58 protein-coding genes and 1 other RNA gene (2 of these 59 running past the window's edge) are annotated in these 57,671 nt (G+C 46.3%); 8 read left to right on the forward strand and 51 right to left on the reverse strand.

The genetic code is table 11. The annotated features are described in order from the left end of the window. Positions 1-122, reverse strand: the start of a protein-coding gene (locus NST47_RS24175; protein ID WP_341157419.1) for a tetratricopeptide repeat protein. It extends 712 nt beyond the left edge of the window; the window shows 122 of its 834 coding nt (coding positions 1-122); the start codon lies at positions 120-122; the stop codon falls past the left edge of the window. A gap of 81 nt (positions 123-203) precedes the next feature. Beyond that, positions 204-611, reverse strand: coding sequence for a MarR family winged helix-turn-helix transcriptional regulator (locus NST47_RS24180; RefSeq protein ID WP_341157420.1), 408 nt, complete (start codon positions 609-611; stop codon positions 204-206). A gap of 200 nt (positions 612-811) precedes the next feature. Between NST47_RS24180 and NST47_RS24185 the strand changes: the two genes are divergently transcribed. After that, positions 812-979, forward strand: coding sequence for a hypothetical protein (locus NST47_RS24185; protein ID WP_179097445.1), 168 nt, complete (start codon positions 812-814; stop codon positions 977-979). Here the strand turns inward: NST47_RS24185 and gyrA are convergent. The 8 genes from gyrA to bshC form a co-directional block, all read right to left on the reverse strand. Further along, entirely contained in the window at positions 976-3,411 is a 2,436-nt protein-coding gene (gyrA, locus tag NST47_RS24190; protein WP_341157421.1) for a DNA gyrase subunit A, read from the reverse strand. The genes NST47_RS24185 and gyrA overlap by 4 nt on opposite strands. Before the next feature lie 7 nt (positions 3,412-3,418). Further along, positions 3,419-5,392 (reverse strand): DNA topoisomerase IV subunit B, encoded by a 1,974-nt coding sequence (parE, locus tag NST47_RS24195; RefSeq protein ID WP_341157422.1) that lies wholly within the window; start codon positions 5,390-5,392, stop codon positions 3,419-3,421. A 110-nt stretch (positions 5,393-5,502) separates the two neighbouring features. After that, positions 5,503-6,495, reverse strand: coding sequence for an ABC transporter permease (locus NST47_RS24200; RefSeq protein ID WP_076230170.1), 993 nt, complete (start codon positions 6,493-6,495; stop codon positions 5,503-5,505). Further along, a complete protein-coding gene (locus NST47_RS24205) occupies positions 6,488-7,450 on the reverse strand; it encodes an ABC transporter ATP-binding protein (protein ID WP_341157423.1) in 963 nt (320 codons plus the stop codon). Before NST47_RS24205 ends, NST47_RS24200 begins: the two co-directional genes overlap by 8 nt. Before the next feature lie 25 nt (positions 7,451-7,475). After that, positions 7,476-8,300, reverse strand: coding sequence for a GDSL-type esterase/lipase family protein (locus NST47_RS24210; protein ID WP_341157424.1), 825 nt, complete (start codon positions 8,298-8,300; stop codon positions 7,476-7,478). 159 nt (positions 8,301-8,459) lie between these two features. Beyond that, positions 8,460-9,839, reverse strand: a complete 1,380-nt coding sequence (locus NST47_RS24215) for a LysM peptidoglycan-binding domain-containing M23 family metallopeptidase (protein WP_341157425.1) — start codon at positions 9,837-9,839, stop codon at positions 8,460-8,462. Positions 9,840-9,972: 133 nt separating this feature from the next. Next, positions 9,973-11,235 carry an adenosylhomocysteinase gene (locus NST47_RS24220; protein WP_076230166.1) on the reverse strand — a complete coding sequence of 421 codons (1,263 nt, stop codon included), beginning with the start codon at positions 11,233-11,235 and terminating at the stop codon, positions 9,973-9,975. Positions 11,236-11,270: 35 nt separating this feature from the next. Next, entirely contained in the window at positions 11,271-12,902 is a 1,632-nt protein-coding gene (bshC, locus tag NST47_RS24225) for a bacillithiol biosynthesis cysteine-adding enzyme BshC (RefSeq protein WP_341159744.1), read from the reverse strand. 210 nt (positions 12,903-13,112) lie between these two features. Here bshC and NST47_RS24230 point away from each other — a divergent pair, with 210 nt between their 5' ends. Then, entirely contained in the window at positions 13,113-13,541 is a 429-nt protein-coding gene (locus NST47_RS24230; protein ID WP_076230164.1) for a pyridoxamine 5'-phosphate oxidase family protein, read from the forward strand. Between the two features lie 60 nt (positions 13,542-13,601). Here NST47_RS24230 and NST47_RS24235 read toward each other — a convergent pair whose 3' ends face one another. The 9 genes from NST47_RS24235 to NST47_RS24275 all read right to left on the reverse strand — a co-directional run bounded on the left by NST47_RS24235 (position 13,602) and on the right by NST47_RS24275 (position 21,988). After that, entirely contained in the window at positions 13,602-14,561 is a 960-nt protein-coding gene (locus NST47_RS24235; protein ID WP_341157426.1) for an ABC transporter ATP-binding protein, read from the reverse strand. Beyond that, positions 14,558-15,583 (reverse strand): ABC transporter ATP-binding protein, encoded by a 1,026-nt coding sequence (locus tag NST47_RS24240; protein ID WP_341157427.1) that lies wholly within the window; start codon positions 15,581-15,583, stop codon positions 14,558-14,560. Before NST47_RS24240 ends, NST47_RS24235 begins: the two co-directional genes overlap by 4 nt. 33 nt (positions 15,584-15,616) lie before the next feature. Continuing rightward, complete coding sequence (locus tag NST47_RS24245; RefSeq protein WP_341157428.1) at positions 15,617-16,534, reverse strand: ABC transporter permease; 918 nt, start codon at positions 16,532-16,534, stop codon at positions 15,617-15,619. Further along, positions 16,534-17,469 carry an ABC transporter permease gene (locus tag NST47_RS24250; protein ID WP_341157429.1) on the reverse strand — a complete coding sequence of 312 codons (936 nt, stop codon included), beginning with the start codon at positions 17,467-17,469 and terminating at the stop codon, positions 16,534-16,536. The genes NST47_RS24245 and NST47_RS24250 overlap by 1 nt, the downstream gene beginning before the upstream one ends. A 161-nt stretch (positions 17,470-17,630) precedes the next feature. Next, positions 17,631-19,292, reverse strand: coding sequence for a peptide ABC transporter substrate-binding protein (locus tag NST47_RS24255; RefSeq protein ID WP_341157430.1), 1,662 nt, complete (start codon positions 19,290-19,292; stop codon positions 17,631-17,633). Between the two features lie 215 nt (positions 19,293-19,507). Continuing rightward, positions 19,508-19,777: a late competence development ComFB family protein gene (locus NST47_RS24260; protein WP_341157431.1), complete on the reverse strand. Its 270-nt coding sequence runs from the start codon at positions 19,775-19,777 to the stop codon at positions 19,508-19,510. Positions 19,778-19,810: 33 nt separating this feature from the next. Then, on the reverse strand, positions 19,811-20,206 hold the full coding sequence (locus NST47_RS24265) for a DUF3397 domain-containing protein (RefSeq protein ID WP_341157432.1): 396 nt from the start codon (positions 20,204-20,206) through the stop codon (positions 19,811-19,813). Between the two features lie 20 nt (positions 20,207-20,226). After that, on the reverse strand, positions 20,227-21,225 hold the full coding sequence (locus NST47_RS24270; RefSeq protein WP_341157433.1) for a ketopantoate reductase family protein: 999 nt from the start codon (positions 21,223-21,225) through the stop codon (positions 20,227-20,229). A 112-nt stretch (positions 21,226-21,337) separates the two neighbouring features. Continuing rightward, positions 21,338-21,988: an RsfA family transcriptional regulator gene (locus tag NST47_RS24275; RefSeq protein ID WP_341157434.1), complete on the reverse strand. Its 651-nt coding sequence runs from the start codon at positions 21,986-21,988 to the stop codon at positions 21,338-21,340. A gap of 434 nt (positions 21,989-22,422) precedes the next feature. On the opposite strand from NST47_RS24275, the gene NST47_RS24280 reads away from it, so the two are divergent. Beyond that, positions 22,423-22,653, forward strand: coding sequence for a DUF2626 domain-containing protein (locus tag NST47_RS24280; protein ID WP_076230156.1), 231 nt, complete (start codon positions 22,423-22,425; stop codon positions 22,651-22,653). 35 nt (positions 22,654-22,688) lie between these two features. Here NST47_RS24280 and NST47_RS24285 read toward each other — a convergent pair whose 3' ends face one another. Next, complete coding sequence (locus tag NST47_RS24285; protein WP_341157435.1) at positions 22,689-23,831, reverse strand: class I SAM-dependent methyltransferase; 1,143 nt, start codon at positions 23,829-23,831, stop codon at positions 22,689-22,691. Between the two features lie 180 nt (positions 23,832-24,011). On the opposite strand from NST47_RS24285, the gene NST47_RS24290 reads away from it, so the two are divergent. The 3 genes from NST47_RS24290 to NST47_RS24300 all read left to right on the forward strand — a co-directional run bounded on the left by NST47_RS24290 (position 24,012) and on the right by NST47_RS24300 (position 26,796). Further along, positions 24,012-24,998, forward strand: a complete 987-nt coding sequence (locus NST47_RS24290; RefSeq protein ID WP_341157436.1) for a hypothetical protein — start codon at positions 24,012-24,014, stop codon at positions 24,996-24,998. 165 nt (positions 24,999-25,163) lie between these two features. Beyond that, a complete protein-coding gene (locus tag NST47_RS24295; RefSeq protein WP_341157437.1) occupies positions 25,164-26,264 on the forward strand; it encodes a hypothetical protein in 1,101 nt (366 codons plus the stop codon). 28 nt (positions 26,265-26,292) lie between these two features. After that, entirely contained in the window at positions 26,293-26,796 is a 504-nt protein-coding gene (locus NST47_RS24300) for a hypothetical protein (protein WP_341157438.1), read from the forward strand. Positions 26,797-26,880: 84 nt separating this feature from the next. Here NST47_RS24300 and NST47_RS24305 read toward each other — a convergent pair whose 3' ends face one another. Continuing rightward, positions 26,881-28,212 carry a PhoH family protein gene (locus NST47_RS24305; RefSeq protein ID WP_341157439.1) on the reverse strand — a complete coding sequence of 444 codons (1,332 nt, stop codon included), beginning with the start codon at positions 28,210-28,212 and terminating at the stop codon, positions 26,881-26,883. 110 nt (positions 28,213-28,322) lie between these two features. Between NST47_RS24305 and NST47_RS24310 the strand changes: the two genes are divergently transcribed. After that, the gene (locus tag NST47_RS24310; RefSeq protein ID WP_341157440.1) at positions 28,323-28,865 is read left to right on the forward strand and encodes a YhcN/YlaJ family sporulation lipoprotein; all 543 of its coding nucleotides are present in this window, start codon (positions 28,323-28,325) and stop codon (positions 28,863-28,865) included. 56 nt (positions 28,866-28,921) lie between these two features. Here the strand turns inward: NST47_RS24310 and NST47_RS24315 are convergent, their stop codons facing one another. The 16 genes from NST47_RS24315 to NST47_RS24390 form a co-directional block, all read right to left on the reverse strand. Then, the gene (locus NST47_RS24315; RefSeq protein ID WP_341157441.1) at positions 28,922-29,374 is read right to left on the reverse strand and encodes a pyridoxamine 5'-phosphate oxidase family protein; all 453 of its coding nucleotides are present in this window, start codon (positions 29,372-29,374) and stop codon (positions 28,922-28,924) included. 239 nt (positions 29,375-29,613) lie between these two features. Continuing rightward, positions 29,614-29,889 (reverse strand): hypothetical protein, encoded by a 276-nt coding sequence (locus NST47_RS24320; protein ID WP_341157442.1) that lies wholly within the window; start codon positions 29,887-29,889, stop codon positions 29,614-29,616. Between the two features lies 1 nt (position 29,890). Continuing rightward, complete coding sequence (locus NST47_RS24325; protein ID WP_341157443.1) at positions 29,891-30,346, reverse strand: hypothetical protein; 456 nt, start codon at positions 30,344-30,346, stop codon at positions 29,891-29,893. 23 nt (positions 30,347-30,369) lie between these two features. Further along, positions 30,370-30,642, reverse strand: a complete 273-nt coding sequence (locus NST47_RS24330) for a YlaH-like family protein (RefSeq protein WP_341157444.1) — start codon at positions 30,640-30,642, stop codon at positions 30,370-30,372. 136 nt (positions 30,643-30,778) lie between these two features. Continuing rightward, the gene (locus tag NST47_RS24335) at positions 30,779-31,006 is read right to left on the reverse strand and encodes a hypothetical protein (RefSeq protein ID WP_341157445.1); all 228 of its coding nucleotides are present in this window, start codon (positions 31,004-31,006) and stop codon (positions 30,779-30,781) included. A gap of 57 nt (positions 31,007-31,063) precedes the next feature. Beyond that, entirely contained in the window at positions 31,064-32,911 is a 1,848-nt protein-coding gene (gene typA, locus NST47_RS24340) for a translational GTPase TypA (RefSeq protein WP_341157446.1), read from the reverse strand. 180 nt (positions 32,912-33,091) lie between these two features. Further along, entirely contained in the window at positions 33,092-34,846 is a 1,755-nt protein-coding gene (locus NST47_RS24345; protein WP_341157447.1) for an ABC transporter ATP-binding protein, read from the reverse strand. Then, on the reverse strand, positions 34,843-36,648 hold the full coding sequence (locus NST47_RS24350; protein WP_341157448.1) for an ABC transporter ATP-binding protein: 1,806 nt from the start codon (positions 36,646-36,648) through the stop codon (positions 34,843-34,845). Before NST47_RS24350 ends, NST47_RS24345 begins: the two co-directional genes overlap by 4 nt. Before the next feature lie 112 nt (positions 36,649-36,760). Further along, positions 36,761-37,744 carry a helix-turn-helix transcriptional regulator gene (locus NST47_RS24355; protein ID WP_341157449.1) on the reverse strand — a complete coding sequence of 328 codons (984 nt, stop codon included), beginning with the start codon at positions 37,742-37,744 and terminating at the stop codon, positions 36,761-36,763. Positions 37,745-37,929: 185 nt separating this feature from the next. Then, positions 37,930-38,598, reverse strand: coding sequence for a TerC family protein (locus tag NST47_RS24360; protein WP_341157450.1), 669 nt, complete (start codon positions 38,596-38,598; stop codon positions 37,930-37,932). Positions 38,599-38,672: 74 nt separating this feature from the next. Continuing rightward, a complete protein-coding gene (thiI, locus tag NST47_RS24365) occupies positions 38,673-39,875 on the reverse strand; it encodes a tRNA uracil 4-sulfurtransferase ThiI (RefSeq protein ID WP_341157451.1) in 1,203 nt (400 codons plus the stop codon). Positions 39,876-39,881: 6 nt separating this feature from the next. Further along, a complete protein-coding gene (locus NST47_RS24370; RefSeq protein ID WP_341157452.1) occupies positions 39,882-41,054 on the reverse strand; it encodes a cysteine desulfurase family protein in 1,173 nt (390 codons plus the stop codon). Between the two features lie 98 nt (positions 41,055-41,152). Continuing rightward, entirely contained in the window at positions 41,153-41,848 is a 696-nt protein-coding gene (locus NST47_RS24375) for a lytic transglycosylase domain-containing protein (RefSeq protein ID WP_341157453.1), read from the reverse strand. 97 nt (positions 41,849-41,945) lie between these two features. Next, positions 41,946-42,155 carry a DUF1540 domain-containing protein gene (locus NST47_RS24380; protein WP_076230137.1) on the reverse strand — a complete coding sequence of 70 codons (210 nt, stop codon included), beginning with the start codon at positions 42,153-42,155 and terminating at the stop codon, positions 41,946-41,948. Positions 42,156-42,201: 46 nt separating this feature from the next. Next, positions 42,202-43,347: a glycoside hydrolase family 15 protein gene (locus tag NST47_RS24385; protein ID WP_341157454.1), complete on the reverse strand. Its 1,146-nt coding sequence runs from the start codon at positions 43,345-43,347 to the stop codon at positions 42,202-42,204. Positions 43,348-43,419: 72 nt separating this feature from the next. Beyond that, on the reverse strand, positions 43,420-43,920 hold the full coding sequence (locus NST47_RS24390) for a DUF3907 family protein (protein ID WP_076230135.1): 501 nt from the start codon (positions 43,918-43,920) through the stop codon (positions 43,420-43,422). Between the two features lie 196 nt (positions 43,921-44,116). Between NST47_RS24390 and NST47_RS24395 the strand changes: the two genes are divergently transcribed. Further along, positions 44,117-46,045 carry a S8 family peptidase gene (locus tag NST47_RS24395; RefSeq protein WP_341157455.1) on the forward strand — a complete coding sequence of 643 codons (1,929 nt, stop codon included), beginning with the start codon at positions 44,117-44,119 and terminating at the stop codon, positions 46,043-46,045. A 54-nt stretch (positions 46,046-46,099) separates the two neighbouring features. Here NST47_RS24395 and rnpB read toward each other — a convergent pair. From rnpB to ybeY, 14 genes are all read right to left on the reverse strand, one after another. Continuing rightward, positions 46,100-46,507, reverse strand: an RNA gene (gene rnpB / locus NST47_RS24400) — RNase P RNA component class A. Positions 46,508-46,600: 93 nt separating this feature from the next. After that, a complete protein-coding gene (locus tag NST47_RS24405; RefSeq protein WP_341157456.1) occupies positions 46,601-47,716 on the reverse strand; it encodes a Nif3-like dinuclear metal center hexameric protein in 1,116 nt (371 codons plus the stop codon). Beyond that, entirely contained in the window at positions 47,683-48,453 is a 771-nt protein-coding gene (locus NST47_RS24410; RefSeq protein WP_341157457.1) for a tRNA (adenine(22)-N(1))-methyltransferase, read from the reverse strand. The genes NST47_RS24405 and NST47_RS24410 overlap by 34 nt, the downstream gene beginning before the upstream one ends. Before the next feature lies 1 nt (position 48,454). Continuing rightward, positions 48,455-49,297, reverse strand: a complete 843-nt coding sequence (locus tag NST47_RS24415) for a hypothetical protein (protein WP_341157458.1) — start codon at positions 49,295-49,297, stop codon at positions 48,455-48,457. Positions 49,298-49,427: 130 nt separating this feature from the next. Continuing rightward, positions 49,428-50,558 (reverse strand): RNA polymerase sigma factor RpoD, encoded by a 1,131-nt coding sequence (rpoD, locus tag NST47_RS24420; RefSeq protein WP_076230131.1) that lies wholly within the window; start codon positions 50,556-50,558, stop codon positions 49,428-49,430. Positions 50,559-50,608: 50 nt separating this feature from the next. Continuing rightward, the gene (gene dnaG / locus NST47_RS24425; protein WP_341157459.1) at positions 50,609-52,441 is read right to left on the reverse strand and encodes a DNA primase; all 1,833 of its coding nucleotides are present in this window, start codon (positions 52,439-52,441) and stop codon (positions 50,609-50,611) included. A gap of 40 nt (positions 52,442-52,481) precedes the next feature. After that, the gene (locus NST47_RS24430) at positions 52,482-52,949 is read right to left on the reverse strand and encodes a YaiI/YqxD family protein (RefSeq protein WP_341157460.1); all 468 of its coding nucleotides are present in this window, start codon (positions 52,947-52,949) and stop codon (positions 52,482-52,484) included. Between the two features lie 115 nt (positions 52,950-53,064). Next, positions 53,065-53,883 carry a pyruvate, water dikinase regulatory protein gene (locus NST47_RS24435; protein WP_445667396.1) on the reverse strand — a complete coding sequence of 273 codons (819 nt, stop codon included), beginning with the start codon at positions 53,881-53,883 and terminating at the stop codon, positions 53,065-53,067. Positions 53,884-53,992: 109 nt separating this feature from the next. Beyond that, positions 53,993-54,739: a DNA repair protein RecO gene (gene recO, locus NST47_RS24440; RefSeq protein WP_341157461.1), complete on the reverse strand. Its 747-nt coding sequence runs from the start codon at positions 54,737-54,739 to the stop codon at positions 53,993-53,995. 42 nt (positions 54,740-54,781) lie between these two features. After that, entirely contained in the window at positions 54,782-54,922 is a 141-nt protein-coding gene (locus NST47_RS24445; protein ID WP_341157462.1) for a YqzL family protein, read from the reverse strand. A 153-nt stretch (positions 54,923-55,075) separates the two neighbouring features. Further along, the gene (gene era, locus NST47_RS24450; RefSeq protein ID WP_341157463.1) at positions 55,076-55,987 is read right to left on the reverse strand and encodes a GTPase Era; all 912 of its coding nucleotides are present in this window, start codon (positions 55,985-55,987) and stop codon (positions 55,076-55,078) included. Then, positions 55,987-56,403, reverse strand: a complete 417-nt coding sequence (cdd, locus tag NST47_RS24455) for a cytidine deaminase (protein ID WP_341157464.1) — start codon at positions 56,401-56,403, stop codon at positions 55,987-55,989. The genes era and cdd overlap by 1 nt, the downstream gene beginning before the upstream one ends. 16 nt (positions 56,404-56,419) lie before the next feature. Then, positions 56,420-57,118, reverse strand: coding sequence for a diacylglycerol kinase family protein (locus NST47_RS24460; protein ID WP_341157465.1), 699 nt, complete (start codon positions 57,116-57,118; stop codon positions 56,420-56,422). Then, a protein-coding gene (ybeY, locus tag NST47_RS24465; RefSeq protein WP_341157466.1) for an rRNA maturation RNase YbeY crosses the window boundary here: on the reverse strand, positions 57,115-57,671 show its 3' portion. 73 nt of this gene lie beyond the right edge of the window; 557 of the gene's 630 nt are visible here — the last part of the coding sequence; the start codon falls outside the window, past its right edge; its stop codon occupies positions 57,115-57,117. The genes NST47_RS24460 and ybeY overlap by 4 nt, the downstream gene beginning before the upstream one ends.

Raw genomic sequence — 57,671 nt, forward strand, 5'->3', positions numbered from 1 at the left:
GCGGCAAATATAATAATAGCAGCAATAAGGCCAAATCCAGCCCAAATATTTACATTAAAAACAATGATCACAATAATAATCATACCGACGATAACAAGAAGCGGTTTGATGAGAGCTTTCATGAGGTTCCTCCACAGCCATTAAAGTCCAATATTTATGCAGCCCGTTACTCTCAGACAATCCACTTTGAACATGATTTCAAGCTAAGCGTTTGCCACCTTGCCAAGCAGGTACACAAGCAGCTGCTGATTGTGCGAGGAGATTCGGCTCAAATACTGCTGCAGAAAGCGCTCTCGTATTTCCGTACCCCGCAAACATTCCGCTTTGCCTTTATCCGTTACCTCTACCCAAACGATACGACGGTCCTTCTCGTCACGGGAACGGGAGAGCAGCTCGGCTTTTTCCATTCTATCCAATAAAGTAGTTATCGCAGCAGGTGTTGTTGCCAGAAATTCAATGAAATCCGAGGGCTTCATTCGATCACGGCCTATGAGCAGCTCGAGTACGGTCAATTGACCTTCCGTTAACGTTGGTGACAATTGAAGATCCATATGTGTGCGCAAATCCTTAGATAGTTTCCACCATAGCTTTGCAAACTCCTGAGTTACCACTTTGCCTCATCACTCCTGTAGATCCATACTTTTCTTAAGTATATCATCCACTCGATTTCTTTTAAAGATTAATGCCATAAATACTTTGAGACATTAATCGATAAAAAAAAGGAACTTTAGACGCCTTTCAACATATAGTGCAGCATAGGCATTCGACTATCGGCAGAGCTTGTCAAATCATAAGAAGGAGTGATCAGGTTATGGAAACTTGGAAGCAGCATATTGGACAGCTCGCAATTCAAAGAGGCATATTGAACGACCCACAGTGGCTCGAACGTCTGGACGATTCGATGCCCGTGTGGGCCGTATTGGAGCTGCTGCTGCAATTCGCAGAAAAGCTGGAACCGGAAACGAATAGCTATGACTAGTCCGTTTTCAGCATATCTATGATTAGATCTGTTTTGGTAACACCAATGACTTGACGACCTGTAGATTTCCGCTGTTCAATCGGTGTTTTCTCCGAGGAAAAGGAGAGTCGACTGCCGCTCTGCAGAATCGCTGTCAGCAATAATTCATCTTTAACGACGAACGCTTTAACAAGACTTGCACCATTTGGCTTCACTCTGGCGCCTTCTCTGAATTCGAAGGTAAATATTCCTTTGCCTCCGCGTCCTTGAATAGGATAATCGAGAATGAGCGAGCGCTTGGCAAATCCAAGGTCCGTAACAACGAGCAGCTCGCCTTCTTCACCCTTGATCCATTCCGCACTCACAACCTCATCGTCATCCTTCATCTGGATTCCACGTACTCCACCAGCTGCACGACCCATCGCGTTCACTTCGTCTTCTTTGAAGCGTATAACCATTCCCTGCTTCGTGATGAGCATGATATCCTCATCGTTCCTGCTCAGCCTCACACTAATAATCGCATCCTGATCGGCAACTTTACAAGCGACAATGCCTATGGAACGGCTTGTTGCGTATTCTTTCAGCTCCGTACGTTTAACTTGACCCCGCCGCGTAACGAATACGAATGACTTGCTCGGCTCGTTAAAATCCTTCACCGGAATGACGCTGATAATACGATCATCCTTCGGAACAGGAATAATATTAACAATCGCGGTTCCATTTTCTTTCCATTTATATTCGGGAACCTGATGCACGGGCAGCAAATAATACTGCCCCTTTTGTGTAAAGATCAGCAGATTCTGCAGCGTATTGACCTCAAGCAGGTAACGAAGGTAATCGCCCTCTTTAAGGCCTGTTTTTTCGATCTCTCCACCTGATCGGGTGAAGGACAGCTTGCTTGTCCGTTTGATATATCCCTCATTGGATAAGCTTACATAAACATCCTCAGCCGTGACCATGACTTCCAGATTCACCTTGAGTTCTTCTACTTCGTCCTGAATATCCGATCGACGATCGATACCGTATTTCGTACGGATTTCGGTCATTTCTGTCTTGATAACAGCGAGCAGCTTCTTTTCACTGCTTAGAATTGATCGAAGATTTGCAATCGATTTCTGTAATTCTTTTAATTCCTTTTCAATCGAATGGATCTCCAGATTCGTCAGCCGATACAGCTGTAATATCAATATGGCATCCGCCTGACGCTCGGTAAATCCGAACTGCGACACCAGATTATTTTGAGCATCCTGACGGTTCTTGGAAGCTTTAATCGTTGCGATAACCTCATCCAAAATATTAAGCGCCTTGGCAAGCCCTTCCAGCACATGAGCGCGATCCTCAGCCTTTTCCAAATCAAAACGGGTGCGGAACGTCACAACTTCCTTCTGATGCTCAATGTAAGCCTTCATAATTTCGATGACACTTAGCTGCTTTGGTGTTTTGTTGACAATCGCAACCATATTAAAATTATAAACGACCTGAAGATCGGTTTTTTTCAGTAAATAAGCAAGAATCCCTTGGGCATCCGCTTCTTTTTTCAATTCAACAACGATACGCATGCCATTACGTCCACTTTCGTCACGCACAATCGAGATGCCCTCGATTTTCTTCTCCAGCCTGATGTTCTCCATCGCTGTGACAAGTCGAGACTTCACGACCTGATACGGAATTTCCGTGATCACAATTTGCTGGAGTCCGCCGCGCAGCTGCTCAATTTCCGTACGCGAGCGCACGTAAATACGGCCTTTACCGGTGCGAAAAGCATCCCGTATACCGTCCGAGCCCATGATAATGCCACCGGTAGGAAAATCTGGGCCTTTCATAATCTTCATCAGCGCTTCCAGCTCAAGATCAGGATCATCGATCAAGGCTACACAGGCATCAATAACCTCACGAAGGTTGTGCGGCGGAATTTCCGTTGCAAATCCGGATGAAATCCCGCTGACACCATTCACCAACAGGTTCGGATAACGGGACGGCAAAACGACCGGTTCTTTGGTTGAATTATCAAAATTATCTTTAAACAGCACTGTGCGTTTTTCGATATCCCGCAGCAGCTCCATCGCGATTTCCGATAGTCGGGCTTCCGTATAACGCATAGCGGCGGGTGGATCATCATCCACAGAGCCCCAGTTGCCATGACCGTCTATAAGCATATGTCCCATTTTCCAGGGCTGTGCCATCCGCACCATACCGTCATAGATCGATGCATCACCGTGCGGGTGATAGTTACCCATCACATCGCCGACGGTTTTGGCTGATTTGCGGTACATTTTGTCCGGTGAATTGCCTGCGTCGTACATGGCGTACAGAATACGCCGCTGCACAGGCTTCAAGCCATCCCGAACATCGGGAATCGCGCGGTCTTGAATAATATATTTGGAATAGCGACCAAACCGGTCGCCCACCACTTCCTCTAAAAATGCGGGTAAAAAATTTTCAGGTATCGTCACTATTTATCTACTCCTCGAACTCGGTAAAGTCGACATTCTCGATAATCCAACGCTTACGTGGGTCCACTTTATCCCCCATCAACGTAGATACACGCCTTTCAGCTTTGGCCGCATCCTCTATCTGCACCTGCAACAAAATTCTCGTTGCCGGATCCATTGTGGTTTCCCACAGCTGATTCGGATTCATCTCACCTAAGCCTTTATAACGCTGCAGTTCCGTTCCTTTGCCCAGCGATTTGTTAAGCTTGTTCAACTGATCGTCTGTCCATGCATAATGTACCGCACTGTTTTTGCCAGATTTCTTGGTCACCTTATATAAGGGCGGTTGAGCGATGTATACCTTGCCTGCGTCAATTAAGGGCTTCATGTACCGATAAAAGAATGTCAGCAAGAGCACCTGGATATGCGCTCCATCCGTATCCGCATCCGTCATAATAATGATTTTGCCGTAGTTGCTTTCGCTGGAATCGAATTCGGGACCAACACCGGCACCAATAGCAGCAATAACCGCTTTATACTCATCGTTTTTCATAATGTCGGGCAGCTTGGCTTTCTCGGGGTTCATCGGCTTACCTTTCAGCGGCAAAATGGCCTGATGCTTGGAATCACGGCCCTGCTTGGCCGAGCCTCCGGCGGAATCCCCTTCCACGATAAACAACTCGTTACGAGCGTAATCCTTCGACTGTGCAGGAGTCAGCTTGCCGCCGAGATTCGAGCTCTCGCTCTTCCCCTTCTTGCCGCTGCGTATTTCCTCACGCGCCTTGCGTGCTGCTTCGCGTGCTTTGGCTGATTGTACAGCCTTCTTCATGATCATCTGTGCCGATTGCGGATTTTCCTCCAGAAACACAGCCATTTTGTCAGAAACGATGGAATCCACAACACCACGCGCAGAGGCACTGCCCAGTTGATCCTTGGTCTGACCGACGAATTCAACCTCGCCCATCTTGATGTTAATGACAACCATCATACCTTCCCGCAAATCCTGACCGTCCAGATTCTTATCCTTTTCCTTCAAAATCCCAGTTTTACGCGCATAATCGTTCATGACACGGGTATAGGCTGTTTTAAAGCCTGTTTCATGAGTACCACCGCCGCGTGTCGGTATGGAGTTAACAAAGGAAACCAAAGTCTCGGTATAGCCATCGTTGTACTGGAGGGCAATCTCCGCCTCGATATCTTCTTTTTCTCCTGTAAAATGGATCACATCGTGCAGTACCGCCTTTTCCTCGTTCAAAAAAGCGACGAACTGACTGGCACCACCCTCATACTGAAACGTTTCCTGCTTATCGCTGCGCTCATCTTTAATCGTCACTTGAAGACCCGAGTTCAGAAAAGCAATCTCCTGCAGCCGCTCGTACAGCGTATCATACGTAACCGCAATCCCGCTCTGGAACACTCTTTTATCCGGCTTAAAGGTAACCTTCGTACCGGTTTGTCTCGTATTGCCCAGCACTTCCAGGCCGCCAACAGGCTCACCTACATGCTCAATACCCTTATCATCGACCCAATATTCGAAACGCTGCTTATGGGTTTTGCCGTCACGATAAATCGTGACCTCCAGCCATTCGGACAGCGCATTGGTTACCGAAGCACCTACGCCGTGCAGTCCGCCTGACTTCTTATATCCCGAACCGCCGAATTTTCCGCCGGCATGCAGAATCGTAAACACGACCTGCGGTGTCGGAATGCCTGTTTTGTGCATACCTGTCGGTATGCCACGTCCATTATCCTGAACGGTAATCGACTGATCCTTATGAATAGTCACATCAATCTTTGAACAATATTTGGCCAAATGCTCATCAACGGCATTATCGACAATTTCCCATACCAAATGATGCAGTCCGGAAGAGCTTGTGCTTCCTATATACATACCCGGCCTTTTACGGACCGCTACAAGTCCTTCCAACACCTGTATATCATCAGCGTCATATTCCGCCCGCGTGGTTGTTGTATTGGCTAACAAATCCAGTTGCTCCGCCATCGCAGTCTCCCCTTATCCCTAAAGCCCCAGTTATGTCATAGTTTTGGAAATAATTATGTTTCACTTCTGTGACGTCTGGTTTCTATTGTGCATTATATCATCTTGCGTTATTAGTTCAATACATCTTTTTTCGTGAAGACAGCAAAGGAGGCAATTACCGAAGCAAGTCCCCAAACCGTCAACACGGCTAATGAGAAGGGCAAATCCATACCTTTGATAGGTGGCATGCTGCCGGTCAAATAATCGGTCAGACGCAGATTCACCATAAATAAATATTTGGCCGTTTCCCAGGATGATACCATATTCGTCAGGATCGTGCCCGAAATCAATACGGCCAGCATCAAGCCCATACCCGCAGCAGTACTGCGGACCAGCACTGAAACCATCAAGGACATGACCGCTACAATTAGTGCTGAGTACCAGACCAGACCAAATTCCATGATCAGGTAAAGCCATTGATCGACTGGACGGACAAAGGTCGTGTCAACCTCAGAGCCAATAATCGTAAATCCAAAAAATACAGGCATATCCCATCCGCCATAGCCGAACACTACCCCTGAAATCAGATAACAGAGCAGCCCCGTACTTATGACAACAAGCGACGTAAACAAAATCAGACTGAGCAGCTTGCTCATCAAAATTTTCCAGCGCTGCACCGGCCTTGTCAGCAGCAGCTTGATGGTTCCTGTTGAATGCTCCGACGATACAAGATCCGATGCAATAACCATGATCATCAAGGGAATAAACAAGCCCACCGCATTTTTTATGAATTCTCTTGTAAAGGTTACCCCGTTCGGCTCTGCGGGATTCACATCTTTATCCAAATAGTATTGAGCCAGCTTAACCTCGACGCGGCGGAATTGCTTCCATTCCTCGGGAACACGAGCACTGCCAATGCTACGCGTGTAGTCAACGATTTTTTGCCGCTGCTCTGCCCGCCAGTCATTCGTACCGAACTGCTTCAAATTATTTTCTGCGACCTTCATCTGTGCATAAGTAAACATCGGAATCAGTGCAGCAAGAATGAGTAGAACGACCAGCAATCGGCGCTTTTTAATGATTTTGATACATTCGTTTTTTATGAGTGGATATAAGCTAACCAATACGCTCACCCTCCGTCAGACTTAAGAATAAATCCTCCAGCGTAGGGCTTTTCGTCTCCACACCGTACAGCAATACGCCGGACTCCGCAAGTTTTCGTGTCAATAACGGTATATCTTCAGGCCGAAGCTGAGTCACAATACTCGCTATCTGAAGATTGTGGTCCTTGTGATCTTCAACAGCTTGATGGTATTCAACAATCTGTACATCCGCTTCAGACTGCAATATTGCCAGAGCCATTTCTAAAGGTGTCACACGCCAAATAACACGACTTGCCGATTCGTCGATCAGAGAGTCGACTTCGCCGACCTTGATGACCTTTCCATGACTAATAATCGCGACCCGATCACACATTTGTTGAATTTCACTGAGTAAATGACTTGATACAAACAGGCTTAATCCTGTTTTCGCCAGCTGCTGAATAAATTCTCTCATTTCTTTAATACCCTGAGGGTCCAGGCCGTTCGTAGGCTCGTCCAGTATCAATAGCTTGGGACTATTCAACAGAGCCTGTGCAATGCCGAGTCGCTGCCGCATGCCGAGCGAATACGTGCGAACCTTATCATGAATACGCACATCCATACCGACAATATCCACTACTTCCTGAATACGCTTTTCACCAACATGAGGCAGCATACGAGCGAAGTTCTCAAGGTTTTCCCACCCGCTTAAATACGTATACAGCTCCGGGTTTTCGACGATACACCCTACATACTGAAGTGCCTTATTGTGCTCCTTGTGGACATCGTAGCCGCAAATCGTAATCGTGCCTTCCGACGGCGCGATCAAGTCGACAAGCATACGAATGGTAGTCGTTTTTCCTGAGCCATTGGGCCCAAGAAATCCGAATATTTCACCTGCGAACACCTCGAAGGAGATGCCTTTAATAATTTCTTTTCGTTTGATTGATTTTTTCACATTTTGGACGGATAGCACAACTTCCCGTTGATTTATCATCGTTTCACCTCGCTCTATTGAGACGCTATTTAACAATTTGTACAATACGTTCGGCTATTCGTTCATAACCATCCTGATTCGGATGAAAATGGTCTGTATATAAATACTTGCCTAAATTCAGCTCAAATAAATCAGAGGTCGGGACAACGACGATATTCGGGTAACGATGGGCAATATCAAATGCCGCTGTATTCCACTTTTGTATTGTGAGAATTCCTTCACGTTTGGGGTCCATATCCAGAAAAGGATGATACAAGCCCACATAAGCAATCGTCGCGGTCGGATTCAGCTTGGCAACCCGATCCAGAATTTGCTCCAGCCTCTGTAAGGCTTCCGGCATTCGTTCCTCCGCAGCCTTGGGATTGAAGCCTTCCTCCCCGGTTGTACTCAATACCCCTTGTCCACCCTCGAACAAATCATTACCGCCAACGGTTAGCAGGATCAGATCCGCCTGGGACAGTGAAGTTCCTATATCTTTTTTGGCATCCATATCCTTCAGCACATCATACGTCCGGAAACCGGGAATTGCAAAGTTGTTTAGTATATATACTGGCTTGCCCAACTGCTGCTCCAGCTTTTCCTTCGTTTGCCCGACATAACCACGTCCCGACAAATCGCCAGTTCCAGCAGTCAATGAATCACCAAGCGCCACGATTTGAATTTTGTCCTTGGACGCAAGCGGCGACTCTTTGGGCTTCACAACTTCAACGGGATTCGCAAAATCATTATTCGCAGCAAGCTTCGGATACATAATCTGATTAATGGCATATACGAATCCAAACACACAAATAAGCGTTGACAGCAACGCGGCCAACCCAACCGTACGCCATAAAAAACGAGTAGAAAACAAGCGACCTCTCCCCCTCCACATATTCGACAACCTCATAAGGACTCCATTTTAGAGTAGCGGTTCACGAGACAATTTGCAAATCCATGTCAAATAGACCGGAGCTCTGGTCATCGGCCTGCTTCACTTATGAAATTTCAGACAACGGATGCAACCATACCCTTAACTCGCTTTTAACAAATATTTCATCGGGTTTTCCTGAACCTCGCCTTTGCGGATTTCAAAATGCAAGTGCACGCCCGTCGCATTGCCCGTACTGCCCATAATCCCGATTTTATCCCCTTTTTCTATACGATCATCCAGAGCTACGGAAATCTTGCTTAAATGTCCGTAAAGCGTGCTATAGCCGTTGTGATGGTCAATGATGATGCAATTGCCGTAACCGGTTTTCCAGCCTGCAAAGCTAACCACTCCATGATCTGACGCGGTAATGCCTGATTGCTCAGATACCATATCCATTCCCGGATGAAAGCTTCCCCATCGGCTTCCATAATCGCTCGTCAGTTTTGCCCTGTAGACCGGCCATGCAAATTGCCCTGTGCCCATACCCGCAACAATCATTGTACCTTTTTTCACAACTGCCTGGGTAGCGGATCGAATCCAGATTTGATTCACTTCTGCCTCTTCAATAAATTCGCCGTCTATTCGGGTCGTATTCGTTGCCACCCGCAGCAAGCCAGGAATACCCGCCGACACCACTTCTTGTACACCAGCCTTTAAAGAGTTATCTTCAACATATTCTGTTGTAAATGGCACTTCTACCGAGCTTATCCGCTGCTCAACCGTTTTGAGTGTCAGCATCGGTTGTGCCACGGATAAATCCAGTTGTTCCCCGATACGAATCAAATCATTGCGAATTTGCGGATTGTTGTCATAAATGACTTGTTTATCGATCTTGAATTTGTAAGCCAGACACGAAATACAATCCCCACGTACCACGGTATAAATAAAGGGTTTGACGCCTCCTGTCGCTATTTTATCCAGCAACGTGTCATTATCCTCGATATCCTCCGGTTCAATATCTATCTGTACAAGCTCAATGTGCTGCATAAATTCGGCAGACTGAAGCTGCCCCGGCTGCTCCGTGGCCTGTTCCTTATCTACAGCTGCCGTTAGAATACGAACCTTGGCTTTATCTGCTGCGGTTGCCCCTGTTGCTGTGTTCGTTGAGCCTGAACCGTTCGAGATAGCAGTATTTAGACCGATCATAGGCAGACGGCTCTGTTTATATTGTTCCAGCAGAGCGGCAGCCGCTTCCTCATCTTTTACGATACCAAGCGGACTTCCATCAATGACGATTTGCACGCCCCGTTTGCTCGCAGCCCGTAGCCGCTCCTGCTCGTTGATTTCAAGCTCAAGCTCAGAGTAAATAAAATCATCATAGGATTGCTGATTCACATAATCCAGCTCGTTTCCAGCTGCTGTGCCCTGCACATTGGGAAAAGGACGCATCAAGCATCCTGCAAGCACTACAAACATGCCAATCACCGCACACCCTACTAATAGCCACCTGCATTTACTTACCATTGTTGTGTAATCCACTTGTACCTCCCGTTAATTCGGTGTAATGGTGGAGAGTAAACAACCTGTTCTAGTCTATTCAGCTAGCAATCTAGTTAGCACAACAAAAAGACGCCCATTGCTGAGCGCCCTCTTTACTGCGTGAAATCTGATATTAATGCTCTGCCCAGCTGTCCAGGTACAGCTTTTGCTCGTCAGTCAGCGTGTCGATCGTTACATTCATCGAAGCCAGCTTATAGCGTGCAACCTGCTCATCCAGCTCATAAGGAACATTAACAACCTTTTTACCGATGGAATTGTAGTTGTCGTTCACATATTTCAAAGACATCGCCTGAAGTGCAAACGTCATGTCCATAATTTCTGCCGGATGTCCGTCGCCTGCTGCCAGATTGACCAAACGTCCTTCAGCGATCAAATAAAATTTGCGTCCGTCTTTGAGCTTGTATTCTTCGATGTTACGACGAACTGTACGTTTGGACTCGGAAAGCTCGTCAAGCTCTGGCTTGTTAATTTCAATGTCAAAATGGCCAGCATTGGACAAGATAGCACCGTCCTTCATAACCTTGTAATGCTCGCCACGGATAACATCGCGATTACCGGTAACTGTAACGAAGAAATCGCCAACTTTGGCTGCTTCCTCCATCGACATAACGGCAAATCCGTCCATGTAAGCTTCAACCGCACGAATGCCATCAATTTCAGTTACAACCACGTTAGCGCCCAATCCTTTGGCACGCATAGCAACACCTTTACCGCACCAGCCGTAACCTACAACAACAACCGTTTTACCGGCAACAACCAGATTCGTTGTACGATTAATGCCATCCCATACGGATTGACCTGTACCATAACGGTTATCAAACAAATATTTGCAATAAGCATCGTTAACCGCAATCATTGGGAACTGCAGCTTATCTTCCTTTTCCATGGCTTTCAAACGCAAAATACCCGTCGTTGTTTCTTCAGCTCCGCCGCGCACGTTTTTCAGCAGATCCTTACGCTCGGAATGCAGCATGGAAACCAGGTCTCCACCATCATCGATGATCAGGTCGGGCTCTGTTTCCAATGTCTTGATCAATAGCTCTTTGTATTCCTTAGGATCCGGATTGTACTTGGCAAATACGGTGATACCGTCCTCTACCAAAGCTGCACATACATCATCTTGTGTTGATAACGGATTGCTGCCGCAAATCGCTACTTCGGCACCGCCTGCTTTTACTACCTTGGCCAAATAAGCCGTTTTCGCTTCCAAATGCAGGGAAATCGCTACTTTTAATCCTTTGAACGGCTGTTCCTTCTCGAATTGCTCTCTAATACGGTTCAAAACCGGCATGTGGGCGTTAACCCATTCGATTTTCAAATGTCCTTCCGGTGCTAAAGCCAGATCCTTAATAATACTGCGTTCCTTCGTATTCAATGTTATTCCTCCTTCAAAGTATGGGTAAAAGTATGTCACATATAAAGAATCTTGTGTTTGCCATCGGGCTTCAAATCGCTGTCTAAAAGCTCGTACAGCCATGAATCACCGTATTTATTAAGATATGAAAAAATGTTATACACCCGTTCCTGTGGTTTTCCCATCGGGACGACTGACAAACCGATTCGCTGGAAGTGACGCAGCGAAGCATCGAACTGCGCACGTGCTCCATCACTGGCCTTTTGCTCCAGAAAATGGATTTGTTCAATAATTTTACCCATATTGGTTTCTCCAAGCTTGCCGATACCTGGATTAATCCCCGCAATCAGCTCAACCAAAGGCTGGTAGCCTTCAACAAAACGGTCCCGCACCTCGGCAAAACGCTCCTCTAGCTTGAGTGTATCCTGAGAACGCAGCCACTCCTCCTGCCTATCCTGCAGATGGTATAACACATCGTCCAGAGTAAGACCGAATTTGTGCATATTTTTCTGGACGGTTCCTTCCAGAATGGTGAACTCCAGCCTTGGAACAACAATCGGCATCTTGAGCCCGACCTGATGAAAGGCCTCACGCGTGATCGCCCAGTACGCAATTTCACCAGGCCCCAATACCGTACCCAGCACAGGGAACAAATAATCCTGCATGAGCGGTCTTGTCATGACATTGTTGCTGATTCGTTCCGGTGACGATTCTGCCCAATCCAACAGCTGCTCACGCGAATAAATGCGCTCCTTCTTACGATCGGTATAAGGACCATCAGGTCCCGCCGCATACATCAAGATTCGCTCATCATCATCCACGACGAACAGATTGGCACTGCGCTCATTCAAATCTACCTGTGACGAATAACCGAGAGCCTCCAGCTTGTCTCGACCCGTCAGTACGGCCGTATTCACAGCTTCATGCTCACGAATCAGCTTGGCAAACATCGGAGATTCCAGACGTCTGAGCTGGGGATCATCGGAATTAACCAACACCAAGCCTTGCGCACCAAACAGTTTGGCAATAATACGCCCGAAAAAATCAACCAAGGTGTGGGATTCAGCCGCTGCGGTGCGAAGCAACTCCATCCACCCTGGCTTGAACTCAGTCGGTATCAGGGATGAATCCAACAGCTCAAGTGCCGTGGTCCACTGCTCCTGCGAGATTTTCAAGCTGCTCACTGTACTACGCTTACCGCTCGGATGCTCAATCTTGATCTTGCTGACCTGCATTTCCGGGGATAAGTAATACATATGGTTCACTTCGTCAAAATCATGATCCTCTCCTGCAATCCAAAAAACAGGAATAACCGGACGACCCAGCTTCTCTGAGGCCAACCTTGCCGAGCGAATCAAGGTGATCGCCTTATAAATAACAAGTGCCTGACCGCTGAATAAGCCGGCTTGCTGTCCACCTACGATACAAAGCGTCTCCTGCTGCTTCAGCTTTCCTATTGCATCCAAAGCTTCGGGAGCATTACCGATTGCTTTATTGTAACTTAGCAAAACCTCAGCGAGTTGTCCCCGGTCGGCTGCCAGAGGATTCCCGCGATCGAGCCAAGCTGCACGTTCAGCCCAAGATGATTCGTTCCAAGGATCATATTCAAATAAGTCACTCACCTTGTTATAATCTTGAACGTAATCCTCAGTTAAAGGCAGGCTGGATTTCCAATGAATCGATTCCACTTTCAACAACGGAAGCCGCCTCACTTTATTTATAATATGTATCTACTTGATTGTACACATGTTCGATGAAATCGTCAAAAGTCTGGCACTATAAATTACGACATTTTTTTAATATTTCGTTTCAAAATGGGTCGGTTTGGGGTACTTTATAGAATGATTCGATGTAAGTCACGATTCAACCATCCATTATCCACGAAGGGAGTTATTCTTATGGTACAGGGAGTTAAAGAAACGCAGCTTCAGGAAAAGATTGTAAAGGCACTCAGTGGAAATCCGGTCTGCTCGTTCGCTACAATTGAGGGCAACAAGCCGAAGGTCCGTTACATGGCGCTTTTTAATGACAATTTAACCATCTATCTGGCTACCAATAAGAAAACACACAAAGTGGAGGAACTGCAAAAAAATCCTCATGTACACATCCTAACCGGCTTTGACGGAAAGCCATCCTCCGTTATTTTGCAGGTAGAAGGAACTGCGAAGATATCTCAGAATGAAAGCCTGAAGGAAAAATTATGGCAGGATGATTTCAAACAATATTTTGAAGGCAAACAGGACCCCAACTATGTCATTATTGAAGTAACACCCTCTCAGATTGAATATATGAATGGTGAGGGCCAGCCAGAGGTTTGGCAAGGCTAAATCATAAAGGCCCGTTGCTCAAGAGAATTATTATTCTTCTGAGCAACGGGCCTTATTATTTTAAGTGTATAAATGACAGGCTGTGTAATGATCGGGTTCTATTTCCTTGAATTCTGGCATGATATCTGCACACACCGACATAGCATGAGGACAACGTGTACGGAATGGACACCCGCTTGGCGGATCCAAGGGACTTGGAATTTCGCCCTTCAGGATAATCCGTTCCCGCGTACGCTCGATCTGAGGATCAGGAATCGGAATCGCGGACAGCAATGACTGTGTGTAAGGGTGCAGCGGCTTCGCATACAAAGCATCAGAGGTGGTAACCTCAATGAGCTTGCCCAAATACATAACACCAATTCGATCCGATATATGCTTAACCATAGCCAGATCATGAGCAATAAACAAATAGGTTAGATTCCTTTCCTTTTGCAACCGTTTGAACAAATTAACGACCTGCGCCTGTACGGATACGTCCAGTGCCGAGATCGGCTCGTCTGCAATAATAAATTGCGGATTAATCGCAAGTGCCCTCGCTATACCGATACGCTGCCGCTGACCACCTGAAAATTCATGCGGAAAACGGCTTGCATGCTCTTCGTTCAAGCCTACATCCTGCAGCAGTTGGACAACACGTTCTTTCCGTTTGCTGCCTGTATAAAGACGATTAATATCCATGCCTTCCGCAATGATATTGCCTACCGTCATTCGCGGATTAAGTGAAGCATAAGGATCCTGAAATACCATCTGCATCTGACTGCGAAACTCCTGCAGCTGCCGACCGCGCAGACTATGCACATGCTGCCCGTTGAACAAAACTTCCCCGCCTGTAGCTTCATACAAGCGAATAATAGTACGTCCTGCAGTCGATTTACCGCAGCCGGATTCACCTACGAGACCAAAGGTTTCACCACGCTTTATCGAGAAGCTCAAATCATCAACAGCCTTCAGCAGCTTGCCGCCGCCCATATGAAAATGCTTTTGCAATTTACGAACTTCTAATAATGGAGCACTGCTCATCGGGTAACACCTCCCGCTTCTATCGGACGTTCTACTTGCGGTGCGTCAGGATGCAGCAGCCAGCAGGCCGCAGATTGCGTATCCGACACACTTCTATGTTCCGGATCGGTTTCTAGACAAACCTTCATCGCATAAGGGCATCTGGTTGCAAACGCACAACCCGTCGGAGGCGCAAATAAATCGGGTGGTGTTCCAGGTATCGGCACCAGGTCGCTATTTGCAGCTTGATCCAAACGTGGAACAGAACGGAGCAGCCCCCAAGTATAAGGATGCTGAGGATTGTAAAATAGCTCGTCGACCGTCCCCTCCTCGACCACTTTTCCTGCGTACATGACAAGTACCCGCTGCGCCATCTCTGCTACTACACCAAGATCATGCGTAATGAGGATTATCGAAGCTTCGGTTTGCTCAGCCAGCTTTTTCATCAGCTCGATGATTTGCGCTTGTATGGTTACATCCAGCGCCGTTGTCGGCTCATCAGCGATTAACAGCTTCGGACTGCAGGCTAATGCAATCGCGATCATCACTCGCTGACGCATTCCACCTGAGAATTCATGCGGATACTGCAGCATGCGACCTTCGGGATTGGAAATACCAACAAGCTTCAAGATCTCAACTGCACGTTTATTGGCTTCTGCACCGCTTACCTTTTCATGCTTGACGATACCTTCCGTAATTTGTTTGCCAATCGTCATAGTCGGATTCAATGAGGTCATCGGGTCTTGGAAGATCATTCCGATTTCCGATCCGCGAATCGACTCCATTTGTTTATTTGAGCATGTCGTGATCTCTGTTTTCCCGTTAAATCGGATGGAACCGTCCTTAATCACACTTGGCGGCGATGGAATCAGCCTCATAATCGTTTGCGCCGTTACCGACTTGCCGCAGCCGGATTCCCCGACTATCGCAAGCACCTCACCTTTACGCAGCTCAAAGGATACACCGCGTACAGCCTGGACCTCCCCGGCATAGGTTTGGAAGGATACCCTGAGGTTCTGGACCTCCAATATTTTGTCTTTCATGGCAAGTGTCCTCCTTGAGTGTGGCATCCTGCTTTATTTTCGCATTTTCGGATCAAGTGCATCACGCAAGCCGTCCCCGAGCAGATTAAAGCTCATCAAGATAAGGCTAAAAATAACCGTCGGAAAAATAACTCTGTGCGGATACAAACGGATCGAATTCGCTCCGTCCGATAACAATGCTCCCAGGGATGCAAGCGGTACCCTTATCCCCAATCCGATAAAGCTCAAAAATGCCTCAACGAAAATAGCAGATGGAACAATGAACGTAATTTGTACAATAATAAGTCCAAGCGCATTGGGAACGAGATGCTTCAAAATAATGCGTGCCCCACCTGCGCCGAGCGTTCGTGCTGCCAGGACATACTCCTGCTCCTTCAATGACAGCACCTGGCCTCGAACAAGCCTTGCCATCGGTACCCATCCCGTAATTGCATAAGCAATAATAATCGTTTTGAACCCGGGTCCGAGCACCACAATCAACAAGATCGAGATCAACAGGAAAGGAATCGAATAGATGATTTCAATCAATCTTTGCATCATATCATCGACCTTACCCCCATAATAAGCAGATATGCCCCCGTACATGACACCGAACACCAGATCAAGCAGTGCCGCGGTGAGGCCAATAGCTAGCGAAATCCGTGTTCCCCACCATACGCGAACCCACAGATCCCGACCAAAATCATCCGTACCAAACCAATGCGCCAACGACGGCTTTTGATTTTTAATATCATAATTTTGTGTTGCATAATCAAAATGAGACAGCAGTGGACCGGCAATCGATAGTACGGCCAACGTAATCAGTGTGATCAAGCCGAACATCGCCAGCTTGTTTTTCTTAAGCCGTCTCCAGGCATCCTGCCAATAGGTCATAGAAGGCCTTACAAGGGTCTCGCGACCTGCGCTCTCCTTGACAAGAGGCTCAAACAAATCTTTTTTAGACATGTCCATTACTTGCTGCCTCCTTGAGTCAGACGAATGCGGGGATCGACGAACCCGTAAATAATATCAGTTATAAACAATACAGCTACCAGCAGAAAAGAGTAAAAAATGGTCAGACCGGTGATCATCGTATAATCGTTGGAGTAAATCGACTGAACAAAATGCTTACCGAGTCCCGGCACAACGAAGATTTGCTCCACCACCAGCGTTCCTGTTATTAAATTGACAAAAACCGGACCCAGAACCGTGACAACGGGCAGGATCGCATTGCGAAGGGTATGACGTATGACGATGCTGCGCTGCGGCAATCCTTTGGCTTTAGCGGTTTTGATATAATCCAGGCTCAGTACATCAAGCATCGACGTTCGCATCAACCGGGCTAATATCGCAATCGTCCCAAAGGATAGTGCGATCGCAGGAAGCACCCGACTTGACGGTCCTGTCCACATCCCGGTAGGAAGCCAGCCCAGCTTCACTCCGACGAAGTAGGAGAGCAGCGGGCCCAATACAAAGGAAGGTATCGAAATACCGATAACGGCAGTGAACATCGCTCCGATATCAGCACCTTTGTTATGGTTCAAGGATGCAATAACACCTAATATGAGACCAACAATGATAGCGATCACCAGCGCCCACAGTCCTAATTCAAGAGAGGCCGGAAAGCCTTGGGCAATAATATCTGTCACCTTACGTGTAGGAAAGGCATAAGAAACTCCCAAATCACCATGGATGACATTGTTCATATATTTTAAATATTGCTGCCACAGCGGCTTATCCAAGCCATACTGTGCATAGAGCAGCGTTTTTTGTTCAGCTGTGAGTTTAAGCGACTCTTCTCCGAACGGGTCCCCCGGCAAATTTTTCATCAATACAAAAGTAAACGTGACAATCACCCATAAGGTAATCACCATATAAATTAAACGCCGGCACGCATAGCGCAGCATGTTTATGGACCTCCTTAAAGTTTTCCGTAGGAAAACTGTCTTCGTAAGCATAAGCTAAGTTTTCCGCAGGAAAACTGTCTTCGTAAGCTTAGAACCCAGCAGAGGGCCGCTCCAACATTTGTTAGAATGGCCCCCTATCGAGCTAGTGAATCTGTCTAACCTTATTTAATGGAAACCCACTTCAATTCCCATTCCTTGGACATCGCGGGAAGGATCAAGCCTTCTACATTGACACGCTTTGCATAAGGTCTTGTACGGAAGTAAAGTGGAACCAGCGGTGAATCGGTCATTAACAGCTTCTCGGCATCAACCAGCATCTTGGAACGTTTGGCCAAGTCAAGCTCCTTATCGGCACCCTTTACCAAATCATCATAAGCCTTGTTATTGTACTCCATGTAGTTAAATGATTTATTGTCGGACAGCCACATATCGAGAAATGTCATCGGATCGTTATAGTCAGCTCCCCATAGGCCGATCAGAGCATCAAAATTATATTCCTGCATGTTTTTCACCCGCAGTGCGAATGGCAGCGATTCTCCGGTAACATCAACACCGAGATTTTGCTTCCATTGTGCCTGGATAAATTCAATTGTTTTCTTTGAGGTTTCCGTATCATCGGAGGTCAGCTTAAATTTAGGCAAAGCTGTCATATTCAGCTCCTTTAAGCCTTCAGCCAACAGTTCCTTTGCCTTGGTTGCATCAAAATTCGGCTCGGTATCTCCTGCTACTTTACGAAACTCTGTCTTGTTTCCATCCAGTACAGTACCCGGCACAAGTCCTGTTGACGGAATGGAGGAACCGCCAAGCACTACGTCGTTGAGCGCTTTACGATCTATCCCCATACCCAAGGCTTCACGCACCTTCACATTGGCAAAAGCGGGAACCTTCTTGTTTTGAAGCATGACATAAGCCGAAACGAATTCCTTTTTGAGCGTCAGCTCAGGCTTGCCTTGAAACATCTGGAACTGATCACCCTTCAGCTCGGTCAAGTCAACCTGATTCGTATCAAACATGTTAAGCGATGTGTTGGGGTCCTTGACCACATTAACCGTCACTTTGTTCAGCTTCACATTCGCTGCATCCCAGTACTTGTCGTTTTTGACCATGACGAGCTGCTGCTCGTGATCCCATTTTTCAAGCTTGAATGGGCCTGCACCGATCACTTTATCAGCATCTGCACCATACTTATCGCCTTGTGTTGTTACAAAATCAGGCTTTTGCGGGAAGAAGGTCGGCATGGAAAGCTGATCTGTAAAAAAGGCAACCGGACGTGCCAATGTAATTTCAAGTGTTTTGTCATCGATGGACTTTACTCCAAGTGCTGCTTTCTTGGCTTCCAGCTCTTCAGGCTTCGCTTTGTTCAACTCGGCTCCGCCTTTAATCCAAGCCAGCATAGTGGCATATTTGGCTTTCGTTGCAGGGTCCAAAGTCCGTTTGTAAGCAAATTCAAAGTCACTGGCTTTAAGCGGTGTTCCGTCCGCCCAGGTCACTCCATCACGTAAGCTAATCGTGTAAACGAGACCATCCGCGGAAATTTTCGGCAGCTCCTTGGCAAGCGCAGGCTGAGGTTTCCCGTCTGCATCCAATCGGTACAGCCCTTCATTAATGGCATTCAATATCGTGAAGGTTGGATTCGTTGTGGCAATCGAGCTGTCCAACGCCGGTGGCTCGGCAGTCAGATTAATTCTGAACTCCTGCGGCACCGCGGCGTCGCCCCCCGTACCTGTCCCTCCAGCCTGATTGTTAGTATTCGTACATCCTGCGGCAACCGAACCAAACATGACTGCTGCGGTCGCAATAACCATTACCTTCTTCCATTTCATAAAACGTCCCCCTTTTGATTTCTTATGTAATTTAATGGTAAAATTTTAAAGACAACAAATAGATTTATGATTGTAGATCCATTCGCAATCGTTATCAAAACGAAATTATACAACCATTGGTTAATTAAATCTATTTGTAATTATATCCAGCAGCCCAACTGATTGTTGAACAAAAAAAAGAAGCCTATTCCTAGGCTCCCGTAATTAGTTCAAAATTATTCTCTTTTTTGGCTTAAATCCGAAGGACGTTCCGATTGAAGAACTTTTTCAATGGCATAGGATAGCTCACGATAAACATCCGTTTCCATCTGCGCTCTCAACTGGGTTTTGGCAAAAACCTCACCTTGCTGTGTGGACACATACTTGGCAGGCAGTCGATTTAATGCAATCGCCATCACATCGCCTTGCTGTTTTTCTTCAAGTACTGATGCACTGGCCTGATGCTGCATCAAATCTTTTAAACAACCCTTTACAATATCTTCCATAAGATTATGTACTTCCACGACTGGAGTCCCCCTCTAGCTGAACAATATGTATTTACCTATACCGATACACAAAAGCAGCATGTAGCTCGCCGACAAAAAAATAAACCCGAATCGCAGCAGCGTCTTCGTAATTTTCAGTGGGTTCACTTTTCCTTTTTTTCTTTCCTGCAGGTTGCCTACAAGTCCGCATACAATGAGAAAAACAAGAATAGTTCCCCAAAACCCTATATCCGAGTTAAACAAATATCTCGAAACGATAGAAACCGAACCAATTAAAAATAAGGTCGTGACATCAATCGCACGGTGTGTCGCTTTTCGTTTATCCCGGGATATCCAGAAGACGATCCCCCAGATCAGAAAAAATGGAACAAGTGGTATTAACGCCAAATATTTATATACCAATTGCAGCCATTCTATCAACGCACTCATGGCAGACCACCTGCTTTATTTTATATTATTTCCATCTGTTGTTCAATCGAACGCACCGTCGCATACATAACGGAATGAGTAGGAAGCTGCAGATCAAGACCGCTCGCAGCCTGAATCAGCCCACCGGTGATGGCTTCGATTTCCGTCGTTCTACCTGCCATCACATCCTGCAGCATGGAAGAATGGTTATCAGCAGTTCGTTCGCAGACGAGCAGGATCTGCTCCCATAAATCAGCAGCAAGCTCTATACCCAGCCTGTCCGCCAATAACGATGCTTCATCCAGCAAGGAACGCATTAAGGGCAGTACCGCCGGAGTTCGGGGTAAAGCGCCGTTGCGGACACGCAAAATAGCGGTTACCGGATTTATAACAGCATTGATTAGCAGCTTATTCCAAACCTTGCTATTGATGTTGTTCGACACCATTGAGCTAAATCCTGCATGATTCAGCAGATTTTGCAGATTGTGTACGGCTTCCATCTCCATAGTTGAAGTGTTAGACAACACAGGTCCGAGCCAGGTCGTTCCTTTCCCAGTATGTCTTACAAGATGGTCTGTCTGTTTAAATGCGCCGTCAGTCGTTATAGCTATCCATATTTGCGCCAATGAAATGCAGCGGCTCAACCTGTCGATATGTCCAATCCCATTTTGAAAGCATACAAGACGGGACGAAGGTGTGAGCTGCCTGCTCAGTTCAAATGCCAAATCGTCAGTGATCGAGGTTTGTTTGACCATCAGCATAATCACATCAGGATCATCCGTACCGGCTTCTGGATTCACGTTAATAGAAGACTTTACGGAACTCCGTCCCAGCTCTTCCATAGCAAGTGCTGGCACTTTCAGGATAGCTCCCGTTCCTTCTGATTGCAGTTCGCTTTCCGAAAGCTTCAGTCCCTCTGTACGAATTTGATTCGCTTGTCCAATTGTTCGCGTAACTAGCTCCACACATACTCCAGCCTGAAACAGACGCCCTGCCATTAGCATTCCCATCGCTCCGGCTCCAATAATTCTCACCTTCACCTTGATTCCCCCATTTGCCCTATCTTGTTGGCAAGTCTCGCTCTTCTTGCTTATCATAACAGACTACCAGACACAAATAAGCCCCGCAAGCATAACGCCTGCAGGGCCACTCTCAATCTATTCTTTCTAAATTGCCGTTAGCATCCATTTTAAATCGCGCCTTGTGCTCATCCTCTTCCTCTACAAGGAAGGCCAGCTTGCGAGCTCGATCCATAATTTGAATTAATGCCTTATAATCATCGTTGACTACGCGATAGTCGGTTTCCACCTCATTAACCTGCTTGTTCAAAACATCATTATCTCTACGCAGCCGATCCAGCTCATCCTGCTTTTCATAAAGCTCCTTCTCCAAATGCCGGATATGACGCGACATTTCATGGTAGCTCCCCTTCCACTGGCGAAGAAACCGTATTACCGCATCCATCGAAATCGATTCTTCGGTAAAAGGTTCATTGGACCTTCTGGCTTCTCCATGATCCAATATCGCCGTATTGCTGCTGGATACAGAAGCGTAAGCCGTATGTTTTTTGAACTGATTTCGCTTTTGCCGCTGTGTCTTGGAGATTTGTATAGCCTGCTCGTAATTTTTCCTGACATAGCTATTCCAGCGAAAGCCGCAGGCCGCGGGTGTTCTGCCTATTTTTTCGCCTACTTCCTCAAAAGCGGACAGCTGAGTGCTCCCCTCCCGAATGTGCCGCAGAGTAACCTCCGCCAAAATCAAATCATCCTCTTCGCTCCATGCATCCTGTCTAATTGCCGTCATATAATAGCAGTCCTCCCAGCTCTCGTTAATCAAGCATTCTTAAACATCCATCTATCGAATATGATACTTGGAATGCAGCATTATTTAATCTCTATGCCCATAATAGAATTCATAGAATCGTTTTCTACTATTTTGTATTGCCAATTTTGTCCACGCGCATACCTGTTAACAGCAGATCAACTATCGACCTTTTTATATGCTGAAAATAGGATTACGCGTAACGCGTTCCCAATCTCACGATACTTCAATAAATGTTTAAATTTCGTCACGGATTGGGCGTTTACACCAATGGACTCAAAAGGTATAATGTGTAATAGTAAAGAGCCGCAGTTTGACGAATGCTGTCACTGCGATAATCTCCATCGTTTGGGGAATACTTACGAGGTCAGTTTTCTTCGAAAAGTGAATAACGAGAACAATAAGGGGGTGCAACAATGGATCGCATGTTTCGCGTTCTTGGCTTTTGGACACTCATTATCGGATTGATGGCATTAGCCGGTGGTATGATTCCAATGGCTATGATCTTTTTTGCTCAAACGGTTATCTTTATGCTTTTGGGATATTTGGGCTTATCCGAACGTACCTACATACTGCTGTTCTGGGGGTACATGATTATTTCATTTACCGGATTTACGTATTGGTCTTTCTTCAGAATGTCCATCTAATCCGCATGCACAGCATGAAAAAAGGTGAGCCGCTTTTACAGCAGCTCACCTTTTTTTAATATCAATACCTTGAACAGCTCGCTCATTTGATCGCTCAGCAGCAGTTGACGAACTGCTCGGTTCCGACGAGCTATCGGGCTGAATGGATCAGCGGAGTAGGCGTCCTGCAGCTTATCCAGAAGTCCATTTTCAACTAAAAACTGTTTTTGCGTCATCAGCTTCTCGGCATGCATGCCAACTTCAAGCCCCGCTCGAATGAGCGCCGTAAAATTAACATGAGCGGTCATATCCTGCTCTCCTGGTGCTGTATAAGGGTCATCCGCCGCGACATGGTTTCGGTAGCACATCAACGTTCCGTTCATCCGATGCTCCCCATAAATTTCCGCGGCGCAGTCGCCATAATCAATTGCCACGATTTGCCCGCTATCCAGGTTCTGACCGACACGTGAAATCCAGGCAGGGGCTTCCAGGTTGACTTCCAAACGCTGATTGTCCAGCAGTCTCACTTCCGCTTCCAAGCCTCTGATGTATGTATCCAGCGCACTCTCGGGCTGTATGGGAAGCAACACCTCTTTAAACTGCTCCTCCGATTCGTCCCAAGCCACTCCTATTTCTTGAGCCTGCCCCTGCTTGATCTGAACCTGGTGGACAGGTAAAGCATCATGAAACTCATTGGAAAAAACGATCGTCCGCTGCCACGGCCCGCAGGCTTCCCATTCCGCTTCAGTCATCCAGCTCACCCTGCCAACGGACAAGTGCTCAGCCAGCTTCTCCGCCTGCAATCTGCGATGATGCGGACTGATCTCCACGGATATATAGGAGATATGGGCATAGACATCCCCGTAACTGCGTTTCAGCTCGTCCAATAGCTGTTGGGCAAGCCCTCCGTTACCACCACCCCATTCTACCAATGTGAGCGACTGAGCAGCAGTTCCCCACACTTCCTGGCTTGCTTGTCCTGCCATATATTGTGCAAGCACTTCACCGAGAAGTCCGCCTATAGAGGTACTTGTGTAAAAATCTCCGGTTTTACCGACTTTATCTCTACTGCCTGTATAATATCCAAGCTCCGGGTGATACAAGCACAGCTCCATGTAATCACGAAATGAAATTGCCTGCTGAGGGCTTTGATGGATGATTTCACGAATGATTTCCTGCAGCTTATTATAGTTTGGCATGCTCCTCATCACTCCTTAGGGTCGACATATTCCAACAAAAGCTACTATTCCAATCGTAAAAAGTCAAGATATATTTACTTCTTAAGCTGATATCAACTCTTGTGTTTGGTGACAAAGACAGCTGTAATCGTTATAATAAATAGGATAACAAATTAGTTGTACCGGAAGGAGTCTATTGTTTTGTCACTATCAGCATCAAGAACACGCAAATTGTCTGTTTATGCCTCATTTCTATTATCGCTCAGCATACTTTTACTCATAACCGGGTGTACCGATTATAATCAGCTCAAAACCGATCTGCTGCAGGCTGTCGCCAAGCAGGAACAAGTAACAAGCTACCAATTCAAGGGCTCTATTGAACTCAAAGCTGACCCTTCACTGCTTGGAGGCGCAGCCAGTCCTTTTACCGCTGCCCTGTTCGCTTTCTTAAAAGATAGCAAAATCGACTATAATGGGTTAACCGCCTTGGAACCAGCACAGCTGGAAGCGACCTTCAAAGTCACTCCGACCGGTGGCTCTCTTATCGATATTCCTGTGCTAATCAAGGACAACAAGCTTTTTTTCCGAATTCCTGCCATCAACAAGGATGACGAGTACCTCGTGTTTCCAATTACAGAAAAGACACCAAATCCAGCTGTCGGGAACAGCGAGGCGTTAAAGAACAGCAGTCATTTGGCTTCTACTATTCATGATCGGCTGCTTAATGGGATTAACCCCGAGTGGCTCCAAACCTCCAAGGATCCTGTCACTTTGGCAGACGGTACCGTCACTAAACGAATTACACTTGACATCAATAGTAAGAACGAGCAAGCTTTTAATGATATTTGGAAGAAGGCAGTTCCCGGATTCACTGAGCTGCTGAAAAGCAATGGTCTCGCTTCAGCAGCAAATATCGATGGATGGCAGTCGACGCTCAACGAAGTGCAATTCCGTGCCCCTTCCTCGTTGGAATTTCTTATCGATAACCAGGGCTTTATTCATGAGCAAAAATGGAATGTCGCCTTCACAGCCAATGGCAGCACCAATGAAAATCATCTGATATGGACACAATCGTTATCTGAATTAAATAAAGTGCCTGCCTTTACAAAAGAAATCCCTGCCAAGCAAAAATCACTAGAGGACCTGCTCAAGCTCGTCAAGCCAGCGCCAGCAGTCCAGAAACCATAATTAAATCTCGTCTTTCCTCTTACTTCTTCTTCGGAAGAAGTATTTTTTTATCATTTTTCCCATAGAGTTATGATAATCTAAAAGTAGTGCTATTTGGAGGCACAACGAAGCGTATGCTTCGTAGCCAGTTTTGCCTCCGGCTAAACTTTAAGGAGGAGACCATCCATGAGGCCTTGGTATCGGGCGGCCAGCATCCTGTTGTTATGCATTTGGATTGGCATTACCCCCTGCCTCCGCGTGCTCGCGGCTAACGATGAAGAGGTCAAGCTTTTACTGCAAAAGGGGCTTACCGTATATGAGATTGATCAAGAGCTGGCAAGAATACAGCTTGAGGAAGCCCGTATTATGAAACAAAGGACAACCACCGAGCTTGAGCTTCAGCAGCAAATGGCCCGCTCCGAGGAGACCAAACGTCATGCCGCCAAGGTGCTGCGTGCTTATTATATGGGGGATCGCGATTCACTTTGGATGCTGCTTTTTTCCATTTCGTCATTTAAAGATGCGATTACTACGTTGGATTATTTACAGATGATTGTCCGTAACGACCACGAAGCCCTCAGAACGTACAGCGACAATAAGCGGCAGCTCAGTGAGCTTCAGAAAGCATTAGTCAGCTCTCAAGCCACGCTGCAGCAAACCAAGGAACGCTACATCACACAAAGAGAGCAAATGGTAAAACTGCAACAACAGCTTGATGAGGATTTGTCCAAACAAAAGGATGCCGCCTTGATTCTCCAGCAGATGGCGCAGCTCACTTTGTCATGGAAGGAAAAAGGAATTCCGCTTTTCAAAATGTATTTTCAGGCTTTAGCCGCTGCCCTTAAACAGCTGCCCGAAATAATTTCCGAGGATGGTAACGGCATTACGAAGCATTTAATTATTAACGGCTTTCAATATACGTTTCAAATTACGGACGATGAATTAAATCAGTTTTTAAGAACCAAAAACCCGCTGTTTCAGAATATGGCCTTCCGCTTTACAGATACCGAGCTGGTTACGGCAGGTACACAGGATGGCATTGCCGTCTCGATTAAAGGAAAATACGAATTGTCCACCAAAGAAGAAGGAAATGGCAAAGCTTTTATTCGTTTCAATATGACTCAGCTGCAATTCAACGGATATGAGCTGCCGCGTTCAACCGTGGAGGCCATGGAGCAGGAATTTGATTTGGGGATCTACCCACAAAATCTGGCCCCCTTTTTATCGGTTACGGGTCTGAAGCTTGAAGCTGGCAAGCTGAGTATTATACTGAAAATGTCGCTGTAATCATAGGAACAAGAGGATGTGGATGCATATGAGTATTGAGCAAAGATTTGCATTGTTGGCGGATACAAGTGATATCCGTCTGTCCGAGGCTTGGAGCGAATTCATCGCGTTGCGGACGGACGCTCCCGTGCTGTACGATCATGATCAGGACCTGCTTATCTTTGTGAGCGTTGAGCAGTCTGAAGCCGTTCGTTTAAAGCTGGAGACGTATCTTCAGGCTTCTCTGGAAATACTTCCCTTGCTGCTGCTTCCCTATACAACAAATATGCGCAAGGAATTTACCGATTATGGCTTTATAAGCCATTCCAATCGTATTTATGGCTATGCAGATAACCTCTATTTATTTACAATCCATAGTCCGAGTTCAAACGCCCAGCCCCACCAGGCGTTGGAGCAAATGGAGGAGCACCTGCTTGCATCCTGCAGCGTAAATGGACAAGCCCTATACGTAACCGATCATCATTCCGATGAACTCATGCTACGAATAGCCCGAGCCTACCAATGCTCCATCGAGACATTTCACATAAAATAGTGATATCATAGGTTATCAAATAGATAGAAAAAAAGCGCGGATGAGTTGGCCTAATGGCCATACTCTCCTGCGCTTTTTTAGGTACTACAGCAGATCTGCGGCAAGCTGTGCCAAATGCGAACGCTCGCCGCGCTCCAGTGTAATATGTCCGCTAATATTTTGAGCTTTAAACCGTTCTACAACATAAGTGAGTCCATTGCTGGAAGCATCCAGATAAGGATGATCAATTTGATCCGGATCGCCAAGCAGGACAATTTTACTGTTCTCCCCTACACGGGATACAATCGTTTTAATTTCATGCTTCGATAAATTTTGCGCTTCATCTATAATAATAAATTGGCCCGGAATCGAACGTCCGCGAATGTACGTGAGCGCTTCAACCTGAATACTGCCAAGACCTGCTAATATCTTCTCGATATCGCCTGGTTTTTTGGTATCGAATAAAAATTCCAGGTTGTCATAGATCGGCTGCATCCAGGGACGCAGCTTTTCGTCCTTTTCACCCGGCAAATACCCGATATCCTTACCCATAGGGACAACAGGCCTTGCGATCAGCAGCTTTTTGTATTTACGCTCATCCTCCACCTTCATGAGGCCTGCAGCCAACGTAAGCAGCGTTTTTCCCGTCCCGGCTTTCCCGGTCAAGGTCACAATCGGGATATCGTCATTGAGCAGCAGTTCCAGCGCCATACGCTGTTGTGCATTTCTTGCACCGATTCCCCAAATTGGATCATTGCTGAGAAACAACGGCTCCAGCTTCTTGCCATCGGCATTCAACTTCAGCAAAGCGGACTTGGAGGTACCCATTTCATCCTTCAGGATAACGAATTCATGGGGATGAAGCGGATAAGCAAGGTTCAGCGAGCTGACGTTCAAATAACGATACGTATAAAATTCATCAATGATTGCCGGATGGGCAAGTATCGTTAAATACCCCGTGTACATATCCGGCATATTCACAATTCGATCTGTTAAATAATCCTGAGCCGTTAAGCCAAGTACATCCGCTTTAATACGTACAAGCATGTCCTTACTCACGATAGCAACCGGCCTTGGATTCGGTTTCTCCTGCTGTTCCATATGATAATTTAAGGCAACCGCCAAAATTCTATTGTCATTTGTTGCTTCTGCAAAGGTTTCCTGCAGCTTGGCAAAGCTCTTGTGATTCAGCTCGACCTTGACACTTCCGCCGCTTGGCAGCGTGATACCCTCATATAATCTGCCTTGGGTGCGCAGACCATCCAGCATTCTGGAGATTTGCCGGGCATTACGCCCAAGCTCATCAGCGTTCCTTTTTTTGGAATCAATTTCCTCCAGTACCGTAGCCGGTATAACCACTTCATTATCTTCAAACGCATAAATCGCATTAGGGTCCTGCAAAAGCACATTCGTATCCAACACAAATATTTTTTTCATAGTAAGTCCGTCCCCTTCCAAGTATGGTGCATGGCTCTATAACACATAGGAATCAGCTAGAAAGGACAAACTAAGGAAAACAACTATAAGGTAGAAAGGAACGATGACTAATGAGACTATTTGTCTATAGCATTCTCGTGCTGTCCGTCTTGGCTGGTTGTAATCAAACCAAACAAAATGCTAACTCCGCTCCTGTGAATGAAGCGAAACATCAAGTTCAGGTCAACCAAGCCGCTACAGAGAAAAAAGAAATTGTGAACTCCCCCACTGTTGCCGAGCATTTGGAACAAATTGCTACCAGCATCCCACAGGTTGAAAGCGCCAAATGCGTAGTTTTTGGGAACACGGCCGTCGTGGGCATTAACCTGCCTCCAGATATGGACCGTTCCAAGGTTGGAACGATCAAGCTATCCGTGGCGGAAGCTCTTAAGAAAGACCCCTATGGGGTGGATGCCATCGTTACAGCCGATATGGATTTGGCAGCCCGAATCAGAAAAGTACGGGATGAAGTCAAGATCGGCAGACCAATCAGTGGATTTACTGAGGAAATGTCAGAAATTATCGGACGCATCATTCCTCAGCTGCCACGGGATGTAGCCCCGGTTCCTTCACCGGAAAGCAAAGAACCCCAAATGCCTAACGCTAACTTGTAGGTTGTTCAAGTTCAAGTATAAAGAGATCAAGAAAAAGCCTAGAACGCTCCAAGTCTCTAGGCTTTTTTCATTGCATCAAATACTTGCATATCCAGCTTATCCGCTGCACGCTTGTCATAGGTTTTTTCATATTCGGGTGCGGCTGAAATACGTGCACCATAAAACATGGCGTCCCGAACCGCAGAAATTTCAATGTCCACACATGTCAGTTTGAAAGGCACATCATTTAAAGCCTCGGCCACGATCCTAGCAGTGCCATAAATGGCATGGACCGAACCCGCGCCAACAAAGGTTAAATTCACTTGTGAATTGCTTTTGATATTGCTCACAATACGTGAACGTGCATCTACCGCAAATCGAACAGTTCCAGAATGTACTGCGTACAACCACGAAATGGCATTCATAGACGGTGCGCCGGATTCGAAATCAATCGTACTCAGCAGTGCAAAGGATTCCTTTTGCAAAGCTGTATACAGTTGCTCCGGCAGTGCTGTGATCGTTTCTGCCATAGGTTACCCCTCCTGCGTCTATTAGGTTATTGGCAAGCTGTGTTGACAACCTTATTATATCACAGGAATGGTCAGTCAACCACAGACACTTGCAGCCATTCTGATGGGCGAAGCCTGATCAATAGACCTCTCCATTGAACCTGGGTTCACAGGAAGCTATGTAGCCGGTGCTGCTAGCCGAGACCACGACTGCTTGCAGAAGCCGATAATGTATTGTATCGATTTACAGCTTAATTATGTCATTCATTGTTGTATTTCGGATTGGAATTAATATCGGTAAGCAGCTGTTCTGCCAGCTCCCTGTCAAACATAAGCGTCTTGCGTATACCTTCATGCTCATAGGAAATCGTAATTCTCAGTTCATCCGGGCTTGTGGTAAACTCAGTTAAACCATGATCATCCCGCAAAATCTCTTCAAAAAAAAGCCTTGTCTCCTCGGCAGCCATATCATCAGTTCTAGCCTCGGCAACAATTTTGATCTGCAGCCAATTAAAAAGCGCATCCTCAAGCCTCAAGCTAATCATCCTCCCGCAGCAAAATAATTTGGCTTCCCTGCTCTACCCACACCTGCATAGCGGATAACCAATTACTTTCGCTTCCATTCTCAAGCTCAGGTATTGTCGACAAACGTAGTTTGGCCACTTGCAGCCATTCTGTCATTTCCCTGATGGTGGGCAACCTGTCCATGTAAGCCTCCGCACAATGCGACAGCTCAATACCGTCCTGTCCGAACAAAATCGGTTCTTCGACATCACCCAAATCAAAAGGCAGCTCATCCACACCACAATCCTCTGCCGCGTCTTCACTTAACAGCATATGAGACTTGAATAACAGCAGCATGCCCGGATTTACCGATTTCAGCAAGGATAGAAATAAACCTCTGGCCTCATCAGGCTCAAGCTCAATACGCCCTGCTTCCAATACTACCGAGTTTTCCTCAATTCGAACAGGCGATAACCAATGTATACTCATCGCGCTCACCTCATACCCGCATATTACTTCTTATTCAATCTTCGACCCTGAAAAAAATAACGAATTCGTACCATTAGCATCAATCCGATCGCAACCGCCAAGCATGGCACAATAGGCAGCGCGCCTAGCTGAAACAGCAGCAGCATTCCCGCTCCAACACCCAGCAGCAAATAAATAATGGCTTCTTTCAGAATTGGCAGCTTACGTGTTTTGAACACTTTGTTGTAGACATAAGTGATCATCACATAAATCAAAATATAAGTGATCAGTGGATATTCACGAAACCATTCGGTCATAGGATTAAACCTCCTTTATTCGGTAGGGTTTATATATTCATTGTATCATTAGTCTGTAAGCATTTATCATTTCATTACGGTTTAATTTTAAAAAGAAAGCTCTGAGTCATCAGAGCTTTCTTTGAACGTTATTCAATTATGATGCCCCAGTAACGGGCATCTTTCTGCCGCAGGCAGACTCTTTAAATGTTTTGATATCTCGATGTACAAACCATAAACCAGCACCCAAACCAAGCGTGTCCCGTAGGGACGATAAGCGTCCCGAGAAACTAACCACTCCGCATCCCACCAGCCCACCACACCCAAGCGTGTCCCGCAGGGACGACAAGCGCCCCGAGAACACTACAGTATGCGTCCAACTCATGGGAGTCCAGAGGGTAGCGCCCTTTGGGGCCCTCCCTATAGGGAGGGTTTGGGAGGGTTAGGCATTCGCTTCAGCTGTTTTACGTTGCTTTGCAGCACGCTCACGTTCGGATTTGTTCAAAAGCTTTTTACGAAGACGAATGGACTTAGGTGTAATTTCACACAGCTCATCATCGTTCAAATATTCCAAAGCTTGCTCCAAAGTGTATAGACGTGGAGTTTTCATTCTGACGGTATCATCTTTACCAGCGGAACGAATATTATTCAATTGCTTCTCTTTACAGATGTTAACAATAATGTCTGTATCACGTGTATGCTCACCAACGATCATACCTTCATATACTTCAGCACCCGGCTCTACGAACAGGATACCGCGATCTTCAACGGAAAGGATACCGTACAAAGTGGAAACGCCCGCTTCACTGGATACAAGTACACCTTCGTGACGTCCGCCAACACCAGCGCCATAGTAAGGACCATAGCTGTCAAAAGCATGGTTCATTACGCCATATCCACGTGTTAAAGTCAGGAAGTACGTACGGTAACCGATCAAGCCACGTGCAGGAATCAAGAACTCCAGGCGTACATTGCCTGTTCCAGCGTTGATCATATTAACCATTTCTGCTTTACGTGAACCCAGACTTTCCATGACTGCGCCCATGCTTTCTTCAGGCAGATCGATAATCAAAAGCTCTACAGGCTCCATTTTTTGGCCATCAATCGTTTTGATGATAACTTCAGGCTTGGATACTTGCATTTCGAAGCCTTCGCGACGCATGTTCTCAATCAAAATACCCAAATGCAGCTCACCGCGTCCAGATACAACGAATGCATCCGGGCTGTCTGTTTCGTCAACACGCAAGCTCACATCAGTTTCCAATTCTTTAAACAGACGCTCACGCAGCTTACGGGATGTTACCCATTTACCTTCACGTCCAGCAAATGGACTGTTGTTCACGAGGAACGTCATTTGCAAGGTAGGCTCATCAATTTTCAATACAGGCAATGCTTCCGGATTAGCCGGATCAGCCATGGTTTCACCGATATTAATATCTTTAATACCGGAAATCGCGACGATATCGCCAGCGCCGGCTTCTTCAATTTCAATCCGTTTCAAGCCCTGGAAGCCAAACAGCTTTTCAACACGAGCTGATTTGACAACACCGTCACGGTTAATAACAGCGATAGCTTGACCTTGTTTAACAACGCCACGATTAACACGGCCAATGGCAATACGACCGAGGTATTCGTTATAATCCATCAAAGTTACCAGGAATTGCAATGGCTCCTCAACGCTTTCTGTTGGTGCTGGAATACGGCTAACCACTGTTTCAAAAATGGCTTGCATATTCGGCTCCTGCTTTTCGACTTCTGGATCCATGCTTGAAGTACCCATAAGAGCAGATGCATAGACAACAGTAAAATCCAGCTGCTCATCAGTAGCACCCAGTTCAATAAACAAATCTAATACTTCATCCACTACCTCGGCTGGGCGGGCAGCTGGACGGTCAATTTTGTTAAGAACAACAATTGGCTTCAAGTTCGATTCCAAAGCTTTGCGAAGAACAAACTTGGTTTGCGGCATTGTACCTTCGAACGCATCGACAATCAACAATACGCCATCAACCATTTTCATAATACGTTCAACTTCGCCGCCAAAGTCAGCATGGCCCGGAGTATCCATAATATTGATCAAATAATCTTTATAGTTGATTGCTGTATTTTTAGCCAAAATGGTAATTCCACGTTCCCGTTCCAGGTCGTTGGAATCCATAGCCCGTTCTTGAACGGCTTCATTATCACGGAAAGTTCCCGATTGTTGAAGCAATTTGTCTACTAGTGTTGTTTTGCCGTGGTCAACGTGTGCGATAATCGCGATGTTGCGGATTTTGTCTCTTGAATGCATGTTTTCCCTAACCTCTCCTTGTTGACCCTCTCGCCCTACTCATCGGGGAGCGGCTGGGGCCCGTTCATAAAACAAGCGTCGGACATAAGCGCCGACGCTTGACATTTAGCTATATTATACTGTCCTGAGTAAGAAAAAGCAAGGCAAAACATGATATTATACTTCATACGCTTACATTAGTCACGTTGAAGTCGTTTTTCGGGACGAAAGTCTCCAGCCTGATGTTTCACTTTGCAGCTTCCATAACCGTGCATAGAGGCCTCTCTGCGCTAGTAAATCTTCATGGCGACCCCGTTCGACAATCTGTCCTTCCTCTAGCACAACAATAGCATCTGCATTCATTACGGTTTTCAGCTTATGGGCAATGGCAATTACGGTTCGATGCTGGATTAATCTGTTGATAGCCTGCTGGATTTCCGCCTCATTCTCTGGATCCAGGGAAGCTGTCGCTTCGTCAAGCAGGATTATCGGAGCATCTTTTAGCATTGCTCTGGCAATAGAGATACGCTGCTTTTCACCGCCTGATAGTGTACTGCCGCCTTCGCCAACAATCGTATTGTAGCCATCCCTAAGCTGCATGATAAAATCATGGCAGCAAGCCTGCCGCGCTGCCTCCTCTATCTGCTCCATAGTCGCATCATTTTTGCCGAACCGTATATTATTCGCAATGGTATCCTGAAACAGATACACATCCTGAAATACCATCGATACTTTTTTCAAAAGTGCTTCAGGTTCTATCTCCCGCATGGATCGCCCTCCTATGGATATAGCTCCTGAATCCGGATCATAAAATCGGGCAATCATTCGCATCATTGTACTTTTGCCACTTCCTGAGGGACCAACAAGTGCAGTAAACGTCCCTGATGGAATACTCACACTGACGTCTTTCAACACAGCTTTATCTTGATACCCGAACGTCACATTTCTCAAATCGATATGGTGCTGTTCAGGAGGCTGTCCAGTTCCTTCCATCACAGGTTCACGCAGCAGTTCTACAATACGCTCTCCAGCCTGCTCGTAATAGCGAAATTCCGCATAATTAACAAAAGCCGTAGATAAAGGATCAAAGATACGCGTTCCAATAATGAGAAAGCTGACGAAGGTCAGGAGCTCCATACCACCTCCCAGCAGCAGGTTAACACCCGTAATGACTAATAAAGTCAGGCCAGACCGAATGAAAGCAATAGCACTAAGAATGATAGGGCCCAACAGGCCCTCGATGCGTATACTACTCCGCATTAATTCCTTGAAGGAGCTCTCCAATCGAAGAAACCGTTCGCCTGTAAGATTATAAGCCTTGATAACACGAATACCGTTCAAATATTCCTGCAGCCGATTGGCTGCATCTATTTTGGCGTTCATATGTTTTGCGCCCAACCTGCGCTGCAATCTGGAGGTCAGCAGCAGCAGTGCAATAGCAATCGGAAAAGCGGCAAACATGGAGACAGCCATTCGCCAATCGAGAAAAGAGAGCCCGATCATAGCGAGAACAGGCATGATGACAGCCCCAATCATCTGTGGAACCAGATGGGAGATGCCATTCTCCAGCAATGTAAAATCGCCCATCATCATATTTGCCAAATCACCGGGATCACGCTTGTTCAAATAACCCAGCGAAAGCTTCCGCAGATGCTCAGCAAGCGCAGCCCTCCCTGATGCAGCCGTGCTGTATGCCCCTCTAAATTGGGATCGATAAGCCGGTATTTCAACACCATACAGAAGGAGCAGTGCCGCGCCCATTGCGCCGCATACCCACCATAGCCGCGTAATATCCAGGGATGATCCCGGATGGACAAAAGGCTCAAATATTAATCTCGCAGCTTCCACGAGCAGTATGAAGGGTATCAGTCCCAGACAATAGGCAAGAGTCGTATAAGCAATAGGCTTGATGAGCTTCCTCGGGTTTCCTGCTGTAATATTGTAAAAAATATTCATACGGGGCTGTCCCCTTTCGCTAACTGCCATTGTTCCGCATTCGTATAGGTATGCCACATTCGGGCATATACCCCCTGCTTGGATACCAATGCATCATGCTGTCCCTGCTCCTCCATACGCCCCTTGTTTAATACGAGTATTTGATCTGCATCCCTAATCGTTGATAATCGATGTGCGATGACGATTACCGTTTTTCCGATCGTTAGTTTTTTAAGGGCCTGCTGCATCTCATATTCGTTCTCCGGATCGGCAAAAGCCGTCGCCTCATCCAGTACAAGAATAGGTGTATTCTTTAGAATGGCTCTGGCTACCGCTATCCGTTGTTCTTCGCCGCCGGACAGGTACACGCCACCGGCCCCTATCAGCGTATCGTAACCTTGCGGCAGGCTGCTTATAAAGCCATGGCATTGTGCTGCGGTCGCAGCTGCATATACGTCCTCAGGTGAAGCATTAGGCCGACCCACAGCTATATTCTCATAGATGGTGTCATAGAACAGAAAGGTTTCCTGAAATACAAAGGCAACGGTATTCATCAGATTTTCTGTACCTATGTCCCTTATATCGATCCCGCCTATCCGAACGGCACCTTCACCCACATCCCAGAATCGCGGCACCAGATTCGCTACAGTTGACTTCCCCGAACCGGACGGCCCAACCAAGGCCGTTACTTTTCCCTGTTCAGCCACAAAGGACAACTCGCTGAGCGCCTGGCTGTGAACGTGATCCAGCTCACTGAGATACGAGAAAGAGACCTTGTCAAAGCTAACCTCAAATGTGGTTGGAGTCTTGGGAACTAGCGGTTCTGGAATCACCGGCTCTTGAAGAATCCGATCCATTCTTTCGACACCTTCGTTAATGTCCCTCAGCGAGGAAGCCATAAACATGATCTTGAACATCGGTGTAGAAATACCCGGTGCCATGACAAGAAAGAAGAGCAGCACAGAGGCGAAGGCTACACTGCCAGGATCGCGCTGCAGCAGGAATACACCAACCGGCAGGACAAAGGCAGCGAACGAGCTGAGAATGACCTTAAAGATCAGGTACCCGTTCTGAAACTGGTCTGCATACTTGATGCAGTAGTCGCGGTAGCTGGTCATATCCGCATAAAATCTCCGAAAGGAATGTACGGTTTGCCCGAATACCTTGATCGCAGGCATCCCTCTTACATATTGGACAGCTGACCCGTTCATGCGTTCCAGTGAATCATAATAAAGCTTTATATTTCTTTTCGCTTCTGCCCCTGTCATTAAGGCGATCTGGATACCGAATCCAAGCAGGATCGGAATCATGCAGGCTAACCCCAGCCAAATATTCAAATAGAGCATAACGACAATCATAAGAAGCGTAGTCACAATCACATGAACCAGATCCGGAAGCTGGTGTGCGATGAAGGTCTCCACCTTTTCCACATTATTGTCGAGTGTTTTCTTCACTACCCCTGTAGAAGTCCCGTTCAGCCAACCAAGCGGCAGCTTGCCAATATGAGCGGAAAGCTTGATACGCAATCGATACAAAATACGAAAGGCAGCGATATGTGAAGCCATGCCTCCCGCATACATCATAACCAGACTTCCCAACAGACCGAGTAATGCGACTACACCCCATCTGATCATCCATTCACCATCAGCAAACTTGGGATCTGACGCATGCTTCAGCAGTTCTTCCAGTATAAAATATACGGACACATACGGCACAAGCATAAACATTGCGCTCAGCGAAGATAACAAGCACGAGATGAGCAAAAGTCCCCGTTTTTCTTCGGCAATTTCGAATAGTCTCGCCATTCCCGCTTTCTTTGCCATATTTCTTTTTTCTCCCTTCCATCATCGATAATGACTCTCAATATGAACTGAGTATAAACAATCGATGATCCTGCAACTACCGGGAGAGGGATAAGATAACGGTTTAAGGGATTTAATTTCGCTCTCTGATCAGCTCTGAAGGATTATATCCATAATATTTGCGAAACAGCTCAGCAAAATGGCTGAAATTAGCATAACCTACTAAACCTGCGGCTTGACTGACACTGACTTGACCGGTTTGCAGCAATTCCTTGGCCTTATCCATTCGCTTATCGCGCAAGTAAGCAAATACACTTTTGCCATATTGCTCTTTGAAGCCAATTTTGAGCTTGTAATCATTCAGTCCAACGATACGCGATAATTCGATCAACGAAGGCGGGGCTGCCATACGATCATGTAGCACCTCTTGGGCTTTTACAAGCTTCAATCGATCATTTTTGGATAGTGATGCTGTTTGGCTCGGAGCAGACCGTTCAAATAAAGCAGCATCAAAGAAAATAGCCAGCAGCTCCAAGGCTTTGCTCTCGGCATACATCCGATGCATGGTAGCTGTGAAGGGACTTTTTATCAACTGGTTCAATATTCGCAACGTTTCCGGCTGTATGGACATATGAAACATGCGAAAAGCATTAGACCCAAGTATGCCAGTAAAGCTTATAGGACTTTTCGATTCCAAATCATACATATAGCGATCAAACAATGAAACTGGCACGCAGATTGCCAACGTTCGAATCGGTGTCTCAATTCCATATTGAAATGAGACATCAAAATCATGCATAAATTGGAGTGAGCAGTTGTTAGCCTTAAGCTTATGTCGAGTGCCTGAAGCATGGATTTCTCCATTACCCTGCAGGCAAAAGCTAAGCTCAACCATAGCCGCGTTAAAATGAAAGCTCACATTACGACTGTCTGCCAGCTGATAATTGGAATCTATAATTTCAATCCCGGATTGGGTAATCACATGATTCACATACCCTTCCCCGATTGTTCGATCAAGCTTCCTCGCTGCCGTTCCCCTACCTGAACCGACATGCTGCTGTAAGGATAAGGAGTCAAAATAAAGATCGAAAATTTGCTTAAAAGGAGTTACTTCCATAACTGAAACACCTCAATTGATAATGATTATCATTATTATATATAAAAACGACAGCATAATCCATTATGAATTGACTACGCTCAATAACTGTCCATACTCTGTTTGCCATACTTAAAAGAGCACAACAAAAAAAGATAGGCGCTATAGCGTCCTATCTCGTACCTTCAGCACCCTGTAATACCGTTTCAAAAATGGTGTGTTCGCGGCTTCAGTATTATTTTCTTCCAAAACCCTGCTCCGACAACGACTATTGTTGCTGCAATCGGAACGATCCAGTGCGGCACATCAGACAGTAAAATATCAGTAACGACTTTATCCTTGACGAACATTTCACCGGCTGTATAACCAAGTAGTGCAGCGCCCAGGTACACGAATATGGGATACTTGGTCAACAGCTTCATCACCATCGTACTGCCCCATATAATAATCGGAACGCTAAGACCAATCCCGAGTATGATCACAGCCAGGTTATTGTCAGCTTTGGCCGCTATAGCCAGCACATTATCCAGACTCATAACAAAGTCTGCCACGATAATCGTGCGAATCGCCTTCCACAAGGTTGAGGCTTCCTTTACATCCGAAATCCCTTCCTCATCGATCAACAGCTTAACCGCAATCCAGAACAGCAGCACAGAGCCCAAAGCTTGAACAAAGGGTACGCTAAGTATATATACAGCTATAATCGTCAACAAGACACGGAGCGCTATAGCTCCAAAAGCCCCCCACCATATCGCCTGCTTGCGTTGATCGGGAGGCAGGTTCTTACTAGCTAAAGCGATCACGACAGCGTTGTCGCCGCTGAGCACAATATTGATAAGCATGATCTGCAAGAATAATAAAAGCCAATCCAGCATTCCTTCTTACCTCCCATACAATTACTCAGCAACCACCCGTCTGTTAGCCTAATCTGTGATACACAAGTACCTCTTTAAAATAAAGCCGCGAACTGTGGCTTTTCATCGGCCCCAATCCATATCTGTTCGGTGAGCCTGACAGCTTCGTCCAATTCGGCGTCCAGCCACTCCATACTCTTTTCAATACTTTCTACAATACGCAGGCTTGGATTTGTACTGGGATAAGGAGGCATAAACAAGGTGCAGCAATCCTCGTACGGTAAAATCGAAATTTCAAACGTATCAATATCTTCAGCAATCCGGATGATTTCCTTTTTTTCCATACAAATCAACGGCTGGATGATCGGAACTTCCACTGCGCGTCCGATGACATTCATACTGTTGATGGTTTGGCTGGCCACCTGACCCAGGCTCTCTCCGGTTACGATTGCCGATGCCCCGTAGTTCTCCGCCAGCTTTTCCGTTATCCGAAACATCGCACGCCTAAGCAGCGTTATAAACAGATCCTCCTTATAAACCTCATGAATTCGGGTTTGTATGCTCGTGAACGGCACCATATGCAGCCTGATATCACCCGCATACCCGCACAGCTTGGCAACCAGCTCCTTCACCTTTTGCTGCGATCTTTCGCTCGTGTAGGGATAGCTGTGAAAATGCACGGCCTCAAGCTTCAAGCCTTGGCGCAATGCAAGAAATCCTGCAACCGGGCTGTCAATGCCACCAGATAGCATCAGCATCGCTTTCCCATTTGTACCGAGCGGAAAACCTCCCACCCCTGTAATGCTGTGCGAAAAAATCAAAGCCTGCTTTTCGCGCAGCTCCACTTTAAGCTCAACCTCAGGCTGATTGACATTGACCCTCAAACCCGGTATAACCTTAAGGATATATCCAGCAACCAGCTTGTTCATCTCTTGTGAGTCATAAGGGAATTTTTTGTTGACGCGGCGCACAGTCACCTTGAATTCGGCTTGTCCGTTATCCAGCATTTCCATTGCTGCCAAGGCAGTGGACTGAATCGCTTCAAGCTCCAAGGGTGCTGTGTACACCGGACTAAATGAAGACAAGCCGAGCACCTTCCGCAATCGTTCCTGAACTGCTTCATAAGGCTCCTCGTTTAAGTGTATGTACACCCTGCCGAATTCTAGTACAAAAGTAAGCCTTGAAAAGCTCTGAACTGATTTTTTTACCTGCTCAAAAACGGCCTTCTCAAACCGGCTGCGGTTTTTCCCTTTTAGTGTAAGCTCCCCCAAACGAAGCATAATCATATCGGGCTTCATCTCTAGCTACCTCCTTCGATTTGGCTGCCCTGTAATCGTGTGCTTCAAGCGCTCAACAGCCTTTTGTAATTGTTCGCCAAAATAGTTTATATCGTCGATTGTTTGACTCAGCGAATAGCTGATTCGAATGCCACTTATAGCCCGTGCATCATCAAAACCCATCGCCTTGAGTACACGGCTCGGTTTGTTGGCAGATGAAGAGCAAGCCGAGCGGCTGGATACATAAATGTCCGCTTCCTCTAAAGCATGAACGAGCACCTCGGATTTCATCCCAGGAAAACAAAAATGCACAATATGTGGTGCCATTTCGCTCTCCATATCAGACCCGCTCAGCCTTAACTCAGGAATATCCCGAATTGCAGCTGCCAGCTGTTTACGCAAAAGATGGGTATGTGCATGGAACCGTTCCTGCTCCTCCACAGCCATTCTGATTGCCTTGGCCATACCGACAAGCGACGGAACATTTTCCGTACCCGATCGAAGACCGCCCTCCTGTCCCCCCCCATATAGTAATGGAGGAAGCTCCAGGCCTTTTCTAACGTATAAAAAGCCGCTCCCCTTAGGACCCCGCAGCTTATGAGCGGAGCAGGACAACAGGTCAATCTTGAGCTTTCCCGGGTGCAGCGGAAGTTTACCGATAGCCTGTACGGCATCTACATGAAATACTATCGTACGAGACCGCTGCCGCAGCAGCTCGCCAATGGCGGATATCGGCTGAATGCGACCCATTTCGTTATTGACCGCCATAATACTGACCAGAATCGTATCATCGCTGAGAGCCTTGTCCAGCTCATCCAGCTTCACAGCTCCCGTTGCGTCTACAGGCAAATAAGTGACTCGGAACCCCTGCCGCTCAAGCTCACGAAAGGTTTCATATACCGAGGCATGCTCCACAGCTGTCGTAATTAAATGATTACCACGGTGCCTAAATCGGCGGGCTGTGGCCTGTATCGCCCAATTATTACTTTCGGTCCCGCCTGAGGTGAATCGGATCTCTTCCGGCTGGCAGCTCATGCTGCTTGCGATGACGGCTCTGGCTTGACTTACCAGCTGTTCAGCCACAACACCCAGACGATGCAAGGAAGAGGGATTGCCATAATGCTGCTTCATGACTTCAGCAACCGCATCGACGACTTCATCATAAGGGGGCGTTGTTGCAGCATAGTCCAAATATAACATCGTCACTTCTCCTTATATGTAGACAACCACAAAAAACAAGACCTAGGCAAGCCCCTCACGTGTTAGGGTACTTGCTTTAGGTCTTGGGTCGCTAATTGTTATCCTTCATAATTGCGTTGTAAATTCATGACCTTGGCAACATAGGCTTGAGTTTCCTTGGGAAGCTGACCCATCTTGGCTGCCAAATCATTGTCGTTGGCAATGCCCAAACGGTCGATCCGACCAGAGCCTGCATTATAAGCAGCTAAAGCCACACCTTGGTTCCCATCATATTTCTTCAAAAGATTCGATAAATACTTGGTTCCGCCCTGAACGTTTTGTACAGGATCAAAAGGATCGTTCACGCCAACGCTTTTACCCGTTGCATCCATCAATTGCATCAAGCCTTTGGCGCCCGCCTGAGATACTGCCTTTGAGTTAAAGGACGACTCTGCATCAATAACTGCTTTGACCAGGCTTGGTTGAACTTGATGTCGTCTGCTTGCTTCTTGAATTAACGGGTCCAATTCCTTAGCTTGCGCGGAACCAGATGTTTGGCCTGTACGATAAGAACCAGCGGAAGCGAACAATGAATTTAAGCTGCTTGGTTTAAAAGCTGTTTGAGTACCAGGAGCAGACACTCCTGCATTCAATAATGTCGAGCTATCCGTATTTTGTGACAATAAATCATTTAACAACTCTGAAAACTCAGAATCATCATCACTGGCACCTGAACTTTTGTTGGAAAGAATATCCGTTTTGTTCAGCAATTGCATACGTAAAAGCTCTTTTAACATTCGTGGATCAATATTCATAGAAGACAATGCTCCTTAGTGTACAAGATGATACCTTATTGTACACTTTTTTGGTACGACCAGCTAGGCAAATTTTAGAATAATGTCATTGATTCCCTTACTTTTTTGCTTTAAACGTGTGACAGCACGTATTTTGCGTGTTCTCCGCATAATCCTTGTGCTCTGTAGAACCATGCTCTCCAGCAAATTCTGTTGACACATCCACATTTGCATGCTGATCGATATCGATTAATATCGACTTTGCATTGCATTTGTTGCCGTTAGCCCAGTACGTACAATTGGCTACACTGCAGTTCACATCTGGCATTTTCATCACCCCTATATCAATGTACCCGGGGATTGAAAAGTCCATACTATTTGGCGAGTTGGAAATTAAGGACAAGGAACATCGCATGTGACCACAATAATGGGGTTGCAGGCGTTCCCCAGCGGCTCAACCAGCCTTGATACACGTCTGAATCCGTCTCAGCATGGGCTGTCTGCTCCGGTAATCGCCCAAGCGAATCCGCTTGCTTCACAATCCACTGTAAGGCCTGCTCAGCCTCCAGCCGTTTACCTGAGGCCAGGGATACCCAGCCATACCAGGCGGTAAGCAGAATCCATGCGCCTCCGCCATAATACTCATCCTCGGAATAACGTCTGATCCCGCCATCTGTTGTTTTCAAATCCGCTTCAATTTTGCTGATTGTAGCTGCCATCACAGGGTGATCCGCTGCAAATACCTGAAACGGTTCACACAACCACAGCGTGCTCGCATCCACACCGCCATATCCGATTTCATATTCATTTCCAGAATAGGTTGGCCGTATGCTTTTCACCACATATCCGCGCTCAGGATGCACCATGTGCTCCACAATAAACTGTTTGATTTGTTCACAAATTTCCAGCAAGTCCGTACGACCATTAAATCTTCCAATGGCTTCGAGCCCTCCATAAATGCATGCAAGCGTTGAAGGATGCAGTTGATCGCCGCGCTCCTCCCAGCAATCAAAATTCGGCTGCTTCCAAAGTGCACATAAATAGCGGACCACCAGATCGACACTGTCTGCAAAAGTCTCAGGCATCGCGGTTTGCCCTGCTATTCGGTAATGCTCGACAAGCCCCCACAGCCAGGTCCCATATCCATCAAGCTGAAAATGCCCCCACTCTGCATTATGATCATCCCGACCATCCAACTGATAGCGCGTATGTAAAAACTCATGTTGTTCTATACTATCCCCACGCTCAAACCTTTCCAAAAGCAGCTCGATGCGAGTTTTCATACGTAAGATGATGGAGTTGACCCAATTATAAAAATCGGCTGCACTTTCTGGTTCCCCAGAAACATCCATCGCATTGGCAATAAAGCTGCCGTCCCGCAGCCAACTGTAGGCATAATTAGCAAAGAGTGGACATGCCGTATATCCGCCGCTTGGATGCTGGTTCCATATTATTAGCTGCTTGCTGATGGGTGTCAATTGTTCAGTAGTCATGTGCCAATCTTTTTCTTGTCCAGTCATCGCTTCATGTCCTCCCTAAAACAAAAAAAGATGCTACATAGCACCTTTTTTCATCATCACAATAAAGCAAGATTAGACTCTCTCACCTTGCATACGTTTTTGAGTAATGTAATCCGTTTCATAATAAGTCAGATCTTCCCGCAAGGTTTCGAATATTTTCGAAAGCTCGATAGTCAAATCACGCACCTCACGAATTGGCTTTTTGCGGAAGCGAATCGCATCCTGTCCAGTATAAGCGTAACGGCCATCCTCGGAATAGCACTCATGTTTCGGGTAAAAGAAGCTGTTCACCGAACTATGATAAACTTCATAAAGTACTTTTTCCGCATATTCCACATTAAAGCTGGGACGACGCAAGCTCATACCAAGCTTTTCATAAGCAACTTCACTGAATACCAATAAATGCCTGGTATCTGACAAAAACCCTTTGTAAAATTCATCCATCTCAGGTTCTTGCTCTTTGTTGAGCTCTTGCAGAGAATGATCATTCAGAAATTTTTCGATTTTTGCAGTTGCTTCATTTAGCTTGTACTTCGTAGTTTCACATAAATTTTTTACATTCAGCACAGTCATGTCGCAGGACCTCCTTTAATCAACAAACATCATATTTTTTAGTAGAACTGTTACACCTTTATCCTACCATAAATTGAAGCTAAAAGTAACTCGTAAAGTGTCTGTTGGCCAAAATGTTAAAGGCGATGATTTCCGGTAGTAAAAAACATTCCTGCGGAGACGCTAACAGTATCATTTTAAAGGGAGGGGCCATTCGATGTGGAAATATGCTTTAGCTTTTGTTATGGTGCTCGCTTTCGGCGTGTTATTATTTCCCCGCAGTGAGGATCCGCTCAAATTCGAGACTTTATCGGCCGCTGCAGAGATGCAATCCAAGAAAAACATCCTGCAGCAGGACCTTCAAGTAACCGGAGAACTATGCCGCAGCCAGTGCAGTCTTGAGCTCGATCGTATGCTGCATTTGAAAGAAAAAGAAACTGCAGAAGCGAAGCTGACAGGCATGCAGCAGCTCCAAGCAGAGCATCCACACATGGAGAAGCTGATCTGGACTCAGCATTCACAACCTTTGGAGGCAGGTCTACATTCTGGCAGCCTTAATGAGTCAATACAGAACCAGGCTCAGGCGGAATTACTGAAGGCCAAGACGGACACGGAGCAAGGCAAGTCTTATCAATCTGCTCCATTTCAAGCTAATGGCTCCACCTATTTTGTACTTGGGGTGCCGTCAGAGAATTCCGGAGAAGCCTTGCTTGGGGTTGTTAAACAAAACATCCTGCAGCAGGTTGAGAATCATCAGCTTAACAATTTAAGGATCGTAACTTATCCAAGCGATAATCGTTATAAAATCGAATCCGTTGATTCCCGCACATTGCAGGACGTTAAAGTTGATCATCCTGAGCAGAATGAAGGTACCAGCCATTATCATGTCAATCAGGTTGTCGTACGTTTCAAGACTCAACCGAGCGCTGCAGATTTAGCTCAAATCGAAACAGATATTCAAGCCTCAAAGCCTTATCGCAAGCTTGGCTATACGTATATATTTGAATCCAAACAACTGGAAGCCAAACAGCTGATGAATTATTTTCAAAAGTGGAACATTGCATACGTGGAGCCTCACTTTTTGTATATGACTAATAGCGCAGTGACCAAAAATCCTTCCGGGAGTCCACAGCCAGCTGCGTCTGACTACACGCTGTTGACACCGAATGATTCGCTATATCAACGATATCAGTGGAACCTTCCTGCCATCGATACCGAGCTTGGCTGGGCCCTAAGCAAAGGCTCCAAAGATGTTCCCGTCGCTATCGTCGACACGGGTGTCGATCTTGACCACCCTGATCTGAAGGATCAGCTTATTAGCGGCTACAACGTAGTTAATTCCGAAATGTCACCGATGGATGATGTCGGTCATGGCACCCATGTCGCCGGGGTTATCGGAGCCATTGTCAACAATCGACTGGGTGTAGCTGGAATGAGCTGGTATAACCCGATTATACCTGTCAAGGTTCTCGATCAAAGTGGCGCAGGCAGTACGTATGCGGTAGCTCAAGGCATTATCTGGGCAACGGATCATGGTGCCAAAGTCATCAATATGAGCCTCGGCAACTATGCAGATGCCAACTTTCTACATGATGCCATCCGTTATGCCTATGATCACGATGTTGTACTTATTGCCGCTAGCGGTAATGACAATACCGAACAGCCCGGATTCCCTGCGGCCTATCCAGAAGTGTTCGCAGTCGCAGCAACAGATGCGAATCGGAACAAGGCATCCTTCTCCAATTACGGAGATTACATCGATGTAGCTGCGCCTGGAGTCAACATTGCCAGCACTTACCCGCACAATCAGTATGCGGCACTATCCGGCACTTCGATGGCTAGTCCCCATGTGACGGCTCTGGCTGCCCTTATTCGCTCGGTAAATCCATCACTTACGAATAAAGAAGTGATGCAGATTATGCGCGATACCGCGTCCGATGCAGGACCTGCAGGCAAGGATAAATATTTTGGTTATGGCATCATTGATGTCGTAGCCGCCGTGAAGAGCGCAGTAAACCACAAAGGGGCTCTGGCAACCGAAAAGACAGCACCAGCCGAGCCCTCTGCTCAAACCGGTGTCATTAGCGGTCTCGATTATTGGACCTCATGGGCACAAAGGCTGCTCGAACGGATGCAAACCCCTTAACCTTAATAAATAATGCACAAAAACCGCCCTTTGGAGGCGGTTTTTCATTGGTAACAGGAAAGCTTGCACTTAAGCCGGGTTCTGTACTTCCAGTGGTCGTAACGGCTACCAGCCTCCCACCATTGAAGCAACAATCATCTATCTAGGCCAAACGTTGCCGTTTGGCTCAAGCGACCAACCCGAACGCCTCCCGGGCAAGGAGTGTCCCCAGAGGGACATGCGTTCCATTAGGTCTTGCACCAGATGGGGTTTACCAGGACATATGTCACCATATCTCCTCGTGGTCTCTTACACCACGGTTCCACCCTTACCTGTTCATGGAATACATTCCACGTCATCGGCGGTCCATTTCTGTGGCACTAGCCTTCAGCTCGCGCTGACTGGACGTTATCCAGCATCCTGCCCTGCGGAGCCCGGACTTTCCTCTCGTGATTTCTCACCAGCGATTGTCTGTCAAGCTTTCCTGATGTGCAAAGGATAGTATACAGGGATTTACGTTAAAATACAACAACAATTCATTGCTATTTGATCTAAGTCCTATTATTGTTACCACCTTTACATGAATAGAAACGGCTCCGTATTGATTTCCGAGGCAAATACACCTGTATTTGATTTCTTTTCTTGCAGCCTGGACAGTAAATAATCGGCTACGCCGCGCTTTAATATTTTCTCAACATTATGACCTGGATCAATGATACTGAGCCCTGCGGCCATAGCGTCCTGAGCCGTATGGTAGTCGATATCTCCAGTAATAAGCACATCCGCCCCTGCAAATAAAGCATGACGGACATATCTGCCGCCTGAGCCGCCAAGAACAGCAATCTTTTGAACTTTACGTTGTGGATTACCAGCAAGCCGTACAGCAGGAACCTCGTAGGCGCCTTTAACAAGCTCACATAGCTGCTCCAGGGTAACTGGCTCCTGCAGCTTGCCGACCCTGCCCAGACCGAAAGCACGCCCCTTTAAATCCAACGTGTATAGATCATAGGCTACTTCCTCATAAGGATGAGCTTTAATCATCGCCTGAACGACTTTTTTCTCAAGGCTTTGCGGAACAATCGTTTCCAATCGAATCTCGCGCACCTGCTCCAGCTTGCCCTGCTTACCGATAAAAGGTTCACTTCCAGCCTCAGGCAAAAAGGTTCCCGTTCCTTCGGCAGCAAAGCTGCAATGACTGTACTTCCCGATCGAACCCGCACCTGTACGGAAAATCGCTTCTCTAACAGGCTCCAAATGCGACTCAGGCACAAATACGACGAGCTTTTTCAGCTTATCCGTATGTAATTCCTCAAGCGGTGAAAGCCCTGTTAGACCAATGGCGTGCGCCATCATATCATTGACTCCGCCTTCTGCCACATCAAGATTGGTGTGTGATATATAGACAGCAATATCATGCTTGATCAGCTTCTCATACAGCTTTCCTGCCACCGAATCGGTTTGCAAATGAGCAAGCGGCCTGAAAATGATCGCATGATGAGCAATGATCAAATTAGCCTGCAGACGGATCGCTTCATCGATCACCTCATCGTTCACATCAAGTGCCACCAGCACATTGCTGATTTCCTTTTGCAGAGTCCCCAGCTGTAATCCGATCTTGTCATCAGGAACCGCATAATGCTTAGGTGCCAGCTCCTCCATCAGTTGTATGACGGTTTGTCCTTTTGCAAGCATGCCAGTACCTCCTTGATTCGTTCAATCTCCTTCTGGTACTCAAGCTCCTTTATTCTGGATTCAGGCAGTGTGGATAGAGCCAGCCGCTGTACAATCATCGCGAGCTTCTCCAATTCCGACTCCCATTTTCGAAACCATACCTCTTGAGGATGATCCAATAAATATGGACCCAGCTTGAGCAGCAGCTCACGATTTACCGTTATTCCGTCCGCAAGCTGACGTTCCCGATAAAGCACATCATTCGAGGCTTGACTCAAATGGGACGGTACTGCCGACAAAATCTCATAGATTTTGCCGTCCTCTTCGAGAATTTGCTCGTTAATTAATATCCAATCCTGCTGAATAAGCCACAAACGCACATTGGATTCACCAACATTGGGCTGTAAAATAAGTAATTGTACACCGGCCAGCTTATCCTTGCCCGCTTCAAGTATATCGGCTATCAAGGCTCCGCCCATACCCGCTATCGTTATCACATCAATTTCTCCGACCTCTACTACCTCAAGGCCATTGCCATGTCGGACATCAATAACTTGATCAAGTACAGAATCACGAACCTGCCTGGAGGCCGCCTGAAACGGTCCGAGGTTCACTTCTCCAGCTACTGCTTTCACAATTTGCTTCTTTTGAGCCAAATAAACCGGAAGCAGTGCATGATCCGAACCAATGTCAGCCAAACGGCTTCCTGTCGGCACACCACCCGCAATCATTTCCAAACGTTTTGATATTCGCAGCATATTATGTAACCCACTCTATCCATTTTTTTCTTAAAGCAAACAGCAAGCTCGCTTCAATAAACAATTTGACTAAAAAAACAATTTGCACCGTATCCTCACCATAAAGCTCGGAATACAGCATAGCATACAATTCAGGCATGAACCAAACGATGCAGCTCAGCATAAGAAAAACTGTACCCATCTGCTTGCTCTTTTCATGGATCATCCAGCCCATCCAGCCAAATACGATACTGAGCGGCACCCAGCTAATCTCCAGTGTAATCCAACTCGCTAGGTCCAGCTGATAATGCAGCAGCCAGCCATAACAAAAGATGAGAACGATCCATCCACACAATTGAAAAAGCATAAATCTTGACAACAGTCCCGTTAATAGCCAGACTATACTGCATACAGCTACATATCCGACAACCAGCACCGGCTTCTGTATCCCATGAAGCTTGAGCATGAATACACCAATAAACAATAAAAACAAGGAGGCTACTCCAAACAATATTTGAGCTCGAAGCGGCTCTTTGGATCGCTGCAGGCTTCCAACCGTATAACAACAAAACAAGAGAAGCATCGAAAGGCCCATTTGCATTGGTAATTCAAAAGCGGTAAAATTAAGAGCAGCATAAGAAATAAGAGCAATTACGACAAAAATCAATATCCATATTTTCCAATTACTGTCTTTGACGGCTGTTGGGGTTACGCCGAGAAACCCGGAACTGGACTTCGGTTTATCAGAAGAATCTTCCAAATATATATTTAATAAAAAATCGCAATAATGCTCAGGTAAAAGCTTGCTTTTACGCCAATGCTCAATTTCCATAATTAATATTCTTCTTTTTTCGTCCATTGCCATTGCACACGATCACCTCTTCAATACTAAGCAGCCATTTTCCTGAATTTTATTCATTTCCTGTTATTTATTTATCGGTAATGCTTAGACAAAAAATTAGACCTAACTGCAGATGCAGTGAGGTCTAACCCAATTACTCTAAAAAGTCTTTCAAACGCTTGCTGCGACTTGGATGTCTCAGCTTCCGCAAAGCCTTGGCTTCGATCTGACGAATCCGTTCCCGGGTAACGCCAAACACTTTACCGACTTCTTCCAGCGTACGCGTACGTCCATCATCGAGGCCAAAACGTAATCGAAGCACGTTTTCTTCACGCTCTGTCAACGTATCCAGTACGTCCTCCAATTGTTCCTTTAACAGCTCATAGGCAGCAGCATCGGCAGGAGCCAGTGCTTCCTGATCCTCGATAAAATCACCCAAATGGGAGTCGTCCTCTTCGCCGATCGGTGTTTCCAGAGAAACCGGTTCCTGAGCAATTTTCATAATTTCCCGAACCTTATCCGTACTGAGATCCATTTCCTTGGCGATTTCTTCCGGAGTCGGTTCGCGTCCCAGTTCTTGAAGCAATTGACGGGAAACACGAATGAGCTTGTTTATGGTTTCAACCATATGTACCGGAATCCGGATCGTCCTTGCCTGATCGGCAATCGCACGAGTGATTGCCTGACGAATCCACCAGGTCGCATACGTACTGAATTTAAAACCTTTATCATGGTCAAACTTTTCAACCGCTTTAATCAAGCCCATATTGCCTTCCTGAATCAAATCGAGAAACAGCATACCACGTCCGACATACCGCTTAGCAATACTTACCACCAGACGCAGGTTAGCTTCTGCAAGGCGCCGTTTGGCTTCTTCATCGCCAAGCTCGATGCGCTTCGCCAAATCGATCTCATCTTCTGCAGATAACAATGGCACTCTGCCGATTTCCTTCAGGTACATCCGAACCGGATCATTTATTTTTATTCCCGGAGGCAGTGAAATATCATCCTCAAAGTTAAAATCATCATGTTCCCGATCCCTGTCACGATCTATCGGGCTGATTTCATTATCTTCGTCTGATTCATTTCCTACATCAATACCCATTTCGGAAAGCTGCTCGAAAAACTCATCGATTTGTTCCGGATCCTGATCAAAAGGAGCCAGCTTCTCCATGATATCCTTATAAGTTAAAGATGAACGTTTTTTGCCCAGCTCAACAAGCTGGTCTTTTACCTGATCCAACGTCAACTCTGTCTCTATCTCCGTGTGTTGATCGTTCGCCATATGCTAACTCCCTCCTCCCTAGAGCCATCAAAGATAATTCAAACGACTTATCATGATGATTTTAATTGTTTGACTAGGGATGTAATCTCATTGCCAATTTGCCCGGCCATCTTCAGATCACCGGATCGTTCCGCCACTATCATTTCTTCTGTTTTTTGCTTGATCGATTCTTGAAGCTTATATTTTTTGATGGTGCGTATACAATCGTCGATAACCTGACCATTCACTCCATGAGAGTTGCCCATCATAGCGATCGAACTTGCCAATCCCTCCAATTCTTCCTCCTGAAGCATCGCAATAAAGCTGCTAAAGTTTGGCTCATATCCCTGCCCAAAATAAGCGTACAAATAGGCGGCCAAGGCATTATGTGCGTCCACATTGAATTGGTCTCCCAAATTCCGCTCTACATAAAGCGTGATGTCAGCATCGAATAACATAATTGCGAGTAACTGACGCTCGGCGTTGTAATAGGCTGGAAGTAAAGAGGGAGTTTGTTCCCGGGGTGTTCGTTCATTCCTAACATTATTCCACGCTTTCGCTTTATTATCCCCGGAGTTACTACTTTTTTCCGCTTGGAGCCTGATCTCGTTCAGGTTTTGCAAAGTCGTTTCAAAGGAATAACGAAATTCTGTTGATAGCTCCCTCACATAGTGCTCTCTTTCAATTGGAGACGTAATGTCTGCAATAATTTTGAGTGCTTGCTGCATGTAGCGAAGCTTTTCCCCGTCCTCCTGCAGTTTAAAATTTTTGCGAAAATAAAGAAGTTTGTATTTGATCGACGGTACGGCATTTTCTATAACTTCCCGTACAAATCGCTCAGAACCATGTTGGGTAATAAAATCATCCGGATCTTGAGCATTCGGAATCATGGCTATCTTAACCACACACCCGGCCTGCTCCAAAATAGGGATGCTCTTATATGCGGCATTTTGTCCAGCGGAATCACCATCGTAGGCTACCGTTACCTGATCGGCTTGCTTGCGAATCACATCAGTATGCTCTTCGGTCAACGCTGTACCCATGGTGGCCACGCCATTGGTTATGCCTGCATCCCAAGCTTTGATTACATCCATGTAGCCTTCAAAAACAACAATTTGCTGCAGCTTACGTATTTGCGGTCGTGCCAGATGCATGTTGTACAAGCTTTTGCTTTTATGGAAAAGCATCGTCTCCGGGCTGTTTAAATATTTGGGCTGCGCCTCACCCATAGCTCTACCCGCAAAAGCAATTAGCCGTCCTTTCCAGTCGTGGATAGGAAACATGATCCGATCGCGAAATTTGTCGAAGTACCCTTGTCCTTCCTGTCTTGCAGACAAAAGCCCTCCTTTTTCCATAAGCGGTAAAGCATATTGACGCTTCTCCAGCAGTTGGGCCAATGTGTCCCAATTGGATGGTGCATAACCAATACCAAACGTGTCGATCAGCTTATCATTTAACCCCCGTGAACGTAAATATTCCATAGCTTGCTTGCCTTGCTCGGTATTTTTCAAAATATGCTGGTACAGCTTTCCGGTAAATTCGTAGGCCTCATATAGCTTTACCTTTTCCGGATTTTGCTGGGATGGAGTATCCGATCCAAGATCAATACCGAGATCCAGATTCGCTTCAGCGGCCATTTGATTAATCGCTTCGATGAAGGTGAAACCTTCAATCTCCATTAAAAATCGTATAGCCCCGCCTCCGGCACCACAGCCGTAACAATGATAAATTTGCTTTTCAGGTGTGACGGTAAAGGAAGGAGTTTTCTCGGAATGAAAAGGACATAATCCTTTCATATAGTGACCCTGCTTGCTTAAATGGACATAACGGCCTACGACATCGACAATATCATGATGCTTAAGTACCTTTTCGATGACTTCTTCCGGAATACGTCCGTTACTCATTCTATCCACCTTCATTCAAATTAACACGTAATAATATTCGCTAACTCTCGGAAATCTCCTGCAAGCCACGCAAAACTTTTGTCAAAGATTGTAGAAAAAAGTGTCGATCTTCATCTGTGAAAGGTCTTGGGCCTTTGCTGTGTTTACCTCCGCGCCGCTGTTTGGCCTGTTCATGCCTGCGATCAAGTAAAAAATCAATCGTCAGATCTGTATACTGCTGGCCTCGATTCGACAAGGCTATCGCTTTTTTGCCCAAAGCAAGTGCGGCTAAACCAAAATCCTGAGTTACTAATACGTCACCGGCAGCAATTCGATTCACAATATAAAGATCCACCGATTGATCGGAACGATCAACTTGTACAATCTCGACTCCATCCACGGGAGCCAGCCTATGGTCAAAGGAAGCAACCATCAGCACATCAACCCCAAAAGGTGCTGCTGCCTTAACAATTTCCGGCTTCACCGGGCAAGCGTCGGCATCCACAATAATTTTGTGTGCATTAGGCATATTGACCCCATCTTTCTGAGTACGCGTAGCTTCATTTGGGTGCTCATAAATAGCACTATATCTAATATATACGCTGAAGAAATAAAAAATCCTGCTTCCTGCATTATAAAAAGCATTACCTGCCGCGGTACCATTCCATGATCAAAGCTGCAGTCTCTTCTACAGCTCTATTGGATACATCAATGACTGTACAGCCGATACGTTTCATAATCCGGTCTGCGTATTCAAGCTCTACATTTATTCTTTCCACATTGGCATAGGAAGCCGTTCGGGGCAGACCGAGCATTTTTAAACGCTCCGTGCGAATCACATTAAGCTTGTCGGGATCAATGCGAAGTCCGATTATTTTTTTGTTCGAAACGGTAAATAGCTGCTCCGGTGGTTGTATTTCGGGAACGAGCGGCACATTCGCAACCTTAAACTTTTTGTGTGCAAGGTACATCGACAATGGGGTTTTGGACGTTCTCGATACGCCTACCAACACGATATCGGCCTGCAGCACACCCGTATAATCACGTCCATCATCATATTTAACCGCAAACTCAACCGCTTCTACCTTTTTGAAATATCCTTCGTCCAGCAGATGAATCATGCCAGGCTGATGTCTTGAGGTTTGCTGCATTTTTTGCTCTAAAGCGTTCAATACAGGCCCCAGCAAATCAATATGTATCAGTTGGTGCAGCATGGCCTGCTGAATCAAATAATCGCGAAGCTCAGGAATAACAAGGGTAAATACAATTATCCCGTCACACTTAGCCGCAGTTTGGATCAGTTTGTCAACGTCTTCTTGATCTTCAAGAAAGGGCATAATACGCACATCTACCAAGTGGGGATAAAATTGAACGGCTGCTGCATGTACTACAGCTTCCCCCGTATCACCAGCAGAATCGGAGGCAACAAGAATAATTGGATTGGATTTGTCCGTCATCAGCATACATCTTCCTTCCTATTCAAAAAAAGAACTCGCCAACAAGCCTGTGCGAGACTCATGACGAGGAATAATTTAATGTAATTTATTATATTAGCAAATCGGATGAATAATGTCAAACCCCATATTTATCCATTTGATCCAGGAAACCTCGCGTTTTTAACGCCACACCAATATGGGTATCGAAGTAAGCCCGCATTAGTCTTTTGAGACTTGCTTTGGTTTCCGGTTTGACATCAATCTGTCCCAGTCTGCGTATGTCCATATGAGCGAACAGACGAACAAGCTTGAGTGTTCCCGAGGAGAGCGACAGCGCTTGTGGATCCTTATGCCGGCATTTCTCGCATAGCATGCCACCGAGTGCCGGACTAAAGGCCATCGTATTCCCATCGTTTCTACAGGCCACACAAACCTCCAGCTCCGGTAAATACCCCGCTTGCACCCATATTTTTATTTCATAAATGAATGCAATAATTTGCATATCCTTCTGCTCGACCAGTCCTTGAAGCGCCGCGTTCAGCTGATCAAACAAAAAGGGATTCGCCTCTTGATCAGCCAGCAAGCGATCCGTCAGCTCAGCCATGTAGGAAGCATAGGCGGACATATGAAGGTCCTCCCGAATCCGATGGTGTGAATCTATAATTTCTGCATGCTTTAACGTACCCAGCTGGCCCGATCTGAAAAACAGATAATCTCCGAAAGTGAACAACTGGGATACCGAGCCGTAACGGCTTTTAAGCTTTTTGGCGCCGCGGACAATGACTGCCATTTTGCCCATTTCGCGTGTAAACAAGGTAATGATTTTATTGCCTTCCCCATAATCCATGCTGCGTATGACGATTCCTTGTACCTGATACTGCATCGCCGATTTCCCCCAAGCCCATCTGAAAGAGGTACTTAAAGGCTATTCTAGCCCATCATCAGACTCTGATGTCAAGTCCTCTTCCGCATCAATTGAATCGGAATCATTGTTGATCTCCTTATATAGCAGATATGCATCCACATCACCTGTTAACGAAAAATATTGCCACGAAAAATCTCTCATGCTGCATCATCCCTCCGTAAGCCAAGCGTCTGCTAACAGCAGAAAAGCTTTCCTTCTATTCATGAGCTGGACGGTATCTGGCGATAGTATAGGATGTTACGTTTGAGCGATAATTATGTTAAGCAATAACTGCCACCAGTCGGCTATTCGTTATTATTCGTTACGAAATCCAAGGTCACGCAGAACCCGATCCTGATTACGCCAATCCTTTTTCACTTTGACCCATAGTTCCAGGAAGGTTTTGGAGCCAAGCAGCGCCTCAATGTCATAGCGGGCCTTTTGCCCGATTTCTTTAAGCAGAGCACCCTTTTTCCCTATAACAATCCCTTTTTGCGAGTCCCTTTCCACATAAATAATGGCCGATATATGAACGACGCCATTAGCTTCTACCTTCATGTCCTCGATGCCTACAGCGATGGAATGCGGAATTTCCTCACGGGTCAGATGAAGAATTTTCTCACGTATCAGTTCAGCGCATACGAACTGCTCAGGATGGTCTGTAACCTGATCAGCCGGGTAATATTGCGGGCCTTCAGACAAATATTTGGTAATTTGCTCAAGAAGTGTATTAACGTTGTTGCCCTTCATCGCGGATACCGGAATGATCTCAGCGAAATCATATAAATCTTTATATTGCGTAATGATCGGCAGCAGCGCTTCCGGCTGGATCTGATCGATTTTGTTCATCACAAGAATGACCGGCGTGGTCACCTTTTTCAGGTTTTCAATAATAAAGCGATCACCACCGCCAAGCCCTTCCACGACATCAATCAGCATCAGAATCGCATCCACTTCCTTCAGGGAGCTTTCTGCGACCTTCATCATATAATCGCCTAACTTGGATTGCGGCTTATGAATTCCCGGCGTATCGAGAAATACGATTTGAGACTGTTCAGTTGTATAAACACCATGGATTTTATTGCGTGTTGTTTGCGGCTTGTCTGACATAATAGCAATTTTTTGGCCAATGACCTGGTTCATCAATGTGGATTTACCGACATTGGGACGTCCGATAATAGCGACAAAACCGGATTTGTAAGCTTTCTTTGGGGTAGTTGATGTCATTATACTGTTGTTCCTCCATTTAGATCGTTCTGTGTAAAGGCTCCGGGAAGCAGCTCGGCTACGGTTGTTTCTATAATAGCTCCCTGTAGATTCGCCATATAAACCGGCATGTCCGGAGCACATAATTCAATCAATACCTGACGGCATACCCCACACGGAGTAATCGGATTAGGTGTATCGCCTACGACAGCAATGGCACGGAAGCTTCGTGGAGGTTTACCATCAGCAATTGCACGAAACAGCGCTGTGCGCTCAGCACAATTTGTTGGACCGTAAGCCGCATTTTCGACGTTACAGCCCAAATGCACTTGACCATCCGAATCCAGTAAGGCACTGCCAACCTTAAAATGCGAATAAGGCACATAGGCGTTCTCCCTTGCTTCCAGTGCCCGTCCAAGTAATTGGTGCTTGTCCATCGGCATCGTTCCTTTCTTAATTCACTAAATAATAGACGCAGGCTGCCACGAAGCATCCGACCAGTCCACCCAGAATCAGCGATGGAAAAGACCGGCTGCGCTTGTCGTAGAGCACCAGCACGACGAGAAAGGCAAGTAAATACGAGAGTAAAGCGACTAAAGTAATTGAAACATATGAAGCAATAAAGGTGGCTATCGCAAAAGCGAGGGCTGCGAGCAAGCTCAGGCGAAGCCTGCTGCCCTTGGTTGAAAATCTAGTCTCGAGCACAATAATCGTCAGGATGACCAAACTGAGTAGTATCCAGACCATTGCCGCGGAAAAGCTATGACCCTCCGCTTGCCTCGCACTGCGGAAGAGATGATCGATAGGCTCGTAGAACACGACCATCCCGACTATAGCCGCAAAAACCGCAGACACCAGTACGGAGGCTGCGGCCACATCCTTGGCTATTTTGGCAAGGGGATGACGATCAGGCATAGCAAGGTCAACCGCTTTTTCAATCGCTGTATTGATCAGCTCTGTCACGATCATCAACGTTACGGCCATTAAAATAAACAGGATTTCAAGCTTGGGCAAACGCAAGTAAAGTGCTAGCAGCAGAACGATAAAAGCGGCAAAAAAATGAAATTTCATATTGCGCTGTGTAGAAAGGGCATACTTCACTCCTTCGTACGCATACCGAAAGCTTCTGCGCCACTTTACCTTCGAATTCATCTTACCAATCCTGCCTGCTGTAAAATTTGCTCCTGCTTGGCAAACATGATTTTCTCTGCTTCCTCATTGTCATGATCATAACCAATCAAATGCAGGAAACCATGTACAAACAAAAATCCGAGCTCACGCTCTACAGAGTGACCGTAATCCTCACTTTGCTCGATGGCTCTGGGCACAGAAATAATGATATCCCCGAGCGGCTCCTCAAAGATCGTAACAAGACCATCTTCATCCTCGTCATCCTGCAGTTCCAGCTCTATGTCATCCTCATGCTCGTTAGAATCGTCGATTTCATCAGATTTGTCGAGACGTTCAACATCGTCCAGGTCTTCCTCGTCCACATACTCATCTTCATCGTCACTCTCATCCACATAGATGATCTCCATCTCATCCTCACCGATATCATTCATCGCAAAGGAAAGCACATCGGTAGGTTTATCGAGCCCACGATATTCTTTATTTAAACGTTGAATTTCAGCATCGTCTACAAAGGTTAAAGCAACCTCCCCCTCTGTGACCTGCTCCGATTTCCCGGCAAGCTGAAGCAGCAGCT

The organism is Paenibacillus sp. FSL H8-0034 (assembly GCF_038000305.1).
Classification (GTDB): domain Bacteria; phylum Bacillota; class Bacilli; order Paenibacillales; family NBRC-103111; genus Paenibacillus_S.

Excerpts from the sequence above, each read along its gene's own strand:
- NST47_RS24285 (WP_341157435.1), bottom strand. The coding sequence starts at position 23,831 with ATGCCAAACTATAATAAGCTGCAGGAAATCATTCGTGAAATCATCCAT.
- NST47_RS24395 (WP_341157455.1), top strand. The coding sequence starts at position 44,117 with ATGTGGAAATATGCTTTAGCTTTTGTTATGGTGCTCGCTTTCGGCGTG.
- NST47_RS24390 (WP_076230135.1), bottom strand. The coding sequence starts at position 43,920 with ATGACTGTGCTGAATGTAAAAAATTTATGTGAAACTACGAAGTACAAG.
- NST47_RS24305 (WP_341157439.1), bottom strand. The coding sequence starts at position 28,212 with ATGAAAAAAATATTTGTGTTGGATACGAATGTGCTTTTGCAGGACCCT.
- NST47_RS24260 (WP_341157431.1), bottom strand. The coding sequence starts at position 19,777 with ATGGAAGATATTGTAAAGGGTTGTTTAAAAGATTTGATGCAGCATCAG.
- NST47_RS24230 (WP_076230164.1), top strand. The coding sequence starts at position 13,113 with ATGGTACAGGGAGTTAAAGAAACGCAGCTTCAGGAAAAGATTGTAAAG.
- NST47_RS24410 (WP_341157457.1), bottom strand. The coding sequence starts at position 48,453 with ATGCTGCGAATATCAAAACGTTTGGAAATGATTGCGGGTGGTGTGCCG.
- NST47_RS24240 (WP_341157427.1), bottom strand. The coding sequence starts at position 15,583 with ATGAAAGACAAAATATTGGAGGTCCAGAACCTCAGGGTATCCTTCCAA.
- recO (WP_341157461.1), bottom strand. The coding sequence starts at position 54,739 with ATGCAGTATCAGGTACAAGGAATCGTCATACGCAGCATGGATTATGGG.
- thiI (WP_341157451.1), bottom strand. The coding sequence starts at position 39,875 with ATGAAGCCCGATATGATTATGCTTCGTTTGGGGGAGCTTACACTAAAA.
- era (WP_341157463.1), bottom strand. The coding sequence starts at position 55,987 with ATGACATCAACTACCCCAAAGAAAGCTTACAAATCCGGTTTTGTCGCT.
- parE (WP_341157422.1), bottom strand. The coding sequence starts at position 5,392 with ATGGCGGAGCAACTGGATTTGTTAGCCAATACAACAACCACGCGGGCG.
- NST47_RS24335 (WP_341157445.1), bottom strand. The coding sequence starts at position 31,006 with ATGAGTTGGACGCATACTGTAGTGTTCTCGGGGCGCTTGTCGTCCCTG.
- NST47_RS24430 (WP_341157460.1), bottom strand. The coding sequence starts at position 52,949 with ATGCCTAATGCACACAAAATTATTGTGGATGCCGACGCTTGCCCGGTG.
- NST47_RS24310 (WP_341157440.1), top strand. The coding sequence starts at position 28,323 with ATGAGACTATTTGTCTATAGCATTCTCGTGCTGTCCGTCTTGGCTGGT.
- NST47_RS24330 (WP_341157444.1), bottom strand. The coding sequence starts at position 30,642 with ATGACCGAATGGTTTCGTGAATATCCACTGATCACTTATATTTTGATT.
- NST47_RS24415 (WP_341157458.1), bottom strand. The coding sequence starts at position 49,297 with ATGGCAATGGACGAAAAAAGAAGAATATTAATTATGGAAATTGAGCAT.
- NST47_RS24185 (WP_179097445.1), top strand. The coding sequence starts at position 812 with ATGGAAACTTGGAAGCAGCATATTGGACAGCTCGCAATTCAAAGAGGC.
- typA (WP_341157446.1), bottom strand. The coding sequence starts at position 32,911 with ATGCATTCAAGAGACAAAATCCGCAACATCGCGATTATCGCACACGTT.
- NST47_RS24345 (WP_341157447.1), bottom strand. The coding sequence starts at position 34,846 with ATGAATATTTTTTACAATATTACAGCAGGAAACCCGAGGAAGCTCATC.
- NST47_RS24385 (WP_341157454.1), bottom strand. The coding sequence starts at position 43,347 with ATGACTGGACAAGAAAAAGATTGGCACATGACTACTGAACAATTGACA.
- NST47_RS24350 (WP_341157448.1), bottom strand. The coding sequence starts at position 36,648 with ATGGCAAAGAAAGCGGGAATGGCGAGACTATTCGAAATTGCCGAAGAA.
- NST47_RS24250 (WP_341157429.1), bottom strand. The coding sequence starts at position 17,469 with ATGCTGCGCTATGCGTGCCGGCGTTTAATTTATATGGTGATTACCTTA.
- NST47_RS24445 (WP_341157462.1), bottom strand. The coding sequence starts at position 54,922 with ATGAGAGATTTTTCGTGGCAATATTTTTCGTTAACAGGTGATGTGGAT.
- NST47_RS24235 (WP_341157426.1), bottom strand. The coding sequence starts at position 14,561 with ATGAGCAGTGCTCCATTATTAGAAGTTCGTAAATTGCAAAAGCATTTT.
- NST47_RS24280 (WP_076230156.1), top strand. The coding sequence starts at position 22,423 with ATGGATCGCATGTTTCGCGTTCTTGGCTTTTGGACACTCATTATCGGA.
- NST47_RS24360 (WP_341157450.1), bottom strand. The coding sequence starts at position 38,598 with ATGCTGGATTGGCTTTTATTATTCTTGCAGATCATGCTTATCAATATT.
- NST47_RS24325 (WP_341157443.1), bottom strand. The coding sequence starts at position 30,346 with ATGAGTATACATTGGTTATCGCCTGTTCGAATTGAGGAAAACTCGGTA.
- NST47_RS24295 (WP_341157437.1), top strand. The coding sequence starts at position 25,164 with ATGAGGCCTTGGTATCGGGCGGCCAGCATCCTGTTGTTATGCATTTGG.
- NST47_RS24435 (WP_445667396.1), bottom strand. The coding sequence starts at position 53,883 with ATGCTGATGACGGACAAATCCAATCCAATTATTCTTGTTGCCTCCGAT.
- NST47_RS24255 (WP_341157430.1), bottom strand. The coding sequence starts at position 19,292 with ATGAAATGGAAGAAGGTAATGGTTATTGCGACCGCAGCAGTCATGTTT.
- NST47_RS24380 (WP_076230137.1), bottom strand. The coding sequence starts at position 42,155 with ATGCCAGATGTGAACTGCAGTGTAGCCAATTGTACGTACTGGGCTAAC.
- NST47_RS24245 (WP_341157428.1), bottom strand. The coding sequence starts at position 16,534 with ATGGACATGTCTAAAAAAGATTTGTTTGAGCCTCTTGTCAAGGAGAGC.
- NST47_RS24355 (WP_341157449.1), bottom strand. The coding sequence starts at position 37,744 with ATGGAAGTAACTCCTTTTAAGCAAATTTTCGATCTTTATTTTGACTCC.
- NST47_RS24265 (WP_341157432.1), bottom strand. The coding sequence starts at position 20,206 with ATGAGTGCGTTGATAGAATGGCTGCAATTGGTATATAAATATTTGGCG.
- NST47_RS24370 (WP_341157452.1), bottom strand. The coding sequence starts at position 41,054 with ATGTTATATTTGGACTATGCTGCAACAACGCCCCCTTATGATGAAGTC.
- NST47_RS24275 (WP_341157434.1), bottom strand. The coding sequence starts at position 21,988 with ATGACGGCAATTAGACAGGATGCATGGAGCGAAGAGGATGATTTGATT.
- NST47_RS24315 (WP_341157441.1), bottom strand. The coding sequence starts at position 29,374 with ATGGCAGAAACGATCACAGCACTGCCGGAGCAACTGTATACAGCTTTG.
- NST47_RS24300 (WP_341157438.1), top strand. The coding sequence starts at position 26,293 with ATGAGTATTGAGCAAAGATTTGCATTGTTGGCGGATACAAGTGATATC.
- NST47_RS24205 (WP_341157423.1), bottom strand. The coding sequence starts at position 7,450 with ATGATAAATCAACGGGAAGTTGTGCTATCCGTCCAAAATGTGAAAAAA.
- NST47_RS24375 (WP_341157453.1), bottom strand. The coding sequence starts at position 41,848 with ATGAATATTGATCCACGAATGTTAAAAGAGCTTTTACGTATGCAATTG.
- NST47_RS24405 (WP_341157456.1), bottom strand. The coding sequence starts at position 47,716 with ATGCTTGCAAAAGGACAAACCGTCATACAACTGATGGAGGAGCTGGCA.
- NST47_RS24460 (WP_341157465.1), bottom strand. The coding sequence starts at position 57,118 with ATGAATTCGAAGGTAAAGTGGCGCAGAAGCTTTCGGTATGCGTACGAA.
- cdd (WP_341157464.1), bottom strand. The coding sequence starts at position 56,403 with ATGGACAAGCACCAATTACTTGGACGGGCACTGGAAGCAAGGGAGAAC.
- dnaG (WP_341157459.1), bottom strand. The coding sequence starts at position 52,441 with ATGAGTAACGGACGTATTCCGGAAGAAGTCATCGAAAAGGTACTTAAG.
- rpoD (WP_076230131.1), bottom strand. The coding sequence starts at position 50,558 with ATGGCGAACGATCAACACACGGAGATAGAGACAGAGTTGACGTTGGAT.